Source organism: Streptomyces sp. NPDC043738 (assembly GCF_056436545.1).
Window position 1 is genome coordinate 1 of record NZ_JBWKCJ010000031.1, and the last position, 57671, is coordinate 57671.

39 protein-coding genes and 1 rRNA gene (1 of these 40 running past the window's edge) are annotated in these 57671 nt (G+C 72.3%); 18 read left to right on the top strand and 22 right to left on the bottom strand.

What is annotated here, in order from left to right:
* Window positions 1–93: ribosomal RNA gene (gene rrf / locus AC0680_RS30955) — 5S ribosomal RNA — on the top strand; the annotation flags it as partial.
* A gap of 505 nt (window positions 94–598) precedes the next feature.
* On the opposite strand, the gene AC0680_RS30960 is transcribed toward rrf, so the two are convergent.
* From AC0680_RS30960 to AC0680_RS30980, 5 genes are read right to left on the bottom strand one after another with little or no spacing between them, the layout of a single operon-like run.
* Complete coding sequence (locus tag AC0680_RS30960; protein WP_478635286.1) at window positions 599–1909, bottom strand: DUF58 domain-containing protein; 1311 nt, start codon at window positions 1907–1909, stop codon at window positions 599–601.
* 9 nt (window positions 1910–1918) lie between these two features.
* A complete protein-coding gene (locus tag AC0680_RS30965; protein ID WP_478635288.1) occupies window positions 1919–2884 on the bottom strand; it encodes an AAA family ATPase in 966 nt (321 codons plus the stop codon).
* Complete coding sequence (locus tag AC0680_RS30970) at window positions 2865–4094, bottom strand: DUF4350 domain-containing protein (RefSeq protein WP_478635290.1); 1230 nt, start codon at window positions 4092–4094, stop codon at window positions 2865–2867. Before AC0680_RS30970 ends, AC0680_RS30965 begins: the two co-directional genes overlap by 20 nt.
* Window positions 4091–4783 carry a DUF4129 domain-containing protein gene (locus AC0680_RS30975; RefSeq protein ID WP_478635292.1) on the bottom strand — a complete coding sequence of 231 codons (693 nt, stop codon included), beginning with the start codon at window positions 4781–4783 and terminating at the stop codon, window positions 4091–4093. The genes AC0680_RS30970 and AC0680_RS30975 overlap by 4 nt, the downstream gene beginning before the upstream one ends.
* Window positions 4784–4787: 4 nt before the next feature.
* Window positions 4788–6185 carry a DUF7847 domain-containing protein gene (locus AC0680_RS30980; protein WP_478635295.1) on the bottom strand — a complete coding sequence of 466 codons (1398 nt, stop codon included), beginning with the start codon at window positions 6183–6185 and terminating at the stop codon, window positions 4788–4790.
* A 152-nt stretch (window positions 6186–6337) separates the two neighbouring features.
* Here AC0680_RS30980 and mtnA point away from each other — a divergent pair, with 152 nt between their 5' ends.
* The 7 genes from mtnA to AC0680_RS31015 all read left to right on the top strand — a co-directional run bounded on the left by mtnA (window position 6338) and on the right by AC0680_RS31015 (window position 15192).
* The gene (gene mtnA, locus AC0680_RS30985; RefSeq protein ID WP_478635296.1) at window positions 6338–7501 is read left to right on the top strand and encodes an S-methyl-5-thioribose-1-phosphate isomerase; all 1164 of its coding nucleotides are present in this window, start codon (window positions 6338–6340) and stop codon (window positions 7499–7501) included.
* Complete coding sequence (gene mtrA / locus AC0680_RS30990; protein WP_030416996.1) at window positions 7498–8175, top strand: two-component system response regulator MtrA; 678 nt, start codon at window positions 7498–7500, stop codon at window positions 8173–8175. Before mtnA ends, mtrA begins: the two co-directional genes overlap by 4 nt.
* Window positions 8176–8239: 64 nt before the next feature.
* Complete coding sequence (gene mtrB, locus AC0680_RS30995) at window positions 8240–10294, top strand: MtrAB system histidine kinase MtrB (protein ID WP_478635301.1); 2055 nt, start codon at window positions 8240–8242, stop codon at window positions 10292–10294.
* Complete coding sequence (locus tag AC0680_RS31000; protein ID WP_478635303.1) at window positions 10284–12167, top strand: LpqB family beta-propeller domain-containing protein; 1884 nt, start codon at window positions 10284–10286, stop codon at window positions 12165–12167. The genes mtrB and AC0680_RS31000 overlap by 11 nt, the downstream gene beginning before the upstream one ends.
* 304 nt (window positions 12168–12471) lie before the next feature.
* On the top strand, window positions 12472–13218 hold the full coding sequence (locus AC0680_RS31005; protein WP_478635306.1) for a ComF family protein: 747 nt from the start codon (window positions 12472–12474) through the stop codon (window positions 13216–13218).
* A 301-nt stretch (window positions 13219–13519) separates the two neighbouring features.
* Window positions 13520–14206 (top strand): ribosome hibernation-promoting factor, HPF/YfiA family, encoded by a 687-nt coding sequence (gene hpf / locus AC0680_RS31010; protein ID WP_384441499.1) that lies wholly within the window; start codon window positions 13520–13522, stop codon window positions 14204–14206.
* Window positions 14207–14439: 233 nt separating this feature from the next.
* On the top strand, window positions 14440–15192 hold the full coding sequence (locus AC0680_RS31015; RefSeq protein ID WP_478635309.1) for a response regulator: 753 nt from the start codon (window positions 14440–14442) through the stop codon (window positions 15190–15192).
* A gap of 62 nt (window positions 15193–15254) precedes the next feature.
* Here the strand turns inward: AC0680_RS31015 and AC0680_RS31020 are convergent, their stop codons facing one another.
* Window positions 15255–16478 (bottom strand): winged helix-turn-helix domain-containing protein, encoded by a 1224-nt coding sequence (locus AC0680_RS31020; RefSeq protein WP_478635311.1) that lies wholly within the window; start codon window positions 16476–16478, stop codon window positions 15255–15257.
* Window positions 16479–16578: 100 nt separating this feature from the next.
* Window positions 16579–17190 carry a GNAT family N-acetyltransferase gene (locus AC0680_RS31025; RefSeq protein ID WP_478635313.1) on the bottom strand — a complete coding sequence of 204 codons (612 nt, stop codon included), beginning with the start codon at window positions 17188–17190 and terminating at the stop codon, window positions 16579–16581.
* Between the two features lie 250 nt (window positions 17191–17440).
* Between AC0680_RS31025 and secA the strand changes: the two genes are divergently transcribed.
* Window positions 17441–20248, top strand: coding sequence for a preprotein translocase subunit SecA (gene secA / locus AC0680_RS31030; protein WP_478635316.1), 2808 nt, complete (start codon window positions 17441–17443; stop codon window positions 20246–20248).
* A 95-nt stretch (window positions 20249–20343) separates the two neighbouring features.
* Here the strand turns inward: secA and AC0680_RS31035 are convergent, their stop codons facing one another.
* Window positions 20344–20958: an Rv3235 family protein gene (locus tag AC0680_RS31035; RefSeq protein WP_478635318.1), complete on the bottom strand. Its 615-nt coding sequence runs from the start codon at window positions 20956–20958 to the stop codon at window positions 20344–20346.
* Between the two features lie 297 nt (window positions 20959–21255).
* Here AC0680_RS31035 and AC0680_RS31040 point away from each other — a divergent pair, with 297 nt between their 5' ends.
* The 3 genes from AC0680_RS31040 to AC0680_RS31050 all read left to right on the top strand — a co-directional run bounded on the left by AC0680_RS31040 (window position 21256) and on the right by AC0680_RS31050 (window position 27962).
* Entirely contained in the window at window positions 21256–21762 is a 507-nt protein-coding gene (locus AC0680_RS31040) for a DUF6912 family protein (protein WP_478635321.1), read from the top strand.
* Window positions 21763–21862: 100 nt separating this feature from the next.
* Entirely contained in the window at window positions 21863–22525 is a 663-nt protein-coding gene (locus AC0680_RS31045; RefSeq protein ID WP_478635323.1) for an HAD family hydrolase, read from the top strand.
* 475 nt (window positions 22526–23000) lie between these two features.
* Complete coding sequence (locus AC0680_RS31050) at window positions 23001–27962, top strand: NAD-glutamate dehydrogenase (protein ID WP_478635326.1); 4962 nt, start codon at window positions 23001–23003, stop codon at window positions 27960–27962.
* Window positions 27963–28081: 119 nt separating this feature from the next.
* On the opposite strand, the gene AC0680_RS31055 is transcribed toward AC0680_RS31050, so the two are convergent.
* Window positions 28082–28885, bottom strand: coding sequence for an ABC transporter ATP-binding protein (locus AC0680_RS31055; protein ID WP_478635433.1), 804 nt, complete (start codon window positions 28883–28885; stop codon window positions 28082–28084).
* Between the two features lie 4 nt (window positions 28886–28889).
* Window positions 28890–29825: an ABC transporter permease gene (locus AC0680_RS31060; protein ID WP_478635329.1), complete on the bottom strand. Its 936-nt coding sequence runs from the start codon at window positions 29823–29825 to the stop codon at window positions 28890–28892.
* 136 nt (window positions 29826–29961) lie between these two features.
* Between AC0680_RS31060 and AC0680_RS31065 the strand changes: the two genes are divergently transcribed.
* Complete coding sequence (locus AC0680_RS31065) at window positions 29962–30582, top strand: TetR/AcrR family transcriptional regulator (protein WP_478635332.1); 621 nt, start codon at window positions 29962–29964, stop codon at window positions 30580–30582.
* A gap of 216 nt (window positions 30583–30798) precedes the next feature.
* Here AC0680_RS31065 and AC0680_RS31070 read toward each other — a convergent pair whose 3' ends face one another.
* On the bottom strand, window positions 30799–33144 hold the full coding sequence (locus AC0680_RS31070) for a bifunctional glycosyltransferase/CDP-glycerol:glycerophosphate glycerophosphotransferase (RefSeq protein WP_478635335.1): 2346 nt from the start codon (window positions 33142–33144) through the stop codon (window positions 30799–30801).
* A 204-nt stretch (window positions 33145–33348) separates the two neighbouring features.
* Here AC0680_RS31070 and AC0680_RS31075 point away from each other — a divergent pair, with 204 nt between their 5' ends.
* Window positions 33349–35550: a PIG-L family deacetylase gene (locus AC0680_RS31075; protein WP_478635337.1), complete on the top strand. Its 2202-nt coding sequence runs from the start codon at window positions 33349–33351 to the stop codon at window positions 35548–35550.
* Here the strand turns inward: AC0680_RS31075 and AC0680_RS31080 are convergent.
* From AC0680_RS31080 to AC0680_RS31090, 3 genes are read right to left on the bottom strand one after another with little or no spacing between them, the layout of a single operon-like run.
* Window positions 35547–35954 (bottom strand): GtrA family protein, encoded by a 408-nt coding sequence (locus tag AC0680_RS31080; RefSeq protein ID WP_478635340.1) that lies wholly within the window; start codon window positions 35952–35954, stop codon window positions 35547–35549. The two genes, AC0680_RS31075 and AC0680_RS31080, sit on opposite strands and share 4 nt — an antisense overlap.
* On the bottom strand, window positions 35954–36925 hold the full coding sequence (locus AC0680_RS31085) for a glycosyltransferase family 2 protein (protein WP_478635343.1): 972 nt from the start codon (window positions 36923–36925) through the stop codon (window positions 35954–35956). The genes AC0680_RS31080 and AC0680_RS31085 overlap by 1 nt, the downstream gene beginning before the upstream one ends.
* Window positions 36922–39540: a YfhO family protein gene (locus AC0680_RS31090; protein ID WP_478635346.1), complete on the bottom strand. Its 2619-nt coding sequence runs from the start codon at window positions 39538–39540 to the stop codon at window positions 36922–36924. Before AC0680_RS31090 ends, AC0680_RS31085 begins: the two co-directional genes overlap by 4 nt.
* A gap of 186 nt (window positions 39541–39726) precedes the next feature.
* On the opposite strand from AC0680_RS31090, the gene AC0680_RS31095 reads away from it, so the two are divergent.
* From AC0680_RS31095 to AC0680_RS31105, 3 genes are read left to right on the top strand one after another with little or no spacing between them, the layout of a single operon-like run.
* Window positions 39727–41337 carry a glycosyltransferase family 2 protein gene (locus AC0680_RS31095; RefSeq protein ID WP_478635348.1) on the top strand — a complete coding sequence of 537 codons (1611 nt, stop codon included), beginning with the start codon at window positions 39727–39729 and terminating at the stop codon, window positions 41335–41337.
* Between the two features lie 23 nt (window positions 41338–41360).
* Window positions 41361–41633, top strand: coding sequence for a DUF1876 domain-containing protein (locus AC0680_RS31100; protein WP_384437923.1), 273 nt, complete (start codon window positions 41361–41363; stop codon window positions 41631–41633).
* A gap of 56 nt (window positions 41634–41689) precedes the next feature.
* Window positions 41690–42355 carry a class I SAM-dependent DNA methyltransferase gene (locus tag AC0680_RS31105; protein WP_478635436.1) on the top strand — a complete coding sequence of 222 codons (666 nt, stop codon included), beginning with the start codon at window positions 41690–41692 and terminating at the stop codon, window positions 42353–42355.
* Between the two features lie 24 nt (window positions 42356–42379).
* On the opposite strand, the gene galE is transcribed toward AC0680_RS31105, so the two are convergent.
* From galE to AC0680_RS31120, 3 genes are all read right to left on the bottom strand, one after another.
* The gene (galE, locus tag AC0680_RS31110) at window positions 42380–43357 is read right to left on the bottom strand and encodes a UDP-glucose 4-epimerase GalE (RefSeq protein WP_478635351.1); all 978 of its coding nucleotides are present in this window, start codon (window positions 43355–43357) and stop codon (window positions 42380–42382) included.
* A gap of 45 nt (window positions 43358–43402) precedes the next feature.
* Window positions 43403–45052, bottom strand: a complete 1650-nt coding sequence (locus AC0680_RS31115; protein WP_478635437.1) for a glycosyltransferase family 2 protein — start codon at window positions 45050–45052, stop codon at window positions 43403–43405.
* A 296-nt stretch (window positions 45053–45348) separates the two neighbouring features.
* Window positions 45349–48987 carry a bifunctional glycosyltransferase/CDP-glycerol:glycerophosphate glycerophosphotransferase gene (locus AC0680_RS31120; RefSeq protein WP_478635354.1) on the bottom strand — a complete coding sequence of 1213 codons (3639 nt, stop codon included), beginning with the start codon at window positions 48985–48987 and terminating at the stop codon, window positions 45349–45351.
* 250 nt (window positions 48988–49237) lie between these two features.
* Here AC0680_RS31120 and AC0680_RS31125 point away from each other — a divergent pair, with 250 nt between their 5' ends.
* The gene (locus AC0680_RS31125) at window positions 49238–49927 is read left to right on the top strand and encodes a class I SAM-dependent methyltransferase (protein ID WP_478635357.1); all 690 of its coding nucleotides are present in this window, start codon (window positions 49238–49240) and stop codon (window positions 49925–49927) included.
* Window positions 49928–50010: 83 nt separating this feature from the next.
* Here AC0680_RS31125 and AC0680_RS31130 read toward each other — a convergent pair whose 3' ends face one another.
* The 5 genes from AC0680_RS31130 to AC0680_RS31150 all read right to left on the bottom strand — a co-directional run.
* Window positions 50011–50970, bottom strand: a complete 960-nt coding sequence (locus tag AC0680_RS31130; RefSeq protein ID WP_478635359.1) for a class I SAM-dependent methyltransferase — start codon at window positions 50968–50970, stop codon at window positions 50011–50013.
* Window positions 50971–51432: 462 nt separating this feature from the next.
* Complete coding sequence (locus AC0680_RS31135; protein WP_478635361.1) at window positions 51433–52350, bottom strand: carbohydrate ABC transporter permease; 918 nt, start codon at window positions 52348–52350, stop codon at window positions 51433–51435.
* Complete coding sequence (locus AC0680_RS31140; protein WP_478635363.1) at window positions 52347–53795, bottom strand: carbohydrate ABC transporter permease; 1449 nt, start codon at window positions 53793–53795, stop codon at window positions 52347–52349. The genes AC0680_RS31135 and AC0680_RS31140 overlap by 4 nt, the downstream gene beginning before the upstream one ends.
* A gap of 150 nt (window positions 53796–53945) precedes the next feature.
* Complete coding sequence (locus AC0680_RS31145) at window positions 53946–55322, bottom strand: ABC transporter substrate-binding protein (RefSeq protein WP_478635366.1); 1377 nt, start codon at window positions 55320–55322, stop codon at window positions 53946–53948.
* Between the two features lie 639 nt (window positions 55323–55961).
* Window positions 55962–57671, bottom strand: the 3' portion of a protein-coding gene (locus AC0680_RS31150) for an FtsK/SpoIIIE domain-containing protein (protein WP_478635439.1). It continues 1677 nt past the right edge of the window; only the last 1710 of its 3387 coding nucleotides appear in the window; its start codon lies off the right edge, out of view — the gene reads right to left on this strand; the stop codon is at window positions 55962–55964.

Here is a 57671-nt window from a genome sequence, read left to right on the forward strand (position 1 = left end):
ACGCCCGGTTACATTCCGAACCCGGAAGCTAAGCCTTTCAGCGCCGATGGTACTGCAGGGGGGACCCTGTGGGAGAGTAGGACGCCGCCGAACAAGTTTTGAAATAGCCTCGTTCCCCGAGTTTCGACTCGGGGACGAGGCTATTTTGCGTTCCGGGTCCATGAGCCGCACATAGAGGTCCCCGGCGCTCCGGGATTCGGGAAGGGGCGGGACGGACTGGTGGAGTAGGTGAGTTGGCATGGGTGGAATGGGCGGTGTGGCTCGTGTCCCGTTGCGCGATTGTCTGACGCGTGATGGGGATGGCGATGGGGATCACTGAGGCCCTGGGGCCTTGTGCTGTGTCTGTGTTCCACCGGTGCCAGCTGCAGCGCTGGGTGCTGGCTGGCCACCTCGCCCGCTTCCGCAATGCTTTCCCGACGCGTTCCTGCCGGGCATCCGATGTGCAGCAATGCCCGTGCCCTCGTCCGTTGCTGACCGTCTCCGGGTATCCCGTCGTCGACAGTCGGCGGGGATGTGATGCCGGCGAGTGCATTGCCAACGTGAGTCCCAGGCCCGTGAGGGGCTTCGACGGGAGGCGGCTTTTGGGCGGGCGGCCTTCTTACAGCCGGCCGGTGGACTTCAGGGTGAGGTAGGCGTCAGCCAGTTCGGGGGCCAGGCGGTCCGGCGTGGCGTCGATGACGGTGATGCCGTGGTGGCGGAGGCGGTCCGCGGTGCGACGGCGGGCGGCGCGGGTCTGTTCTGCGGCTGCGGCGGCGTAAACGGACTGGGGGGTGTGGCGGCCGGTTGCCATTTCCTCGATGCGGGGGTCGGCGACGGCCGCGACGATGAGTTCGTTGCGCTGGGTGAGGCTGGGAAGGACGGGGAGGAGGGCTTCCTCTACGGGGGCCGCGTCCAGGCCGGTGAAGAGCACGATGAGGGACCGGCGCGGAGTGCGGCGGTGGATCGTGGCGGCCAGGCCGCGGGCGTCCGCCTCGACCAGTTCGGATTCGAGTGGGGCGAGCGCCTCGGTCAGTGCCGGGAGGACATCGCGGGCCGCGTGGCCTTGGACGGAGGCCCGTACGCGGCGGTCGTAGGCCAGCAGGTCCACGCGGTCGCCGGCACGGGCGGCGAGGGCGCCGAGCAGCAGGGCGGCGTCCATGGATGCGTCGAGGCGCGGGATGTCGCCGACGCGGCCTGCCGAGGTGCGGCCGGTTTCCAGGACGAGCAGGATGCGGCGGTCGCGTTCGGGGCGCCAGGTGCGTACGGCGAGGTCTTGACGGCGGGCGCTGGCGCGCCAGTCGATGGACCGGGTGTCGTCGCCGGGGGTGTAGTCGCGGAGGCTGTCGAATTCGGTGCCTTCGCCGCGGGTGAGGATGCTGGTGCGGCCGTCGAGTTCGCGGAGCCTGGCGAGCTTGGCCGGCAGGTGCTTGCGGCTGGTGAAAGGCGGCAGCACGCGCAGTGTCCAGGGGACGTGGTGGTTTCCCTGACGGGCTGCCAGGCCGAGCGGGCCGTAGGAGCGGACGGTGACGCGGACCGCATGGTGGTCGCCGCGACGGGTGGGGTGCAGCGCGGTGGTGAGCCGGCGTCGCTCGGAGCCGGGGATGCGCACCGTGTGACGGGACGCGGGGATGTCCGAGCCGGGGTGGAAGGAGCTCGGGGGCCAGGCGTCGCGGATCGTGGCACGCAGGGTGCGGCGGCTCGGGTTGGTGAGGGTGAGGTGTGTGTGGGCTTCGCCTGTTAGTCGAACGGTTGTGTCACCTGTGCGGGTGAAATGAAGGGTTCGCACTGGCGCGGCGAGCGCGAGGTCGAACAAAATGGCTATCAGCAGGGCGAGTTGGACGATGACGATGCCGAGCCAGCTGGGCAGCACGAAGCCAACGAAGAGGGCTCCGACTGCGGAGATGAGGGCGGTGCGTCCGGTGAGGGCCACGGTGTCGTCTTAACGGGGGACGGGGAGATGCGCGAGTACGGCGTTGATCACGGAGTCTGCGGTGACTCCTTCCATCTCCGCTTCGGGGCGGAGCTGGACACGATGTCGGAGCGTGGGAAGAGCAAGGGCCTTGACGTCGTCGGGGGTCACATAGTCGCGTCCGGTCAGCCAGGCCCAGGCGCGTGACGTGGAGAGCAGGGCGGTGGCTCCTCGGGGGGAGACGCCGAGTGCAAGCGAGGGGGATTCGCGGGTGGCACGGCAGATATCGACGATATAGCCGGTGACTTCGGGGGACACCGAGGTCTTGGCGACCGCCGCTCGGGCGGCGTCGAGGTCAGCGGCGGAGGCGACGGGGCGCAGCCCTGCGGCGCCCAGGTCGCGGGGGCTGAAGCCGGCCGCATGGCGGGTGAGGATGTCGATCTCGTCGTTGCGGGCGGGGAGCGGGACCGTCAGTTTCAGCAGGAACCGGTCGAGTTGGGCCTCGGGCAACGGATAGGTGCCCTCGTACTCCACGGGGTTCTGCGTGGCGGCCACGAGGAACGGCTCAGGAAGTGGGCGGGCGGTGCCGTCGACGGTCACCTGTCGCTCTTCCATCGCCTCGAGCAAGGACGCCTGGGTCTTGGGAGGCGTGCGGTTGATCTCGTCGGCGAGCAGCAGGTTGGTGAAGACGGGGCCGGGCTGGAAGGAGAACTCCGCGCTCCGGGCGTCGTAGACCAGCGAACCGGTGACATCGCTGGGCATCAGGTCGGGGGTGAACTGGACGCGCTTGGTGTCGAGTTCGAGGGCGGTCGACAGGGCGCGTACGAGAAGGGTCTTGGCGACGCCGGGGGAGCCCTCGAGGAGCACATGACCGCGGCAGAGGAGTGCGACGACCAGGCCGGTGACGGCGGGGTCCTGGCCGACGACGGCCTTGGCTATCTCGGTGCGCAGTTCCTCGAGGGAGGCTCGGGCGCGGTCAGCGGTCAGGGTGCTCACGGGGGGCGTGCCTCTCTTGGGTGACTAGCGAGGATTCGAGTTCGTCGAGTTGGTCCGCGAGGCGGACCAGGGCCCGGTCGTCCACGGGAGCCGGACCGAACAGGAGGGTGTGGAGATCTGTTCCGGCGTCAGGGGGTGAGGCCAGGTGGGCTTGTACGGCGGGGACGAGGACGTCAGGGGTGTGGGTGTGAGCCGGGGACACGCCTGCAAGGGGGGCGAGTCGTGTGCGGGTCGCGGAGCGCAGTACGGCTGAGGCCCGGTCACGGGCGTTGGCCTGTTCGTAGAGACGTGCGTGGCCCTCGGTGGTCTCGGCGGCCGGGACGGTGACGGGGAGCTTCTCCGGCACCAGGGGGCCGAGTCGGCGTGCGCGCCAGACGGCTGCGAGTACGGCGGCGAAGGCGAGTTGGAGCAGGGCCCAGTGCCAGCCGGAGGGGACGAGGTCGAGGAAGCCGCGCTGGTCGTCCTGGGCGGACGACGGGTCGCTGACGGAGGGGAGGTACCAGACCAGATGCTTGCGGGAACCGAGGAGTTGAAGGGCCAGCGAGGCGTTGCCGTCCTCGGCGAGGTGCTGGTTGTAGAGGAGATCGGCGGAGCCGAGGAGCACGGTGTCGCGGCCGGCGCCGGCGGCCGGCAGGCGCAGCAGGGTGGGCCGGCCGCCGGCGGAGTAGCAACGGTCGACGCCGTCGGCGGGCGTGGCGTAACGCAGACCACCGAGGAGGGCGTTGCCGGCACGGCGGGCTTCGGGCAGGGAACAGGCCGGCGTGGTCGGGGAGTTGCCGACCGGGGTGTCGACCTGGACGTGGGGGGCGAACGCCTCCAGCGTCGAGGTGCCGGGGGCGATCAGGACGGTGCGTCCGGGGCTGGGGGCGGTCGCGGCGTACAGGCTCGTCAGCTGGCGCCTCGTCAGTACGTCGGGGTCGGAGACGAGCAGGGTGGTGCCGGGGCCCGACGCGGCGGCGGCCTCCTCGGAGGTCGTCACGACCTGGGTGGAGACGCCGCGGGCGGCGAGGAGTTGAGCCAGTGCCCGGCTGCCCGACCGGTCCGCCGAGCGGGGGTCGAGTCGGCCGTGCTGCTCCCCGGACTGCAGGGCCGCGAGGACGATTCCGCTGATGACGAGCAGGAGGATCGCGAGCAGGGGGCCACGCGAGCGGGTCCACACCCGGCGGGTGGTGGGGGAGAGCGCGAAGCTGTCCGTGGTGGCCGTGGTCATCCGCGGCTCCTGGTCGCAGTGGCGGCCAGAGTGGGCTTGGCACGCTGGAGGTCGGTGTCGAGGCCGGTCAGTAGGGCGTATGCCTGCTCCGTGCCGGGGCGGCCGCCGTATGTGACGTCGTCGAAGGTGCGGGCTGCGGTGCGCAGTTGGTCGGCGTACGGGGGGAGTGCCCGGCCGGCTTCGGTGGCGGCCTCGTCGGCGGTGCGACCGGGGCCGGGGGTGAGCAGGGCGCGCTCTTCGAGGGAGAGGACGATGGCGCGCATCCGGTCCTGGACTGCCTGGTTCCAGTGGCCCGCGGCGGCGTGCCGGTCGGCGGCCGCCCGGTGTTCCACGGCGGTGCGGGGGGTGTCGGCGAAGAGCGCGCCGCCCGTGGTGGGCGTGCGACGTACCGTGCCGAGCCGGAGCCGGAGGGCGACGACCAGCAGCAGTACGAATGCGGCGATGGCGAGGAGCCCGATCCAGCCGCCCGGTGTGGTGCCGGCGGCCGCGCCGAACAACTCGTCGACGCGGTCCCAGAGCCAGTTGAGGGCTTGCTGGATCGGGTTGGGGTCGTGCTGGTGGTACCGAGGGTCGGACAGCTCGCGCTCGGCCGCCTCGCGGGCGGGGAGGCGAGGAGTCCGTACGGGTATGTCGTCGTCGGTACGCGCCACGAATCGTGCGAGCGCGGCCATGTTCCCCCCTGTGGTCACCGCATCAGCTTCCGGGGGCGGCGTCGGTGGGGTGCTGCCCGGAATCGCCGGCGGGTGTCGTCGTGGCCGTCGGCGTCTCGTCGGCGGGGGCGTCGGTGCCGTAGCCGGGGAGGCCTGCGGCGCGGGCGAGTTCGAGGTCGAGGGCCTCGCGGCGGATCCGCTGGTCCATGTAGAGGAGCGCGGTGACGCCGGCGCTGATCGGGAAGGTGATGGTGGAACTGATGATCGCGCCGATGCCCAGCACGATCAGGAACGACCAGCCGGTGCCGTCGCTGGTGCCGTTCGCCCACGCCATGAGGCTCTCGCCGCCGATGAGGAAGGCGATGAGGGTGGCCGGGATCTGGATGATGAACTCGACGATGCCGATCAGGAGGTAGGCCAGCAGCTGGGCGCCCAGAACCCGCCACCAGGAGCCCCGTACGAGCTTGGCGGAGCGGCGCATAGACGCGATGACGCCCTGCTTCTCCAGCATCAGCGCGGGGGAGGCGAGGCTGTAGCGGACCCACAGCCAGATGCTCACGACGGTGGCTGCCAGACCACCGAACATGGCGAGGAGCAGGCCGATGTCGAGCGTGCCCGTGGCGGCGACGATGACGCCGGGAGCCACACCGACCGCGAATATCGCGGTGACGATCGCCGGGAGCAGGACGAGCAGGCCGAGCAGGCGGGGGAGTTGGGCACGGGCGTCGCGCCAGGCTTCCCCGGCGGTCACCGGGCGGCCCAGGACGGCACGGCTGACGACCATGGTGAGCAGCCCGGTGGCGATGATCGTGGCGAGCAGCCCGATCGCCGAGGTGATGGCACTGCCGGCGAGTGTGTCGCCGAGCTGGCGCATGGTGTCGCGGAGCGGCGGGACGTTGTCGCTCGAGACGGTGGTCGCGCGGCCGCCGTCCCGGAACCACACGCCGGTGACGATGGTGACGGCGGTCTGCGAGACGACCGCGACGATCAGGGAGATGCCGAGGACGGTGCGCCAGTGGGCGCGCATGGTGGAGACCGCGCCGTCGAGGATCTCGCCGATGCCGAGCGGGCGCAGCGGGATGACGCCCGGCTTGGCCGCCGGCGGCGTCGTCGCCCAGGCGCCGCCCCAAGGGGGTTGCTGGCCGGGGGCAGGCCGGCTGCCCCAGCCGGGCTTGCCCGAACTCGACGACGAGGCGCGGGTGCGGTCGCCGGCCGTGCCCTGACCGTCGCTGCCGTGGGGGCCGCCTTGGCTGGGGATGCCGGCGGGGGCCGACCACTGGCCGGCGGGCGGCTGTTCCTTGGACCAGTTCGGCGGGGTGGGCTGCTCCGCGGGCTCGGGCCGGTCTTCCGGCGCCGGCTGGGTGGGCTGCTCCTGTGTGCCGCGGGCCGGCTCGTCGGAGGGCGTGGATCCGGGCGAGGCCCAGCCCGGAGAGTTGTTCATCGTCGCTCCTTCTTACTGTCCGTCCGCCGGGACGGCCGGGGTCCGGGGTCCGCGGTGCCAGTCATCGTGTCATGGCACCCGGCGTTGTGTACCCGCGCCCTGAGAGTGAGGGGACCTTATGTTCGAGGGCGGGTCGGCGGCAGACTGAGTGGATGGGCGATCAGTACGAGGTATCCGAGGCGGGCGCCGGGGCGCTCGCGATCCCGTCGTTGCGCTGGGAGGAACCACCGGAGGGGCCCGTATTGGTCCTCCTTGACCAGACCCGCCTGCCGGCGGAGGAGGTCGAGCTGGTGTGTACGGACGTACCGGCGCTGGTCCAGGCGATCCGGACGCTGGCTGTGCGCGGGGCGCCGCTGCTGGGCATCGCGGGTGCGTATGGCGTCGCGCTGGCCGCGGTCCGGGGCTTCGACGTGGAAGAGGCCGCGCAGGCGCTGGAGCAGGCCCGGCCGACTGCCGTCAATCTGGGATACGGCGTGCGCCGGGCGGCTGGCGCCTATCGCGCGGCGCTGGCCGGCGGGGCCGATGCCCCGGCTGCGGCGCTGGCCGAGGCCCGGGCCGTACACGCGGAGGACATCGAGGCCAGCGTGGGGATGGCGGAGCACGGTCTGGCGCTTCTGGGCGAGCTGCTGCCGGGCGGCGGTCACCGAATCCTCACGCACTGCAATACGGGCGCGCTGGTGTCCGGGGGCGAGGGCACCGCCCTGGCGGTGGCGCTCGCGGCGCATCGGGCCGGTGAGCTGCGCCGGCTGTGGGTGGACGAGACGCGGCCGCTGCTGCAGGGGGCGCGGCTGACCGCCTATGAGGCGGCGCGGGCGGGCATGGCGTACACGGTGCTGTCGGACGGTGCGGCGGGGTCGCTGTTCGCCGGCGGCGAGGTGGACGCGGTGCTGATCGGGGCGGATCGGATCGCGGCGGACGGTTCGGTGGCCAACAAGGTCGGTAGTTATCCGCTGGCGGTGCTGGCGCGGTACCACCACGTTCCGTTCGTGGTGGTGGCGCCGACCAGCACGGTGGATCTGGAGACCGAGGAGGGGGCGGATATCGAGGTGGAGCAGCGGCCGGGGCAGGAAGTGACGGAGTTCTCGTTGCCCTGCGCGCAGGGGTCCGCGGCAGTGGCGGGCGGCGCCATATCGGTGGCTCCGTTGGGCGCGCAGGCCTACAACCCGGCCTTCGACGTCACTCCGCCGGAGCTGGTGACGGCGATCGTGACCGAGGCCGGAGTGGTGTCGCCGGTGACCCGGGAAGCGCTCGCCGAGGTGTGTTCCACGTCACGATGGAGAAAGTCACGATCAGGTAATGGGATGATGGCCAAATGAAGGGACGCGTCCTGGTCGTCGACGACGACACCGCACTGGCAGAGATGCTCGGCATCGTGCTGCGCGGCGAAGGCTTTGAACCGTCGTTCGTGTCGGACGGTGACAAGGCCCTGGCTGCCTTCCGCGAGACCAAGCCCGATCTTGTGCTGCTCGACCTGATGCTGCCCGGGCGGGACGGTATCGAGGTGTGCCGGCTGATCCGGGCGGAGTCCGGTGTGCCGATCGTCATGCTGACGGCCAAGAGCGACACGGTGGATGTGGTGGTCGGGCTCGAATCGGGCGCGGACGACTACATCGTCAAGCCGTTCAAGCCCAAGGAGCTGGTGGCCCGGATCAGGGCGCGGCTGCGGCGTTCGGAGGAGCCCGCCCCCGAGCAGCTGGCGATCGGTGACCTGGTCATCGACGTGGCCGGCCACTCGGTCAAGCGGGACGGCCAGTCGATCGCGCTGACCCCGCTGGAGTTCGATCTGCTGGTGGCGCTGGCGCGCAAGCCGTGGCAGGTGTTCACGCGTGAGGTGCTGCTCGAGCAGGTCTGGGGCTATCGGCACGCCGCCGACACCCGGCTGGTCAACGTCCATGTGCAGCGGCTGCGCTCCAAGGTCGAGCGGGATCCGGAGCGTCCGGAGATCGTGGTGACCGTACGCGGGGTCGGCTACAAGGCCGGGCCCAGCTGAGATGGTCCGGGACGGTTCGGCCCCGGAGGGAAAGCGGGGGCGCACCGTCGGTCCGACGGGCGATATGTCCTTTTCGGGTAAGTTGTCTGCTCGATTGCTGCGCGGTGGGCAGTTGCTGCCCGACGGCGCCGTGAGCGGGCCGGTCCACCCCCTGCTGCGGCTCTTCAGCCGCTGGGTACGCCGGCCGCTGCTGCCCGCCCTGCGGCTGTGGCGCCGCAACATCCAGCTGCGCGTGGTGGCCACCACGCTGCTGATGTCACTCGCCGTGGTCCTGCTGCTCGGCGTCGTGGTCGTCGGACAGGTCCGCAACGGCCTGCTCACGGCCAAGGCGCAGGCCGCGCAGAGCCAGGCGGTGGGCGGCTTCGGCGTCGCCCAGAAGATGGCCGACGGCGCCGACGACACCCGTGGCGACGACGCCGCACGCACCGGCAGCCGCGGCACTCAGGACTCCGCGACCTGGCTGACCGGCCTGGTCGAACAGCTCGCCAGCGGCGGCCAGGGCGTCTTCTCGGTCGTGGCGCTCAGCTCCGACTCCGACGAACCGTTCGGCGACTCCAGCCCCGGCACCCGCGGTCCGCGCGCCTCCGGAGACGTCGACCCCGAGCGCAGCGTGCCCGCCGAGCTGCGGCGGAAGCTGGACACCAAGTCCGGGACGTTCCGCCAGTACACACAGATCAAGCGCATCGGGTCGGACGACGGCGTCCCGGCGCTGATCATCGGCAAGCGGCTCAACGACATCAACAGCAACCAGTACCAGCTCTACTACCTCTTCCCGTTCAGTCAGGAAGCGGAGTCGCTCAAGCTCGTGACGGGGACGCTCGCGACGGCCGGGGTGTTCGTCGTGATCCTGCTCGGCGCGATCGCCTGGCTGGTCGTCCGGCAGGTCGTCACGCCCGTACGGATGGCCGCCGGGATCTCCGAGCGGCTGGCCGCCGGCCTCCTCCAGGAGCGGATGAAGGTCACCGGCGAGGACGACATCGCCCGGCTCGGCGAGTCCTTCAACAAGATGGCGCAGAACCTCCAGGTCAAGATCCAGCAGCTGGAGGAGCTGTCCCGGATGCAGCGCCGCTTCGTCTCCGACGTCTCGCACGAGCTGCGGACGCCGCTGACGACCGTACGGATGGCGGCGGACGTCATCCATGACGCGCGGGACGAGTTCGATCCCGCCACCGCGCGCTCCGCCGAGCTGCTGTGGGGCCAGCTCGACCGCTTCGAATCGCTGCTCGCGGAGCTGCTGGAGATCAGCCGGTTCGACGCGGGCGCGGCCGCGCTGGAGGCCGAGCCGATAGACCTGCGCGATGTGGTGCACCGCGTCATCGAGGGCGCCGAGCCACTCGCCGAGGCGAAGGGCACCCGCATCCTGGTGCGCGGCGCCGAGCAGCCCGTCATAGCCGAGGCCGACACCCGGCGGGTGGAGCGGGTGCTGCGCAACCTCGTCGTCAACGCCGTCGAGCACGGCGAGGGCCGGGACGTCGTGGTGCGGCTGGCCTCCGCGGGCAGCCGCAGCGGCGGCGCGGTGGCCGTCGCCGTGCGCGACTACGGCGTCGGCCTCAAGCCCGGCGAGGCCACCAGGGTCTTCAACCGCTTCTGGCGCGCGGACCCGGCGCGGGCCCGGACGACCGGAGGCACGGGACTCGGCCTGTCCATCGCGGTCGAGGACGCCCGGCTGCACGGCGGCTGGCTCCAGGCCTGGGGCGAGCCGGGCGGCGGCTCGCAGTTCCGGCTGACCCTGCCCCGTACGGCCGGCGAGCCGCTGCGCGGCTCCCCGATACCCCTGGAGCCGGAGGACTCACGACGCAACCGCGGGCTGGACGAGACGGGGCAGCCGCGCGCCGGGACGGGGCGCAAGGCGTCCACGATCCCGGTCCAGGCGCGGTCCTCGGAGTCCGGAGGTGCACAGCCGCTCGCCGCGGAACCGCGGGCGATGGCCCGTGCGACCGCCGATCCCACGGCGCTGCCCGGCAGCGGTGCCCGTGTGATGCCGCAGAGCGGGGGCGTACGAAACGGGGAGACAGCGCGCGACAAGGGTGCGCGCACCGACGTGCCGGCCGGTGACGGCGGGGCGGAGCGGGAAACCGGACGGGGCGTGGAATCGGAGGACGGGCTGCGTGGACACTGAGCGCGGAAGCGAGCGCGTAGTGGCGCCCACGCCCCGTACGCGCGCCCGCCGGGGAGCCGGGCGGGCGCGCAAGCTGACCCTGCTCGGCTGCGCGGCGGCGCTGCTGGCCGGGTGCGCATCGATGCCGGACAGCGGGGAGGTCACGGCGGTCGACCAGTCGCCGCGCTCCGAAGGCGACTCGCAGGTACGGGTCTACGGCGTACCCCCGCAGGACGGCGCGCAGCCGACCAACATCGTCCGCAGCTTCCTCGACGCGACGACCAGTGACGAGGCCGATTTCCGTACGGCCACGCAGTATCTGGCGAAGTCCGCGAAGCGGACCTGGCGGCCCTTCCAGGTCACCAAGGTGCTCCAGGAGCGGCCCAAGCCCGAGCCGAAGGTGCAGCCCAACCGCGAGGACGTCAACGGCTACACCGTCACGCTCTCCGGCAGCCAGGTGGCGTCGGTGGACGACCACCACGCCTACACCCCGCAGGAGAAGCCGTACCGCCAGACGATCCACCTCATCAAGGAGGAGGGTCAGTGGCGGATCGACCGGCTGCCCGACGGGCTGGTGCTGGGCCTGTCCGACTTCCAGCGCATCTACCGCTCCGTCAACAAGTACTACTTCGCCTCCTACAACTCGGAGTCCGAGGAGCCGAAGGCGAGCCGCAACGTGCTCGTCGCCGACCCGGTCTACCTGCGACAGCGAATAAAGCCGATCACGGCCAGTGTGGAGGCGCTGCTGTCCGGGCCCACCGACTGGCTGAACCAGGTGACCACCTCGGAGTTCCCCCGCGGCACCCGGCTCGCGGCGCACGACCTGGCGCTGGACGACTCCAACGCGCTGCGGGTCAAGCTCAGCAAGGCGGCGGTGAACACCGACACCACCCAGTGCAAGCGGATGGCCGCTCAGCTCTTCTTCACCGTCCAGGACATGACACGCGCCTCGAAGATCAGCGAGGTGGAGCTCCAGGACGACGGCGGCAACTCGCTGTGCGTGCTGTCCCAGGACCAGGCCGAGCGCGACTTCGCCCCGTCACAGAGCACCGGGCGCGCCCCCAAGGAGTACTTCATCGACGCCGACCACAAGGTCGTCGCCATGTCGGACTCGGCGACCGAACCGACGCCGGTGCGCGGTCCGTTCGGTACGGGCAGCACACCCCTGCGCTCGGTCGCCATCTCGCGCGGCGAGAACGCCGCGGCCGGGGTCTCCAACGACGGCCGGTCGCTGTACGTGGCCGCCATGGAGGACGGCGTCGAGCGCGGCGGAGCGCTGCTGACCAGTAGCGGCTCGGCCAAGCACGCCGACGAGGGGCTGACCGCGCCGAGCTGGGACGGTCTGGGGGACCTGTGGATCGCGGACCGCGACTCCCACGGCTCCCGGCTGCTGCGGATACGCGAGGGCAAGGGCGACCCGGAAGAGGTCGCGGTGCCCGGTCTCGGCGGGCGGCGGATCAAGGCGATCAAGGTGGCCGCGGACGGTATCCGGATCGCGGTCCTGGTGGAGGACAAGGGGCGTACGACGCTCCAGCTCGGCCGGGTCGAGCGGGGCGGCAGTTCGGCGCATCCGGTGCTGTCCGTGCAGGAACTGCGACCGATCGCACCGCAGTTGGAGGACGTGGTGGCCGCGTCCTGGGCGGGCGGCAGCCGGCTGGTGGTCGTCGGGCGGGAGTCCGGCGGGGTGCAGCAGATGCAGTTCATGGAGACCGACGGCTCGGCGTCCAACGCGCAGACGCTGCCCGGCGTCAACGGCGTCAAGGCGGTCGCCGCCTCGGAGGACGAGACCAGGCCGCTGATCGCCGACGCCACCGAGGGCATCGTCCGGCTGCCTCCGGACGCGAACTGGAAGACCGTGGCGAAGGACGGGACGGCGCCGGTCTATCCCGGATGACGGGGGCGGCCGGGTGACGTGGCGAGGCGGCCGGGTGAGCGGGCCGGCGGGTGCCGCCATGGCGGGCTGCTCGCGCGGGCCCGGGTGACAAGGTCACCCGTTCCGCGGCCGGACGGTCTGCGCGAGGGACGGCGCCGGTCTGCGGGAGGTTCCGGCCGCCGACGGGCTCGGCCCGCTCGCTGACCTGCGCCAAGGGCCCACGCCTCTGACCTGCACCAACAGCCCGCTGGACCCGGGCCCCGGGCGCTTCGCGAGGTTATCCACAGGGGTGGCGGCCGGACGTGGCCGGCAGGAAAGTGGAGCCATGCAGGGGGTGTGGCGCGAACTGGCCGGTCTGATCCTGCCGGTCGCCTGTGCGGGGTGTGGCCGGCCGCGTACGGAGCTGTGTGAGGGGTGCCGCCGGGCGCTCGCGCGGGACGGGCGTGGGGCGCGGCGGGTGCGGCCGCGGCCGGAGCCGGCGGGGCTGCCCCGGGTGTGGGCGGGTGCGCCGTACGCCGACGAGGTGCGGGCCGTGCTGCTGGCCCACAAGGAACGGGGCGCGTTGCGGCTGGCCGTGCCGTTGGGAGCGGTGCTGGCCGGGGCGGTGCGGGGGCTGCGGCCCGGCGGCGGGCCGCTGCTGCTGGTGCCGGTGCCGTCGGCCCGCAGGTCGGTGGCCGGGCGGGGGCATGATCCGGTGCGCCGGATCGCCCTGGCGGCGGCCGGTGCGCTCAGGAGGGCGGGGGTGGGGGAGGGGGCAGGGGCCCGGGTCCTCCCCGTACTGCGGCAGCGGCGAGCCGTGGCCGACCAGGCGGGCCTCAGCGCCCGGCAGCGGCTGGCGAACGTCACGGGTGCCCTGGAGGTGCGGCGCGGGGCCGGGAGGCTGCTGACGGGGCAGCCAGTGGTGCTGGTGGACGATCTGGTGACGACCGGGGCCACGCTGGCCGAGGCGGCGCGGGCGGTCGCGGCAGCCGGTGGCCCGGTGACCGGCGCGGCCGTGGTGGCGGCGCCGGGCAGTGCTTTTGAAAATCGATGTGCACGGCGCGGCCGACCGGGGAATGGAATTCCCACATGATCGGTAGTTGGCTGGGAAAAGTCACCCAAACGGAGCTGAGGGCTCCGAGGGGGTGCCGACATCCGCCCAGGAGAGCTATGTTCGGTTGTGAGGACTTGGCGGATGTTTTGCCTCGGATGTCGCGATGAATGCGTTCAGGGGCGTTTGCAGCGACCCTGAAAACGGGGGGCGTGGAGATCTTGTCGTCGGGGGAGGAGGAGGTGAAAGTCGCCAAGTCCGAGGCTTCGGCAACTACCGGAGCCTGGTGCAAGAAGGAATTGCTCCGCCGGATGAGCGGAGCGATCCGGGAACGGAGTTCTGCGTGGACATCGTCGTCAAAGGCCGCAAGACCGAGGTGCCCGAGCGGTTCCGCAAGCACGTGGCCGAGAAGCTGAAGCTGGACAAAGTCCAGAAGCTCGACGCCAAGGTGATCAGCCTGGACGTCGAGGTGTCCAAGGAGCCCAACCCGCGGCAGGCCGACCGTTCCGACCGAGTGGAGATCACGCTCCGCTCCCGTGGCCCGGTGGTCCGGGCCGAGGCGGCCGCAGCCGATCCGTACGCCGCGCTGGATCTGGCAACCGCCAAGCTGGAGGCACGGCTGCGCAAGCAGCACGACAAGCGCTTCTCACGTCGCGGCAACGGCCGCATTCCGGCGAGTGAGGTCGCCGTCAGCGTGCCCGACGCCGCGAGCCTGAACACCAACGGCGAACTCGCCACCGAAGCCGATCAGACGGTGCCGACCACGAGGATGGGGTCGATCGACGTCCAGGGCGAGGGCCCCCTGGTCGTCCGCGAGAAGACCCACTCGGCCGCACCGATGACGCTCGACCAGGCGCTCAACGAGATGGAGTTGGTCGGACACGACTTCTATCTCTTCGTCGACGCCGACACCAAGCTGCCAAGTGTCGTCTACCGGCGGCACGCATACGACTACGGCGTCATCCACTTGAACCCCGACTCGTTCGGGGAGGAGGAGCCCGGCGGCGCAGGCGGCGCGCTGGGCGGCTGAACCCCACCCGCTCGGTGCCCCCGGCGTACGCCGGGGGCACCATCGTGCCCGGAGAAAGCAGGAGTTGAAGCCGTATAGTGTTTGTGCCAGCCAGGGAGTTCGTGGACTCGAAACGGCGACACGCCGGGGAGACGGTCGTATGGCATTGATCGGGCTGGTCGCAGGGGGCTGTTGTCAACCAGCCTTATTTCCAAGCTCCGGCCTCTCGGCCGAGTAGTTGACGGGGAGGATCAATGGGGGACAGTTTCGGTCCCGTGCGCGGTGACGCGGACGACGACGAAAGCGGTGTCGGGGGCGAGGAGCGGGCCGTCAGCGTGCCGCGCAAGGAGCCGATCCGGGTCCTGGTGGTGGACGACCACGCGCTTTTCCGGCGAGGGCTGGAGATCGTGCTGGCCCAGGAAGAGGACATCCAGGTCGTCGGTGAGGCGGGGGACGGCGCGGAGGCGGTCGACAAGGCCGCGGATCTGCTGCCCGACATCGTGCTGATGGACGTACGGATGCCCAAGCGCGGTGGGATCGAGGCGTGCACCTCCATCAAGGAGGTGGCCCCCAGCGCAAAGATCATCATGCTGACGATCAGCGACGAAGAGGCCGATCTCTACGACGCGATCAAGGCCGGCGCCACCGGCTACCTCCTCAAGGAGATCTCCACCGACGAGGTGGCGACCGCGATCCGGGCCGTGGCGGACGGTCAGTCGCAGATCAGCCCGTCGATGGCGTCCAAGCTCCTGACGGAGTTCAAGTCGATGATCCAGCGGACGGACGAGCGCAGGCTGGTGCCCGCGCCCCGGCTCACCGACCGCGAGCTGGAGGTCCTCAAGCTGGTCGCCACGGGCATGAACAACCGCGATATCGCCAAGGAACTCTTCATCTCCGAGAACACGGTGAAGAACCACGTCCGCAACATCCTGGAGAAGCTCCAGCTGCACTCCCGGATGGAAGCGGTGGTCTACGCGATGCGCGAGAAGATCCTCGAGATCCGCTGAGCGGCCGGCCGGCCGGCCGGGCCGGCCGACCAACCGGGTGTGTCCCCGCGCGCCCAGCCGGGTCAGTCCTGCGCGGTCAGCTCCGTGCGCAGGGCGGCCGCCAGCCGGGCGTCGTCGCAGCGCTCCACGCGGACCGAATCGCAGCCGACCCACGTCGCGGCCTCTCGGAGCGCCTGGGCCATCGGGGCGACGGCCTTGTCGTTCTGCAACGAGACCTGGCGGGCGACGAGGGTGGTGCCCTCACGGGCCGGGTCGACCCGGCCCACCAGTCGGCCGCCGGCCAGCAGGGGCATCGCGAAGTAGCCGTGTATCCGCTTGGGGCGGGGGACGTACGCCTCCAGGCGGTGGGTGAAGTCGAAGATCCGCTCCGTCCGCGGCCGGTCCCAGATCAGGGAGTCGAACGGCGAGAGCAGGGTCGTGCGGTGCCGGCCGCGGGGCGGCGAGGCCAGCGCGGCGGGATCGGCCCAGGCGGGCTTTCCCCAGCCCTCGACCTCGACGGGGACCAGACCGGAGTCCGCGATGACGGCGTCGACCTGCTCGCCCTTGAGGCGGTGGTAGTCGGCGAGGTCGGCGCGGGTGGCCACCCCCATGGCGGCCCCGGCCTGCGCGACCAGGCGGCGCAGGCACTCGGCGTCGTCCAGATCGTCGTGGAGCAGGCTGTCCGGGACGGCGCGCTCGGCGAGGTCGTAGACGCGCTTCCAGGCGCGGCGCCGCGTACAGACCACGTCGCCGGTGTCCAGCAGCCACTCCACCGCGATCTTGGTCTCGGACCAGTCCCACCATTCGCCCCCGTTGCGGCCGCCGCCCAGCTCGGAGGTGGTCAGCGGGCCGTCGGCCCGCAGACGCTCCAGGACGGCGGCGCAGGAGCGCTCGGAATCCTGCATGACATGCCAGCGGTGGCCCTTGGCACGCCGGGCGCGGCGCCGGAAGGCGAAGTGCGGCCACTCCTCGACGGGCAGGATGCAGGCGGCATGCGACCAGTACTCGAAGCTGTGGGGCCGGACCGCCGGCGCGCCGGCGGGAGCCTCGGCCCAGTAGGCGGCCTCGACGGCCGGGCGGCCGACGGCGCCGAGGCGGGCGTAGGGCACCAGCTCATGGGAGCGGGCCAGCACCGAGATCGTGTCCAGCTGCACCGCGCCCAGGGCCCGCAGCACTCCGCGCACCCCCGCCCGGCGGTCCGGGGCGCCCAGCAGGCCCTGGGCCCGCAGCGCCAGCCGGCGGGCGTCGTCGCGGGACAGGCTCGTCACGGGCTGCGGCAGAGGCGATGGCTGCGTCACGGCGGTCATGCGGCACAGCGTAGGGGCGGGCACTGACAACGGGCGCCGGCGGCGGCCCCGGGCCCGGGGAAGGGCCGGGGGACGCGGCCGGCCGGCGCCGCGCGGCGTCTTAGCCGGAGTAGGGCAGGTACGGCGTGGCGTCCGGCAGGCCGGACGGTCCGGGCTCCGTGCCGCCCAGGTCGGAGGGGAGCAGCGAGCCGATCCAGAGGTCCCGGCGGGTGCCCTCGTGCAGCAGCTTGGCGCGCAGGGTGCCCTCCCTGTGGAAGCCGAGTCTGCGGGCGACCGCCCAGGAGCCGTCGTTGCCGGCCTCCGCGAGCCACTCCATGCGCTCCACGCCCAGATCACGAAACGCCCAGTGCAGCACCGCGCGGGCCGCCTCGACGGTGTACCCCCGGCCGCGCTGTTCCTTGGCGGTCCAAAAGCCCAGCTCGGCCTGCCGCTCCGGGGTGCGCAGATGGTCGAGGCGCACCAGGCCCATCGCACCGATCAGCGAGCCGTCCGCCTTGGTGACGACGGCGAAGTTGTAGCTCGTGTCGTCGCGCCAGCCGTCGGGGGCGATCGTCCCGACGAACTGCTCCGCGTGCTGGTGGCTGTACGGCGAGGGGACGCTCGTCCAGCGCGGGATGTCGGGCTCCTGGCACGCGGCGTGGACCGCGGGCGCGTCGGACGGCTCGAAGGGCCGCAGCACCAGGCGCTCGGTGGTGAGGGTGAGGGGCTTCATGAGGTGAGTCTGCTGGGTCGCGGGAAGGGCCGCTAAGGATTTTCGCGTGATTCCCGGCACCTGCCCGGCACCTTCTCGCGGCCTTGTGCGTTCACGTGGCGAGGGGATAGCGGGGTTCGCGGCGGCGGACCTCCCGGCCCGGCGGCGTCCTCCTTTACGATGGCCGTTGCGGCGGGGCCTGCCCCCTTGGAAATATGCCGCGCCCGCGCACTCGACCGTGCAGGCCCGACCGGCAAGGAGACCAGCCCAAGTGTCCGTCTTGACGAAGATCATGCGTGCAGGCGAAGGAAAGATCCTGCGCAAGCTGCACCGCATCGCGGGCCAGGTCAACTCCATCGAGGAGGACTTCGCGGCCCTCTCCGACGCCGAGCTGCGGGCGCTCACGGACGAGTACAAGGAGCGGTACGCGGACGGCGAGAGCCTCGACGACCTGCTGCCCGAGGCGTTCGCGACGGTCCGCGAGGCCGCCAAGCGAGTGCTCGGCCAGCGCCACTACGACGTCCAGCTGATGGGCGGCGCGGCCCTTCACATGGGTTATGTCGCGGAGATGAAGACCGGTGAGGGCAAGACCCTGGTCGGCACCCTCCCCACGTACCTCAACGCGCTGTCCGGCAAGGGCGTGCACCTGATCACGGTCAACGACTACCTGGCCGAGCGCGACTCCGAGATGATGGGCCGGGTCCACAAGTTCCTGGGCCTGACGGTCGGTTGCATCCTCGCCGACATGACGCCCGCCCAGCGCCGTGAGCAGTACAACTGCGACATCACCTACGGCACGAACAACGAGTTCGGCTTCGACTACCTGCGCGACAACATGGCCTGGTCGCAGGACGAACTCGTCCAGCGCGGCCACAACTTCGCGGTCGTCGACGAGGTCGACTCGATCCTCGTCGACGAGGCCCGTACGCCGCTGATCATCTCCGGCCCGGCGGACTCGGCCACCAAGTGGTACGGCGACTTCGCCAAGCTCGTGCAGCGCCTCAAGAGGGGCGAGGCCGCCAATCCGCAGCGCGGCATCGAGGAGACCGGCGACTACGACGTCGACGAGAAGAAGCGCACGGTCGGCATCCACGAGTCCGGTGTCAGCAAGGTCGAGGACTGGCTGGGCATCGACAACCTGTACGAGTCGGTCAACACCCCGCTCGTCGGTTACCTCAACAACGCGATCAAGGCCAAGGAGCTGTTCAAGAACGACAAGGACTACGTCGTCATCGACGGCGAAGTCATGATCGTCGACGAGCACACCGGCCGTATCCTCGCCGGCCGCCGCTACAACGAGGGCATGCACCAGGCCATCGAGGCGAAGGAGGGGGTGGAGATCAAGGACGAGAACCAAACGCTCGCGACGATCACCCTGCAGAACTTCTTCCGCCTCTACAGCAAGCTCTCCGGCATGACCGGTACGGCCATGACCGAGGCCGCCGAGTTCCACCAGATCTACAAGCTCGGCGTGGTCCCGATCCCGACCAACCGCCCGATGGTCCGCATGGACCAGGCGGACCTGATCTACCGCACCGAGCCGGCGAAGTTCGACGCGGTGGTCGAGGACATCGTCGAGAAGCACGCCAAGGGCCAGCCGATCCTGGTGGGCACGACCTCCGTGGAGAAGTCCGAGTACCTCTCCCAGCAGCTCAACAAGCGCGGGGTGCCGCACGAGGTCCTCAACGCCAAGCAGCACGACCGGGAGGCGTCGATCGTCGCCCAGGCCGGCCGCAAGGGCGCCGTGACGGTCGCCACCAACATGGCCGGCCGTGGTACCGACATCAAGCTCGGTGGCAACCCCGACGACCTGGCCGAGGCCGAGCTGCGCCAGATGGGCCTGGACCCCGTCGAGCACGTCGAGGAGTGGGCGGCCGCGCTGCCCGCCGCCCTGGAGCGCGCCGAGGCCGCGGTCAAGGCGGAGTTCGAGGAGGTCAAGGAGCTCGGCGGGCTGTACGTGCTCGGCACGGAGCGGCATGAGTCGCGCCGGATCGACAACCAGCTGCGCGGTCGCTCCGGCCGTCAGGGCGACCCCGGCGAGTCGCGGTTCTACCTCTCCCTGGGCGACGACCTGATGCGGCTGTTCAAGGCCCAGATGGTCGAGCGGGTCATGGCGATGGCCAATGTGCCCGACGACGTCCCGATCGAGAACAAGATGGTGACGCGGGCGATCGCCTCCGCCCAGTCGCAGGTCGAGCAGCAGAACTTCGAGACGCGCAAGAACGTCCTGAAGTACGACGAGGTGCTCAACCGCCAGCGCGAGGTCATCTACGGCGAGCGTCGCCGCGTCCTGAAGGGCGAGGACCTGCAGGAGCAGATCAAGCACTTCATGGACGACACCATCGACGCCTACATCCAGGCGGAGACCGTCGAGGGCTTCGCCGAGGAGTGGGACCTGGACCGGCTGTGGGGCGCGTTCAAGCAGCTCTACCCGGTCAAGGTGAGCGTCGAGGAGCTGGAGGAGGAGGCCGGCGACCGCGCGGGCATCACCGCCGAGTTCATCGCCGACGCCGTCAAGGACGACGTCCACGAGCAGTACGCCGCCCGTGAGGAGCAGCTCGGCTCGGACATCATGCGCGAGCTGGAGCGCCGGGTCGTGCTGTCCGTCCTGGACCGCAAGTGGCGTGAGCACCTCTACGAGATGGACTACCTCCAGGAGGGCATCGGCCTGCGGGCGATGGCCCAGAAGGACCCGCTGGTCGAGTACCAGCGCGAGGGCTTCGACATGTTCACCGCGATGATGGAGGGCATCAAGGAGGAGTCCGTCGGCTACCTGTTCAACCTGGAGGTCCAGGTCGAGCAGCAGGTCGAGGAGGTCCCGGTGCAGGAGGCCGAGCAGGAGCCGGTGCCCGCCGGCACGGGACGCCCCGAGATCCACGCCAAGGGGCTGGAGGCGCCGCAGCGGCCGGACCGGCTGCACTTCACCGCGCCGAAGGTGGACGGTGACGGCAGCGTCATCGAGGGCGACTTCATCAGCGACGAGGAGGCCGGCGGCCCGGCCCGCTCCGAGGCGGACGGACTGACCCGCGCGGAGCGGCGCAAGGCCCAGAAGAGCGGCGGTCGCCGCCGCAAGAAGTAGGCGAAAGACGTGGCTCCGGCAGATCGTGCCGGGGCCGCGCAGCAGCGGGGCGCCCCGGCCGGAGCACGGCCGGGGCGCCTTGCCGTGTGCGGTGGTCACGGTGCCGGGCTCGGCAGGGCCGCAGCCGGGCCGATGTCCAGCGCCGCGCACCGCCACCGCGCGTCGGCGCCCAGCTCCAGCCGGAAGGCGAGGGCCCGCAGCCGCTCACCCGCCGTGATCCGGGCGAACGCCTCGATGACCCCGCGACACGGCCGGCACAGTCCGCACTCCCGCACGGTCGGGACGGGGCCGCGCCGCCCCGGGCCGGGAAGGGGCCGCAGCGGCGCCAGCGGAGCCAGCTCCACCAGCCGGTCGTACGCGGCCGGCAGCGCGTGTCCCAGCAGCGCGTGGACGGGCTGCTGCCCGCTGAGCGTGCGCACCAGCTGATGCGCGAACCAGTGGTGCGGCCGGCTCTCGTGGGCCCGGCGCTGCGCCCCGATGGTCGGCAGCGGGGTGCCGGGCGCGGCGGGGCGGCTGCCGGCGGGGCCCGTGGGGCGTCGGCCCGCCGAGGAGCGCCGGGGCCGGGGAACGGTCGGGGCCGCGGGGCGGGTGCGGGGCGCGCGGGCACTGGCGGTCCTTGTGGTGTCGGCGGTCCTCGTGGTGTCGGCGGTCCTTGTGGTGTCGGTGGTCTTCGCGGTGCTGGTGGTCGTCGTGACGTGGTTTCCGGTCATGGTGGTGATCGCCCCCGTTGTGCCGGGCCCGGTGAATTACTGGGCGGTAGCTTTTTGGTGGGCAACTTCGTATCGGCGGGCTCGGGGCCGCGGCAAGGCGCGCGGCGCCCGGGGCGAGGGGCGATCGGAGTTCACCCGTCCGTGGCACGGGCCCGGACTGGAGCCGGTGCGGCGGGGTCCGGGAGGGGCCCGCAGCGGGCGGCGCGGGGGCCCTGCGGGCGGCACGATGGGGGACCCGCGCCCGTATGCTGGCGGGACAATCTTCAAAGTCGAGCGAATCGAGCGGAAGCGGCTGCCATGCGCGTCTATGTCCCCCTGACCCTCCCCGGTCTCGCAGAGGCGCACAAGAACGGCGAGCTGGGCCCCGGCGCCCTGGGGGCGTACGCCGTCACGCCCGCGCTGCGCGAGTGGTACGTCTCGGACGACATCGAGGAGCTGGAGTACGCGGCGCTGAACCGCGCGGCGCAGGCCTCGCTGCGGCTGCTCGCCGGGAACCCGCAGGTCGCGCGGCGCCGGGTGGTGGTGGCCGTGGACGTCGCGGAGGGCGCGGCGGTGGCGGACCCCGACCGTGGGCTCGACCAGTCGGCGCTGGGCGAGGTGCGGATCGCCGGACCGGTGCCGCTGTCGAAGGCCGCGGCGGTGCATGTGGACTCCGCCGACGCGGAGCCGGATGTCGCGGCGGCCGCGGACGCGCTCGGCGCGGCGGACCAGGGCGACGACGACGCGCAGTTCACCGTGGACGGTGCGGAGGACCACGACCTGATGTGGTTCGCCGTGCAGGAGATCCCCGAACTGATCCGCTGAGCCCGAGCCGGCCGGTCCGGCCGCGTTGTCAGTGGCGCCGGGTACGTTTTCTGCAAGGGGAAGGCGCGGTGAGCGCGTGGGGCACGATCTGGGGAACCGCATGGGGAAGCACGCGACACACATCGTCTGGGACTGGAACGGCACGCTGTTCCACGACATCGACGCCGTCATCGGGGCGACCAACTCCGCGTTCGAGGAGATCGGGCTGGCGCCGATCACCCTGGAGATCTACCGGGAGCTGTACTGCGTGCCCATCCCGCGGTTCTACGAGCGGCTGATGGGACGGCTGCCGACGGACGCGGAGTGGCTGGTGATGGACGAGGCGTTCCACCGGCACTACAGCGAACACCGGCTGGGCTGCGCTCTGGCCGAGGGCGTGGATCTGCTGCTGGAGAACTGGCAGGCTGCCGGGCGGAGCCAGTCGATCCTGAGCATGTTCGGGCACGACGAGCTGATACCCCTCGTCCGCGGCTTCGGGATCGAGTCGCGGTTCGTGCTGGTGGAGGGCCGGACCGGACCGTCCGGGGGCACGAAGAGCGCGCAGATGGTGCGGCATTTCGCGGCGCTGGAGCAGGTGGACCCGCAGCGCACGGTCGTGATCGGTGACGCCGTGGACGACGCGGTGGCCGCGCGGGACGCGGGGGCGTACGCGGTGCTCTACACAGGCGGGTCGCACAGCCGCGTGAGCCTTCAGGCCGCCGGGGTGCCGGTGGTGGACAGCCTCGCCGAGGCTGTGGAGCTGGCGGAGACCCTGGTCTGCTAAGGCGCGGCCACACGGGCCGCTGCGGGCCCGGTCGCCGGTAGGGGCCCACGCACGGCCCTTCCCCTCCCGGGCCCGGGGTACCCGCGTCCCGCGCGCACGCATACGCCGGCCCGGCGTAGCGTTGTCCAGAAGGTCTAAGTTCGGACCGCGGATTTGTACGTGGACGGCCCATGACGGCACCCGTGGAGGGAGCGATAGCCTTGCACCGTGATCAGCGCGATAACCCGCGGGGGCATCGAGGCCCCTGCCGTGCGCCCGGGGCACCACCGTGACCGGGCGGTCGCTGGTCTTTGCGGCCGACACTCCACGTCGACATCGTCAAAAATCGTCGATTGCGGCACGGCCCTCTCCCATCGCGGCATAGCGTCGACAGCGACAGGACACCTCGCGTCGTGGCGGCGTTGTGCGGCTTCCGCAGTTCTTCCCACGTATTTCCACAACGTCACGCAACGGCGCGCGACAGGAGCCAGAGGACATGCAGACCAAGCTGGACGAAGCCAAGACCGAGCTGCTCTCCAGGGCGGCCCGGGTCGTTGAAACAAGCCAGGCCGGGGGGAAGCACCCGGTACGCGGCCTCGACCCGGACACCCTCGCGGGATACCTCCAGCGCTACTACCTGCACACCGCCCCTGAAGACCTGATCGACCGCCATCCGGACGACGTCTTCGGCGCCGCGCTCTCGCACTACCGCCTCGCGGAGACGCGACCGCAGGGCACCGCCAACGTCCGGGTGCACACGCCGACCGTCGAGGAGAACGGCTGGACCAGCAGCCACTCCGTCGTCGAGGTCGTCACCGACGACATGCCCTTCCTGGTCGACTCGGTCACCAACGAGCTCTCGCGGCAGGGCCGCGGCATCCACCTGGTGATCCACCCGCAGGTGATCGTCCGCCGCGACGTCACCGGCAAGCTCATCGAGGTCCTCGACTCCAACGGCGATACCCGCGCCACCACCGGCAAGGCCCGGACCGCCGACCTGCCGCACGACGCGCTGACCGAGTCCTGGATCCATGTCGAGATGGACCGCGAGACCGACCGCGAGGACCTCAAGCAGATCACCGCCGACCTGCTGCGGGTGCTGTCCGACGTCCGCGAGGCCGTCGAGGACTGGGAGAAGATGCGCGGCGCCGCGCTGCGCATCGCCGAGCAGCTGCCCGCCGAGCCGGTCGCCGACGACCTGCGCGAGATGGAGATCGAAGAGGCCCAGGAGCTGCTGCGGTGGCTGTCCGACGACCACTTCACCTTCCTCGGCTACCGCGAGTACGAGCTCACCTCCGCGCCCGGTGAGGGCGGCGCCCAGGAGGACGTGCTGACCGCCGTGCCCGGTACGGGCCTGGGCATACTGCGCGCCGACCCGCCGCACCGCGAGACCGCCGACGGCCACCCCGTCTCGCCGTCCTTCAACCGGCTGCCCGCGGACGCCCGCGCCAAGGCCCGTGAGCACAAGCTGCTGATCCTGACCAAGGCCAACAGCCGCGCCACCGTGCACCGCCCCTCCTACCTCGACTACGTCGGCGTCAAGAAGTTCGACGCGCAGGGCAACGTCACCGGGGAGCGGCGCTTCCTGGGCCTGTTCTCCTCGGCCGCGTACACCGAATCGGTGCGCCGCGTCCCGGTCATCCGCCGCAAGGTCGCCGAGGTCCTCGAGGACGCGGGCTTCAGCCCGGACAGCCACGACGGCCGCGACCTGCTGCAGATCCTGGAGACCTACCCGCGCGACGAGCTCTTCCAGACGCCCGTCGACGAGCTGCGGTCCATCGCCACGAGCGTGCTCTACCTCCAAGAGCGCCGCCGGCTGCGGCTCTTCCTGCGCCAGGACGAGTACGGCCGCTACTACTCCGCGCTGGTCTACCTCCCGCGCGACCGCTACACCACCAACGTCCGGCTGCGCCTGATCGACATCCTCAAGGAGGAGCTCGGCGGCACCAGCGTCGACTTCACCGCCTGGAACACCGAGTCGGTCCTCTCCCGGCTGCACTTCGTCATCCGTGTGCAGCCCGGCTCCGCCCTGCCCGACCTCACCGACGCCGATGTGGACCGCATCGAGGGCAGGCTGGTGGAGGCCGCCCGCTCCTGGGCCGACGGCTTCGCCGAGGCGCTGATCGCGGAGGTCGGCGAGGAGCGCGGCGCCGAGCTGCTGCGCCACTACGGCCACGCCTTCCCCGAGGGCTACAAGGCCGACAACACCCCGCGCAGCGCGGTCGCCGACCTCCGGCACCTGGAGACGCTCACCGGCGAACCGGGCAAGGACTTCGCGGTCAGCCTCTCCGAGCCGGTCGGCGCAGGCCCCGGCGAGCGCCGCTTCAAGATCTACCGCAGGGGCGAGCCGGTCTCGCTGTCCCGGGTGCTGCCCGGCCTGAACCGCCTGGGCGTCGAGGTCATCGACGAGCGCCCGCACGAGCTGCGCTGCGCCGACGCCACCGTCGCCTGGGTCTACGACTTCGGGCTGCGGATGCCGGAGCACGTCAAGGGCGACGACGCCCGCGAGCGCTTCCAGGAAGCCTTCAACGCCGTGTGGACCGGCGCGGCCGAGAGCGACAACTTCAACAAGCTGGTGCTGCGGGCGGGCCTCAACTGGCGCCAGGCGATGGTCCTGCGGGCGTACGCCAAGTACCTGCGGCAGGCCGGGTCGACCTTCAGCCAGACGTACATGGAGGACACCCTCTCCAACAACGTCCACACCACCCGGCTGCTGGTCTCGCTCTTCGAGGCACGGATGTCCCCCGAGCGCCAGAGCGCGGGCACGGAGCTGACCGACGGGCTGCTCGAAGAGCTGGACGGGGCGCTGGACCAGGTCGCCTCCCTGGACGAGGACCGGATCCTGCGGTCCTTCCTGACCGTCATCAAGGCGACGCTGCGCACCAACCACTACCAGAAGAACAGCCAGGGCAAGCCGCACGGCTACCTGTCCATGAAGCTGGACCCGCAGGCCATGCCGGACCTGCCGGCGCCCCGCCCGGCCTACGAGATCTGGGTGTACTCCCCCAAGGTCGAGGGCGTCCACCTGCGGTTCGGCAAGGTCGCCCGCGGCGGTCTGCGCTGGTCGGACCGCCGGGAGGACTTCCGTACGGAGATCCTCGGCCTGGTCAAGGCGCAGATGGTCAAGAACACCGTCATCGTGCCGGTCGGCGCCAAGGGCGGCTTCGTCGGCAAGCAGCTGCCGGACCCGTCGCAGGACCGGGACGCCTGGCTCGCCGAGGGCATCGCCAGCTACAAGACCTTCATCTCCGGTCTGCTGGACATCACCGACAACCTCGTCGGCGGCGAGGTCGTCCCCCCGAAGGACGTCGTCCGCCACGACGAGGACGACACCTACCTGGTCGTCGCCGCCGACAAGGGCACCGCGACGTTCTCCGACATCGCCAACGAGGTCGCCCAGTCGTACGGCTTCTGGCTCGGTGACGCCTTCGCCTCCGGCGGCAGCGCCGGCTACGACCACAAGGGCATGGGCATCACCGCCCGCGGCGCCTGGGAGTCGGTCAAGCGGCACTTCCGCGAGCTGGGCCACGACACCCAGAACCAGGACTTCACCGTGGTCGGCGTCGGCGACATGTCCGGCGACGTCTTCGGCAACGGCATGCTGCTCAGCGAGCACATCCGGCTGGTCGCCGCCTTCGACCACCGGCACATCTTCCTCGACCCGAACCCGGACGCGGCGACCTCCTACGCCGAGCGCCGCCGGCTGTTCGAACTGCCCCGCTCGTCCTGGGCGGACTACGACACCGAGCTGCTCTCGCAGGGCGGCGGCATCCACCCGCGCTCGGCCAAGTCGATCCCGATCAACGCGCAGGTGCGGGCCGCCCTCGGCATCGAGGCCGGCGTGAAGAAGATGACCCCGGCCGATCTGATGCGGGCCATCCTCAAGGCACCGGTCGACCTGCTGTGGAACGGCGGCATCGGCACGTATGTGAAGTCCTCGGCGGAGTCCCACGCCGACGTGGGCGACAAGGCCAACGACGCCATCCGCGTCGACGGCGAGGAGCTGCGGGTCAAGGTCGTCGGCGAGGGCGGCAACCTGGGCCTGACCCAGCTGGGCCGGATCGAGTTCGCCACGGCCGGCGGGAAGATCAACACCGACGCGATCGACAACAGCGCCGGCGTGGACACCTCCGACCACGAGGTGAACATCAAGATCCTGCTCAACGCCGTGGTCGCCGAAGGGGACATGACGGTCAAGCAGCGCAACAAGCTGCTGGCCGAGATGACCGACGAGGTCGGCGCGCTGGTGCTGCGCAACAACTACGCGCAGAACACCGCCCTGGCCCTGGCCCAGGCCCAGTCCTCCAGCATGCTCCACGCCCAGCAGCGCTTCATGCGCCGCCTGGTGCGCGACGGCGACCTCGACCGGGCGCTGGAGTTCCTGCCGACCGACCGGCAGATCCGCGAGCGGCTGAACACCGGCCGCGGCCTGACCCAGCCCGAGACCGCGGTGCTCCTGGCGTACACCAAGATCACGGTGGCCGAGGCGCTGATCCAGACCGGGCTGCCGGACGATCCGTACCTGGAACGGCTGCTGCACGCCTACTTCCCCTCGGCGCTCTACGACCGCTTCGCCGAGCAGGTCGACGGGCATGCGCTGCGCCGCGAGATCGTCACCACAGTCATGGTCAACGACACCGTCAACAGCGGCGGTACGAGCTTCCTGCACCGCATGCGGGAGGAGACCGGCGCCTCCCTCGAAGAGGTCGTCCGGGCGCACACCGCGGCCCGCGCGATCTTCGGGCTCAACCAGGTCTGGGACGACGTCGAGGCGCTCGACAATGTCGTCGCCGCCGACGTCCAGACCCGCATCCGGCTGCATTCGCGCCGGCTGGTCGAGCGCGGCACCCGCTGGCTGCTCAACAACCGCCCGCAGCCGCTGGAGCTGTCGCCGACCATCGACTTCTTCACGGAGCGGGTCGCGCAGGTCTGGGCGGAGCTGCCGAAGCTGCTGCAGGGCAGCGACCTGGAGTGGTTCCAGACGATCCTGGACGAGCTGACCGCAGCGGGCGTGCCCGAGCCGCTGGCCGTCCAGGTGTCCGGCTTCTCCTCGGTCTTCCCGGCGCTGGACATCGTCGCCGTCGCGGACCGCATGGGCAAGGAGCCGCTGGAGGTCGCCGAGGTCTACTACGACCTGGGTGACCGGCTGCGGATCAACCAGCTCCTCGACCGCATCCTGGAGCTGCCGCGCAACGACCGCTGGCAGTCGATGGCCCGCGCCTCGATCCGCGAGGACCTCTTCGCGGCGCATGCGGCGCTGACCGCCGATGTGCTGTCGGCGGGCAACGGCTCCGCGACGCCCGAGCAGCGGTTCAAGGCCTGGGAGGAAGCGAACTCGGCGATCCTCAGCCGGGCGCGGGCGACGCTGGAGGAGATCCACGGGTCGGAGGGCTTCGACCTGGCGAACCTGTCCGTCGCCATGCGGACCATGCGGACGCTGCTGCGTACGCACAGCTGAGCGGAGGGGGCGGGCGCCTTCGCGCCTGCCCCTCTCCCCCAGACGCGCCGGACGGCCGGAAAACGCCGGACGGGCTGGAAGCACTCCAGCCCGTCCGGCGTTTCGTCGCGTGTACGGGGCTACTTGCCCGTCTCCTTCTCGTAGGCCTTGATGACCTCGTCCGTGGGGCCGTCCATCAGCAGCTCGCCGCGCTCCAGCCACAGGACACGGTCGCAGGTGTCGCGGATGGACTTGTTGTTGTGGCTGACCAGGAAGACCGTGCCGGCTTCCTTGCGCAGTTCGCGGATGCGGGCCTCGGACCGCTTTTGGAAGCTGCGGTCGCCGGTGGCCAGGGCCTCGTCGATCATCAGCACGTCGTGGTCCTTGGCGGCGGCGATGGAGAACCGCAGCCGGGCGGCCATGCCGGAGGAGTAGGTGCGCATCGGCAGGGAGATGAAGTCGCCCTTCTCGTTGATGCCGGAGAAGTCGACGATGCCGTCGTAGCGCTCGCGGATCTGCTCGCGGGACATGCCCATCGCCAGACCGCCGAGGATGACGTTCCGCTCACCGGTCAGGTCGTTCATCAGGGCCGCGTTGACGCCCAGCAGCGAGGGCTGGCCGTGGGTGTAGACCCGGCCGCGCTCGGCGGGCAGCAGACCGGCGACCGCCTTGAGCAGGGTGGACTTGCCGGAGCCGTTGGAGCCGATCAGGCCGATGGACTCGCCGCGGTAGGCGGTGAAGGACACGCCCTTGACCGCGTGCACCTCGCGCACACCGGTCGAGGGCTTGCGGCGCACGATCCGGTTCAGGGCCGCGGTGGCGCTGCCCTTGCCCGCGCCGGTGCCGTAGACCCGGTAGACGATGTGCAGATCGTCCGCGATCACCGTCGGGACACGGGCGGCGCGGGCCTCGGTCGGCTGGACGCCGTTCTTCTGCTCGGTCACGACCTCAGCCACGTCCGTACCGCTCCTCGGCCTTCCAGAAGTACACAAAGCCGACGACACCGGCCAGCAGGGCCCAGCCGCCCGCGAACGCCCACACGTGCGGGGGCAGCTCCCGCTCGGTGAAGCTGTCGATCAGCGCGAAGCGCATCAGGTCGATGTAGACGGCGGCCGGGTTGCCGGTGAGCAGGACCTCCACGGCCTTCGGGAGGTGCTTGCCCTTGAGGATCACACTGAGGCTGAACATCACGCCGGACGCGTACATCCAGGTGCGCATGACGAACGGCATCAGCTGCGCCAGGTCCGGGGTCTTCGAGCCCAGCCGCGCCATGATCATCGCCAGGCCGGTGTTGAAGAGGAACTGCAGCGCCAGCGCCGGGATCACCAGCAGCCACGACCAGGTCGGCAGCTGCCCGAAGCCCAGCAGGATGACCATCAGCACACCCATGGAGAACAGCAGCTGCTGCAGCTGCATCAGGCAGAACGAGATCGGCAGGCAGGCGCGCGGGAAGTGCAGCGCCCGCACCAGCCCCAGGTTGCCCGAGATCGCCCGCGTACCGGCCATCACCGAGTTCTGCGTGAAGGTGAAGACGAAGACGCCGGTCACCAGGAACGGGACGTAGTCGGGGACGTGGTTCCTCGTGCCGAGCAGTACGCCGAAGATCAGGAAGTAGACGCCGGCGTTGAGCAGTGGCGTCATCACCTGCCAGAGCTGGCCGAGCTTGGCGGTGGTGTACGTCGCGGTGAGCTTGGCGGTGGCGAACGAGGCGATGAAGTGCCGTCGGTGCCACAGCTGCCGGACGTACTCGGGCAGCGGGGGACGGGCGCCGCTCACCGTGAGGCCGTGGCGTTCGGCCAGTGCGCGCAGCTCGGGGTCGTGGGCTGCGCCGGCCCCCGGCACCCGGGCGGGCGCCGGGGGCGGGGGAGCGAGGGTCTGGGACATGGGGGCCGCTTTCGCTTGCGTACGGGGGCCGCAGAACGGGTCCAGCGACGGGACGGGTCCGTATCGTCGCGACGCCGACACTAAAGGGAGGTCACGTCGAAACGCAACCGTAGCGTCGTGACGCTAAGCTCATGGCATGGCAAAAGAAGGCAGCGGGAGCGGGCCCGCGGCGCGCCGGGCCCCGGCGGGCGCCGCCGTACTGCGCGAGGACAAGACCGAGGCGATCCGCGCCGCGGTCTTCGAGGAGCTGGCCGCGGTGGGCTTCGCCCGGATGTCGATCGAGGGCATCGCGCGGCGGGCGGGCGTCGGCAAGACCGCCGTCTACCGGCGGTGGCGCTCCAAGCTGCACCTCGTGCTGGACGTGGTCTCCGCGGTGGCCGCCGCGGGGCTGCCGGCGCCCGACACCGGTTCGCTGCGCGGGGACGTACGGATGCTGCTGGAGGTCGCGGCCCGGGCGCTGCGGCACCCGATGGCCTCGCAGATCATCCCGGACCTGCTGGCGGAGGCGGCCCGCAGCCCGGAGCTGGCGCAGACGCTGAAGGCGGCGCTGCACGACAGCCAGGAGGGCGTGGCGGCCGCGGTGGTGGCCCGGGCGGTGGAGCGCGGCGAGCTGCCGCAGGACGTCGATGCCCGCCTCGCGCTGGACCTGCTGACCGGGCCGCTGTACTGGCGGCTGCTGGTCGTCCGCGACGAGCTGCCCAAGGGGTACCTCGATGCGCTGTCGGGCTCGGTGGTGGCGGCGCTCGGGGCGGAGTAAGGCGCGCCTGGGTGCGCCCCTGGGGTGTTGCCCTAGGGCGGGGGCGAACGCATCCCGTAGGGGGTGCGAGGGCCCCCTGCGGGGCCACAACGAGGTGGGGCGGGGCGGGTATTCCCCGCACGCGCGGCCGCCCCCGGCCGGGATTCCGGTCGGGGGCGGCGACGTGTGCGGTGCGTGCCTCTGAGGCGTGCCGCGGTGTGGCGTGCGGGACCGGGGTCAGCCGGCCATCTCGACGTCCGGGCCGCCCGGGGCCGCCACGTCGTCGTCCGCCGCGGCGCGCGGGGACGGGAGCTTGACCAGTCCGGCGGCCGCGGCCGCGGTGCGCGGGGACGGGGCGACGGTGCGCTCGTCCTGCGGCAGCGGCTCCGGGAGCGTCTCCTGGCCGAGGAAGACCCGGCGCACCACCCGCTCGGCGGCGTTGCCGTCGTCCCACTGGCAGAACCGCGCGCGGAACGCCGCGCGCCGCTCGGTGGCCCGCTCGTCGTCCCAGCGGCCGCTGCGGAACGCCTCGATCAGCTCGTCCTCGGTGGAGGCGAGCACGCCGGGGGTGTCGCCCGGCTTGCCGGAGAGCAGGTCGAAGGTGACACCGCGGGAGCGGACGTAGGTGTCCCAGTCGTCGGCGTAGTTGATGATCGGCCGGTCGAGGTTGGCGTAGTCGAACATGATCGACGAGTAGTCGGTGACCAGCGCGTCCGCGGCCAGGCACAGCTCCTCGACGACCGGGTGGCCGGAGACGTCGATCAGCGCGCCGCGCTCCTGCAGCTCCTGCAGGCCCGGGTCCTGGTCGTAGAAGTAGTGGGTGCGCACCAGCAGGACGAAGTCCCCGCCCAGCTCGCGGGAGATCTTCTCCAGGTCGAGGCGGGGGACGTAGCCGACCTGGTAGTCGCGCATGGTCGGCGCGTAGAGGACGGCCGTCTTGCCGGGGGCGATGCCCAGGCGCTCGCGGATGTCCAGGACGTCTTGCGCGGTGGCGCGGTAGTAGACGTCGTTGCGGGGGTAACCGGCGTCCACCGACTCGAAGTTGCAGGGGTAGACGCGCTCCCACTGCTCGGTGGTGTGCTGGTTGGAGGAGACCGAGTAGTCCCAGCGGTCGGCGCGGGCCAGCAGCTTGCGGAAGCTCATGCCCTTGGCGGCGGCCGGGTAGCGCTTCTGGTCGACGCCCATCGACTTCAGCGGGGTGCCGTGGTGGGTCTGCAGGTGGATCTGGCCCTCGCGCTTGACCACGCCGTCGGCGAAGTTGACGTTGTTGACGAGGTACTTGGCGCGGGCCATGACCTCCCAGTAGCGCGGCGAGTTCAGCACCACGTGGTCGACGCCCGCGGGGACCTGGTCGGCCAGGTGCTGCTTGACGACCCAGACGCCGTGGACGTCGGGGGCCAGCTCCTTGGCCTTCTCGTAGATCGCCAGCGGGTTGCAGGACGGCAGCCGGTTCCAGTACGCCGAGTAGACCGCGAGCTTGTCGTCCAGGGGCTGCCGCAGCAGGGCCTGGTAGCGCAGGTCCATGGCCTTCTTCTTGGCCTGCTTGACCTTCTTGCCCGCGTGCTTGCGCACCGTGCGCTGCACCTTGCCGGCGACCTTGAGGCCGGCCAGCGCGGGGTAGGCGTCCTTGGCGAGCAGCGCGTACTTGCCGCCGGCGATGCCGGTGGGGCGCACGAAGCCGGCCGGGACCCGCATGCGGTAGTCGCGGGCGGCGCGGTGGAAGAACTCGGCCTGGGCGTTGTGCGGCAGCCGGCCGGGCTTGTCCAGCACGGTCAGGTAGTGGTCGATCATCTTGCGGAACATGTGAGGGCGCCAGCGCGACAGTTCGGGGTGCGCGTCGAGGTAGGCGAAGACCCGCGCGTACTGGTCGAAGACGTCGAAGTGCTTGCGGCTGGTGGTGCGCAGGATGTTGCCGCCCTGGCGGCGCTGGCGGTAGTGCAGGCAGACCCGGTCCAGGACGGCGATGCGCTCGGCGGTGATCAGCGTGCAGAACGTCCAGGGGGCGTCCTCGTAGTAGCCCACCGGGAACTCGAAGCCGTGCTCCTCGACGAAGTCGCGGCGGTAGGCCTTGTTCCAGACGATCTGCAGCAGTTCGAGGATCTCGGGGCGCTCGGCGAGCGAGAAGGCCGGCGCGCCGGACTCGTCGAGCAGCTCGGCTAGCGCGTTGCGCCGGGCGGAGCCGTCCCAGTAGGTCCGCGCGTAGTCGAAGATCAGGATCTCGGGGTCGTCGGTGGCGTCCAGCCGCTGGGCGAGCGCGCCGAGCGCGCCGGGCACGAGGGTGTCGTCACTGTCGAGGAAGAGGATGTAGTCGCCGCGGACCTTCTCCAGGCCGGCGTTGCGGGCCAGGCCCAGGCCGACGTTCTCCGGCAGGTGCAGGACCTGGACGCGGTCGTCGCGGGCGGCGTATTCGTCCAGGATGGCGCCGCTGCGGTCGGGCGAGCAGTCGTCGACGGCGATCAGCTCGAAGTCCGTGTGGTCCTGCGTCAGCACCGAGTCCATGCACTCGCGCAGGAAGCCCTGCACTTTGAACACGGGGACGATGATGCTGAAGCGGGGTACGGCGTCGAGGTCTGTCTCGGACATGCGGTGCTTACTCCTCGTGGCGAGCTGAGTACAGAACGCAAAAAAGCCCCAAAGGGGTCTCTTGCATTGTCAGCCTTCTGACTCGCGTTAACTCAAAAAGGTTGTTGTTCGTAACCTGAAAGTTCTGTGGTGCTCATCACAGAAGTGGTCAAGTAGTGAACTTTCGGGCGAGCGGGATCGCGGGCGCGACCGAATACTGAGGGAGTGTCACCCGCGCCCCCGCCCCGCATCTCCCGCCGCCGGCTGCTCCAGGCCGCCGGCGGCGGAGCGCTCGCCGCGGCCGCGGGCACGGCCGTGCGGTCCTGGCGCCTGACGGAGTGCCACCCGGCCGGGCCGGGCGGCCCCGGACGGCTGCTGGTGGACCCCGCGGACCAGTCCTTCGTCCAGGTCATCGCGCACGCCGACGACGGCCTGTTCTTCATGAACCCCGATCTGGAGCAGTCCCTGCGCTGCGGGGCGCGCTCGGTGACGGTCTGTCTGACCGGCGGCGAGGCCGACGGACGCAACGTCAGCCCAAGCGCCCTCCACCCCGGCAGCGTTCCCGAGGACCGGGCCGCCTTCGCCCGGGCCCGGACCAACGGGCTGCGCGCCGCACACGCCGCGATGGCCACCGGCAACCCCGCCGCGCCCTGGGACGTCGCCGCGGTGTCGCTGCTGCCCGGCTTCCAGGTGGAGGTCCACACGCTGCAGGGCGCCCCGCACCACCGGCTGGTCTTCCTCCAACTGGTGGAGGCCCGGGCGGTCTGGCAGGCCCGCACGAGGAGCCTGCGCGGCCTGTGGCTGGGCGCCGCCGGCACCCTGCCCACGCTGCGCCCCGCCGGCACCCCCGTGGAGCGGCAGTTCCACTACACCCGCGACCAGGTCGTCCAGACGCTGGTGGCGGTGCTCGACCGGGTCCGGCCCACCGTCGTACGGACCCTGGACCCGAACGCGGCGCACTCCCGCAAGCGCCCGCCGGCCACCGCGGACCGCGACCCCCGGCTGGCCGGCCTGCGCTACTACGACCACCAGGACCACACCGCCTCCGCCTACTTCGCGCAGGCCGCCCTGGCCGCCTACCGGGGCGGCCGGCCGCACCGCCCGGCCATCGTGGAGAACTACCTCGGCTACGAGGCCGGCGTGCTGCCGGGCGACGTCGACGCCGCCACCGCCCGCCGCAAGGCCCGGGTGCTGTCCGTGTACGGCTGGGCCGACCGCCGCCGCTGCGGCGACCCGGCCGGCTGCGGCGACCGCAAGGTGGGCGGCTCGGCGCTCAGGGGCACCGCCCGCAACTGGACCCGCTCCACCCGGCTGCGCGCGCCCGGCTCCAACGCCTGGCTCCACGCCGCCCACGACGGCCGGCTGGCCGCCTTCGCGGTCCTGGGCGGCGCGGCGTACCGCTGGGCCGAGACCCGGCCGGGCAGCGGCCGCTTCGGCGCGCCGCTGCCGGCCGGCGGGGAGCTGCTGCAGGGACAGATCCACGCGGTGCGCCGGTCCGACGGCGCGCTGGTGCTGTTCGCCTCCCGCACCGTGCTGCCGGGCCGTCACACCGCGCACCGCCGTGAGCTGGTGACCGCGGTGCAGCACGGCACCGCGGCCGACGGCGGGCCCGCCTTCGGGCGCTGGGAGCCGCTGGGCTCCCCGGACCCCGACCCGGTCCGGTCGCTGGAGATCGGCTTCCCGGCGGCGGTGGCCACCCCCGACGGCGCGGTGCACGTCTTCGTCCGGACCTGGGACGGCAACATCGCCCACCGCGCCGCCCCGCCCCGAGGGCCCTTCTCGCCCTGGCGGCGGCTGGAGGGCCCGGTCAGCACGCTGCAGGCGTCCCCGGGGATCGTCGACGACATCGACGCGTGTGTGGACTCCGACGGGCTGATCCATGTGGTCGCCCCGAGCGCCCGGACCGTGCAGCACTGGGTGTCGAAGCGGGCCGGGCTGACACCCCGGCCCGCCGCGGCCACCGGGCTGCCGCGGCCGGCCGGACCGGTCAGCGCCGTGCCGCTGGCCGGCGGCGTGGTCCGCCTGGCCTACCGCCACGCGGACACCGCACGGGTGCTGATCGCCGAACGGCAGCGGACGGCCGGCACCTGGCGGGTGTCGGCGCAGTGCGAGGCGGTCGGCGGCTACGGGAGGGTGGCGGCGGCGCGGGTCGGCGGCGGCGACCGGATGGTGCTCGCGGCCCGCGACGACGACGGCGAGGTGCGGATGGCGATGGCCCAGGACGCGCCCAGGCCCTGGCAGCGCGGCCGGGCGGCGCACTCGGCGGCCGCCGGGGTCGCCCAGGACGCCGCCGGGCGCGCGGTGGTCGTCGTCCTGGGCAACGACGGCCGGCTGCACTCGACCCGGCAGACCTCCGCCGGGCAGAGCGCGCCGTTCGGGCCCTGGCGGGCTCAGGACCAGCGGGTGCCCCGAAGAGGCACCCCCTAGGGGCCCGCCCGAGCCGCCGGGCGCAGCAGGATCCGCCGGGAGAGCAGGTAGGTGAAGGGCAGCGCGCAGCCGGCCGCCGCCAGCGGCGCCACCGTCGTGCTCACCCCCAGCCAGCTCACCAGCGCCACCAGCCCCGCGCTCTGCACCCCGTAGTTGGTGGCCTGGGTCAGCGGGAAGAGCAGGAACTTTCGCCACGTCGGGCGGGTGCGGTAGGTGAAGCGGGCGTTGAGGAAGAACGAGCAGACCATGCTCAGCGCGAAGCTCGCGGTGTAGGCGGCGAAGTACGGCAGCAGGCGGTGCAGCGCCAGGTAGCAGGCGTAGAACGTCGCCGTGTTGACCCCGCCGACGGCGGCGAAGCGCACCATCTGGCCCCAGCGGACGGGGGCCCGCTGCGCGGCGGGCATCAGCCGGTCTGCGAGCCGGCGGCGGCGCCCGCCGGCTCGGGGGCCGCGGCGGCGCTGTTGCTCTCCTTGACCAGGAAGTGCGGCCGCCGCTTGGCCTCGTAGTAGATCCGCCCGATGTACTCGCCGATCAGCCCCAGCATCACCATCTGCAGCCCGCCCAGCCCCACGATGATCGCCACCAGCGTCACATAGCCCGGGGCGGTGACCCCGCCGGCGACGGCCGCGCCGACGATCCACAGGGTGTAGAGCGCGGCGAGCGAGGCCAGGCCCAGCCCGGCGTAGATGGCCGCCCGCAGCGGGCGGCAGTTGAAGGACAGCATGCCGTCGATGCCGTAGTTGACCAGCGATCCCAGGCGCCACTTCGTCTCGCCGGCCTCCCGGGCGGCGTTGCGGTAGTCGAAGGTGACGGTGTCGAAGCCGATCCAGGAGAACAGGCCCTTGGAGAAGCGGTTGTACTCCGGCAGCGACAGCAGCGCGTCCACGGCCTTGCGGGACAGCAGCCGGAAGTCGCCCACGCCGTCGGCGAGTTCGACCTCGACCCAGTTGTTGACGGCGCGGTAGTACAGCCGGCTGAGCGCGGTCCGCAGCCGCCGGTCGCCGTCCCGGCTGCGCCTGGCGACGACCTGGTCGTGGCCGAGCTGGTAGAGGTCGAGCATCTTCTCGACCAGCGGCGGCGGATGCTGCAGATCCGCGTCCATGATGATCACCGCGTCGCCGGTGGCCGCCCGCAGGCCGGCCAGTATCGCGGGCTCCTTGCCGAAGTTGCGGCTGAAGGAGAGGTAGCGGGTGGTGCCGCGGTGCTGCTGCGCGAGACCGCGGAGCCGGGCCAGGGTGCCGTCGGCGCTGCCGTCGTCGACGTAGACCAGCTCGTAGGGGACGCCGAGGCGCTCCAGGACCGCGCGGATCGCGGCGTCGAAGCGGCCGAGCACGGCCTCCTCGTTGTAGCAGGGGACGACGACGGACAGCCTCATCGGCCAACCTCCTCGGTGGAGTGAAGCCGTGGGCGGCTCCGTAGACGCCCCCCGAGCGCGACCATGGCCAGCGCCAGCGCGGCCGCACCGCTCGCCGCCAGCCCCACTTTCAGGCCCGGCGGTTCGTACGCACACGTCAGCCGCCGGGCCCCGGAGCCCAGCGGGACGGCCAGCAGCCCGCCGAACGAGGACGGGGCCCCCAACGGCCCGCCGTCCACCGAGCAGCCCCACCCCGCGACGGCCGGCACCGCCAGCACCGCATGCCCCTTGCTGCCCCGGGGCAGCCGGGCCGTCAGGGCGTGCCCGCCGGCCGTCAGCTCGCGCGGCCCGCGCAGGGCACGCACCGCCGCGGCGAGCCGGGCGCGCGACAGGCACCCCAGGGCGTGCTCGGGCACCAGCTGACGGCCGGTGCCGGTGAAGCGCACCACGACCGTGCCGTCGGCGGGCGTCCGGCCCAGCGTCCGCACCGGATTGGCGGTGCTGTCCCGGGCGCCGATCCCCTTGGTGTGCCCGCCCAGCCCGCCGACCCGCCCGGAGAACCACGGCGCGGACCACACGACGGTGCTGCCCGGGGCGCACCGCGCCCGGAAGGCGGTGCCCGTTCCGTCGCCGCGGCCCGTCCCGCGCCCCGCCGCCTCCGGCAGCAGCCAGCCGCCGCGGACGGGCACCGGCGCCGGGCCCGCGGCGGGCGCGAGGTCCGGCACCTCGTAGACCCGGGCGCCCAGCATCCGCTCCTGGCGGGCGAAGACGGTCCGCTCGCCGGTGAGCGGGCCCGGCAGCCGGTCGCGGACGGTCAGCAGCGGGGCCGGGGGCTGCGCACGGTGCGAAACGAACGGCCGGCGGCGGTCCGTCCCGGGCGACAGATAGCTGTCCACACCCATGATCGCCTGCCCCACCGGGTCCTCGAAGCTGAGCGTGTGACGGCCCCTCATGTACCAGCCCGCGCCCAGGCCGCGCAGCGCGCGGGCGGTGGCCGCGGGCACATAGCTGCTGTAGTACGAGCCGCCCTCGCCGCCGATCAGCAGCGGATCGTTGTTGGCGAACTCGTGCGGGCCCGGGTCGGTGCGGGTGCGCGGCCAGTCGCCGCGCGCGGTCAGCACGTCCCGGGCCGCCAGCGACGCCCGGTCCAGTGTGGGCTTGGGCCGGAACCACGCGATCTTGTCCCGTACCGCCGTCACCGAGAAGGCCGTGTACGCCGAGGTGAGCAGGGTGGCGGCGGTCAGCGCGGCGGTGGCGGCCCGGCGCGCCCGGGGCCCGCGCAGCGCCGCGAGCGCGCCCAGCCCCACCAGGACCGCCGCGCCCCCGCCCGCCACCAGGATCCACGTCGCGGTGCCGACCGCCCCCTGGTCGCGGCTCAGCCACGCCAGCAGCCCGACCAGTGCCCCGCCCGCGGCCAGTTCGCCGGTCCGCGGGCGGTGCGCGAGCGCGAGCCAGGAGATCATCACCAGGATCCCGCTGAGCACGAAGGCGGCCCGGTAGGGGCTGCCGTTGGGCAGCGCGAAGCCGTGCCACAGCAGGATCGCCGGCTCCCAGACGAACGAGGCGCCCACGCCCGCCGCCAGGACGTACCAGCCGATCCGCACCCGCGGCGGCACCCCGCGCACGAACGGGAACGCCGCGACCAGCAGCAGCCCCGCCACCCCGATGGAGACATTGGGCGCCGGCGTCCCGCCGTGGCCGCCGGGCAGCAACTGCGCCAGCTGGTCCAGCGGCGCCGGCCGGTCGCGGTAGAGGACCTCGGGCGCCGGCTGGGCGGCCCGGCTGGCCGGCAGGGTGACGGTCAGCACCGGCGCCGCGAGCAGGATGCCGCACGCCGCCATGGACACGGCCCGGGCCAGCGCCGCCAGCCGGTCGGCCGCGGCCATCCCCGGCGCCGTCAGCAACCGCAGCCCCAGCACCAGCGCCATCGCCAGGGTCGCCATCGCCGCCGTGTAGAAGTTGCCCGCCCAGGCCAGCGCGACCAGCGCGGTGCCGGCCACCCAGCGGGTGCGGCGCAGACACCACTCCGCCGCGATCCCGGTCATCGGCAGCGCGACCAGTCCCCACATCCACATCGGGTCGGCGAAGCCGTCGTTCAGCACCCAGGCGCACAGTCCGTACCCCACCGACACCAGCGCCCGCAGCGCTCCGGGGCCCGGGTGCAGCCGCCCCAGGAAGACGGTCATCAAGGCGGCGGCCAGGCCGATGCTGAACAGGGTGACCAGGAAGACCGGCAGGTCGGTCAGCTCGCGGGGGAAGAGCCCGACCAGCCAGGAGAACGGGTTCATCAGGTACGTGAAGAAGTCCGGGAGGAACGGAACGCCGTAGCCGCTGCTCCAGTTGAAGAACACGTCCCCGGTGGTGTGGCCGTGCAGCAGGTCCCACAGCCGGGCGTGGAACGGCACGAACTGGTTGCCCAGGTCGTTGACGGCCCTGGAGCGCGGCCCGAACGGATAGCTGCCGTAGAGGGCCAGCGCCAGGCAGTACGCCCCCATGGACAGCGCCGCCGCGAGCCCCGGGGCGGCCAGCCGGCGCAGGGGCCCGCGCACCGCCGCGGGGTGCTGCGTCGGGGGAAGGGGCCGGGTGACCTCCTGGGGCCGGAGGGCCTCTTGTGGGGTGGCGGGCGTCGGAGCCACCGGCACTCCTCCACACTCGGCGAACGTTCACTCAACGTTATATGTCTTAATAGTCCCTTTTGCTCTGCTGGGACGCGGGGCTTTCGGGGGATTGCCCCGCAGGAGAGGCGGCACGGGACCACGCGGTGCGGTCGGCCGGGGCAGGACCAGCCCGGCCGCGACGACACCGACGAACGAAAGGGCACCATGCCGGCATCCGACGACACCACCGCCGCGGCCACCGCCCCGCCGCCCACCGTCTCCGTCGTCATACCCGTGCACAACACCCGCCCCTACCTCGACCGCAGCCTCGGCTCGGTCTTCGCCCAGACCCTCGACCCCCGCCGCATCCAGGTGATCGCGGTCGACGACGGCTCCACCGACGGCAGCGCGCAGTACCTGACCGAACGCGCCCGCCACCACCCCAACCTGACGGTCCTCCACCAGCCGGCCTCGGGCGGCGCCGGCCGGCCCCGCAACGTCGGCCTCGCCCACGCCGCCGGCGACTACCTCTTCTTCCTCGACTCCGACGACCACCTCGGCACCGAGGCACTGGCCCGGCTCACCCGCATGGCCCAGACCCACGGCTCGGACATCGTCTACGGCCGGATCGTCGGCGCCGACGGCCGGGCCGCCCCCGTCGACCTGCGCACCACCGCCGCCGCCGTCACCCCCTTCGACTCCCCGGTCTACTGGACCCTGGCCGCCTACAAACTCTTCCGCCGCTCCTTCGTCGAACGCCACCGGCTGCGCTTCACCGAAGGCCGCCTCCTGGCCGAGGACCTCCCCTTCGGGATCACCGCCCTGCTGCGCGCCGAGACCGTCTCCGTCGTCGCCGACTACGACTGCTACTACCTCCACGGCCGGCCCGACGACAGCAACGCCAGCCGCCAGGACACCGACTGGTGCGACTACCTCGACTACATCGGCGGCGTCCTCGCCGGCGTCGCGGCCGAAGTCCCGCCCGGAGCGCACCGCGACACCCTGATGGTCCGTCACTTCCACGGCGAGATCCTCATGCCCTTCGCCGCCCCCTACCTCGCCCGCGACACCGCCGGCCGCCGCGCCATGGCCGCCGCCGCCCGCCCCCTGGTCGAGTGCTACCTCACCGACCGGGTCCTGGCCGCCCTGCCACCCGGCCTCCGACTGCGCGCCCACTGCCTGCGCCGCTCACTGCACGACGAACTGACCGCCGTCGTCCGCGCCGACACCGGCACCCGGCCCCCACCGCCGCACATCGACACCGACGGCCGCGTCTTCGCCCCCTACCCCTACTTCCGCGACCCCGCCCGCGCCCTGCCCGAAGCCTGCTACGACCTCACCGACCGCATGGTGCTGCGCCAGCGGCTGACCGGCTGGCGATGGAGCGATGGCGCGGTCCATCTGCGCGGCACCGCCGCCCTGCCCCACCTCGGCGGCGGCGCCGTCGAGGTCCTGCTGCACGGCGGCGCCGGCGACTTCCGTGTCCCGGCCCGCTGCGAAGGCGAGCACTGGCGAGCCGCCCTCGACCCGGCGACCGCGGCCGACGGCCGTCCGCTGCCCGACGGCACCTGGGGACTGAAGATCGCCGTCACCGCACACGGCGGCACCACCACCGGACCCGCCCTGCGGCGCGAGGCCTGGCTCGTACCGGAGACACCGGAAGGCTCACCCGCCCCGCCCGGCGGCCCGGACGCCGCCGGCCTCACCCCGCGGACCGTCGCCCGCGGCCCGGCCGGCCCCGCCGTCGCCACCCTCTTCCGCTCCCGGCCGCACGGCCACCTCCACCTCCACCTGGGCACACCGTGCGCCGGTCCGCCGGTGGGCGCACTCTGGTAACAGCGGTTTCGGAGGTGATCGCGATGTTGCAGACCGCTGTCGGATGGCATGTAGAGCTGGAATTCGAGGAGGACACCCACCGCACCCGCGCCGCCGCGCTCGTACGGCTCCCCGACGGGAGCGAGGTCCGCTCGCACGGGTACGCCAGCCGCCACCCCGCCGACGCCAACCAGCCGAGGGTCGGCGAAGAGGTCGCGGGAGCCAGAGCGCTCAACGAACTGGCGATGAAGCTGCTGACGAAGGCACACGACGAGATCGACGAGGCGTCGGGCCGGACCTCGCACCCGCTGACCTGACCACACAAGCCGCGGCACCCCTCCCCGCACCCCGCGGAGTAGGGTGCCCGGCCATGATCGACGAACCGGAGTTCCTGACCGAGACCCGCACCTTCTACGACACCATCGCCACCGACTACGCCGAGCACTTCCGCGGCGCCATGGCCACCAGACACTGGGACCAGGCCGTGCTCGCCGCGTTCGCCGACACCGTACGGGCCGAGCAGGCCGGACCCGTCGCCGACCTCGGCTGCGGTCCCGGATGGGTCACCGCGCAGCTCGACGCCCTCGGGCTGCCCGCCTTCGGCATCGACCTGTCCACGGAGATGGTGGCCCTCGCCCGGCAGGAGCACCCCGGCGTCCGCTTCGACGTGGGCTCGATGCTCGACCTGGACCTGCCGGACGGCTCCCTCGCCGGCATCGTCGCCTGGTACTCGATCATCCACACACCCCTGGAGCGGCTGCCGGAACTCTTCGCCGAGTTCCACCGGATGCTCGCCCCGCGCGGCCACCTGCTTGTCGCCTTCCAGGTCGGCGACGAGCCGCTGCACCTGGCGCAGCCCTTCGGCCGCCCCGTATCGCTCGACTTCCGCCGGCGGCAGCCCGACGAGATAGCCGGACTGCTGGCGCGGGCCGGGCTGGACGTACGAGCCCGGCTGCTGCGCGAGCCGGAGGAGGCGATGGGGGAGTCGGCCCCGCAGGCCTACCTCACCGCCCGCAAACCCGCCGCCGACGCCGGCTGACCGCGCCCGGCGGCGGGCCTGGCGTCAGGCCCCGGGGTGGTGGTGACGCCACCCCGCCCACGCCGAAGTGATCATGTCGCGGACGTCGTGGTGCGCCTTCCAGCCCAGCTCCGCGGCGATCCGGTCCGCCGCCGCCACCACCCGGGCCGGATCGCCGGCGCGGCGCGGGGTCACCTCGGGGGTGACGCCCTCATAGCCGGTGATCTCGGCGATCAGGCCGATCATCTCGCGTACGGAGACGCCCTCGCCCCGGCCGATGTTCAGCGTCAGATCACGCACCTGGCCCGGCTCGGCGAGCTTGCGGGCGGCCGCCACATGGGCATCGGCGAGGTCGGCGACATGGATGTAGTCGCGGATGCAGGTGCCGTCGGGAGTGTCGTAGTCGTCGCCGAAGACACGCGGGGCCGCGCCCTCGGTGAGCTTCTCGAACACCATCGGGACGATGTTGAACACGCCGGTGTCGGCGAGCTCGGGGGTGGCCGCGCCGGCGACGTTGAAGTAGCGCAGACAGGCCGTGCTGATGCCGTGCGCCCGGCCCGCCGCGCGGGCCATCCACTCACCGACCAGCTTGGTCTCGCCGTAGGGGTTGATCGGCACGCAGGGCGTGTCCTCGGTGACCAGGTCGACGTCCGGCATGCCGTAGACGGCCGCGGAGGAGGAGAACACGAAACGGCCGACGCCGCCCGACGCCATCGCCTCCAGCAGCGTCTGCAGGCCGTGCACGTTCTCCCGGTAATACAGCAGCGGCATCTCCACGGACTCGCCGACCTGCTTCTTGGCGGCCAGATGCACCACATCGGTGACCCCGTGCCCGGCGATCGTCTCGTCGAGCAGGGCACGGTTCAGGGTCGAGCCGACGACCAGCGGGACGCCCTCGGGCACCCGGGCGGCCACGCCCGTCGTCAGGTCGTCCAGCACCACGACCCGCTCCCCCGCCTGCCGCAGGGCCCGTACGACATGGGAGCCGATATAGCCGGCACCACCCGTGATCAAGTAAGACATAGCGCCAATCCTAGGCTCGGGGTCGGACAACAGCAGGGGCGGCGGTCAGCGGCGCAGGCGGCGGGCGGCGATCCGCCAGACGCTGCGCAGCCCCGACGCGACCCGCAGCGACAGCGCGCCGCCGGTCGTCGCATACGGCTGCACCAGCAGCACGGCATGACGCCGGCTGGGCAGGACACGGCGCCGCAGCCCCGGACCGGTGGCCCGCAGGGCGGCCCGGAAACCGGCGCCGTCGGCGCAGCTGACCTGCGCCATCAGATCCCACGGCTCCGGGTCGGCGTGGCCGGCGCCACGCTCGACCAGCGCCTCTATGTCCAAGACGACCTCGGCCGACCAGCAGGCCTCCGCGCCGCCGCCGGCAGTCGTGGGGGTCAGGGCCGCGGTGTGGACCGGGCCGCGGCGGTCGTCGCGCCGGCGCCGCAGCTCGACGTCGATGCTCTCCGGCCCGGCCGCCGCCAGCCGCCCGTACAGATCATGGACGCGCAGCCGCAGCACACCGCGGCCGGCGACCACCGGTTCCGCGTCCACCGTCACCGGCAGCCGGTGCAGCGGCTTGGTGCCGATCGCCTCCAGCTCGATCCCCGGAAGGTCCGCCGACCACACCGCCCGCCCCTCGGCCTCCGCGTACGGCGGCAGCAGCCGGCCGGGCCGGGCCGCCAGCTGCGTGAGCCGGTCCAGGTCACGCGGGACGGGGGAGGCCAGCACCACCCGGGCCAGCCAGCGCGCCGGAGCCCGGGCCGCACGCAGCTCCGCCTCGTCGAAGCCCGCCAGGTACTCGCGGGTCAGCCGCCACCACTCGGCGCGGTAGTCGGCGCCGCGGGTGTGCAGCTCGCGGACGTACATCCGCAGATCGTGATCGAGGAACTTGGTGGCGGCGGCCTGCGCCAGCGCCTTGTGCCCGGCGTCCAGGAAGATCCGCACACTGGTGCGGTGCGCCTCGATCCGCGCCTGCCAGTTGGCGACGTCCTTGCGGTCCAGGGAGATCGACTGCTTGGCGGCCGAGCGGCGCACATGCCAGATGTAGACACTGTCGGGGATGGTCGCGACACGCGGCGCGGCGGCCAGCACCCGGGCGGTGAAGACGAAGTCCTCATACGTGAAGCGGCCCTCGGGGAAGACGATGCCGTGCTCGTCGAGGAACGCCCGGTCGTAGAGCTTGTTGACGCAGAGGGTGTCGCGGACCAGCTGGGGACTGGACGCGGCGGACTCGTGCACCGCCGCCTCGCGGTAGAGCGCCGGCAGCCAGGGGATGTCGCGCCGCGCCGGCAGCTCACGGCGCACACAGGCCCCGGCCGCCACCGGGGCGTCGTGCTCCAGCGCGGCGGCCAGCAGCGCCCGCGCCGCGCCCGGCGGCAGCACGTCGTCGCTGTCCAGGAACATCACGAACCGCCCGGTGGCGGCGCGCAGACCGTCGTTGCGGGGGGTGCCGCAGCCGCCGCTGTTCTCGCTGCGGTGGACGACCCGCAGCCGCGGCTCGGTGCGGGCGAGGGCGTCCAGGGCGGCGCCGGTGCCGTCGGTGGAGGCGTCGTTCACCGCGATCACCTCGGTGACCGTATCCCCGGGTGTCTCCTGCGCGAGCGCGGAGCGCACCGCATCACAGACATGGACGGCATCGTTGAAGGCGATGACGACGATGCTGACCTGCGCGGATGGCGTGATGGTGGGCCCCGGCAGCGGCTCTAGGGCTTCTTTCACAGTCACTAAATCTACATTTCGTGTCGACAGCATCACTTGGCGCGAGCGGGGTCCGATCCCATATCCGATGGGTCAGAGGGGGAATCCCGCCGTGCGGTTGCACCCGTCGCCTCGGTTTTCCGCCTCATTGCCATCCCGTGACCGGACGGAGTCGGGAGCCGGGTGTGCGCACGCCCGCAAGGGAACCCGCACATGCTGTAACGACGCGAACGCCGTGCGATGCCGATCCACCCGCCCTCACCTTGCCGCGCACCGGCCCGCCCACCGCTCTCTCGCGCCACCACCCCCTGGGAGCCTCACCGCTCCATCAGGTCCGCGACCCGGCCGGCCGCCCCGCCGTCGTCCCGGTGGCAGAACGTCTCCCGGAAGTCCGCGTAGGCGTCCGAGCCGGCCGCCGCGATCGCCTCCAAGTCGCCCAGCGCGTCGATCAGTTCACCGGTCGACGTCAGCAGCGGGCCCGGCACCCGGGCCTCGAAGTCCAGCGTGAAACCGCGCAACGCATCACGGTAGTGCGGCAGATCGGGGGTGAGGAAGAGCATCGGGCGGCCCGTGTTGGCGAAGTCCGCGGCCAGCGAGGAGTAGTCGGTGACCAGGACGTCCGCGGCCAGCAGCAGCTCGGTGGCGTCGGGGTAGCAGGAGACGTCCACGGCGAACGGCGCGTGATGGGCCGGCAGCCGGTCGGCGACCAGCGGATGACCGCGCACCAGCAGCACATGGCTCTGCGCCAGCTCCCGCCGCGCCAGCTCCAGATCCAGCGGCAGATGCAGCCGGTGGTGACCCGCGTCGTACGCCAGATCGTCCCGCTGCGTCGGCGCGTACAGCACCACCTTGCGGTCCGGCGCGATCCCCAGCCGCTCCCGCACCGCGGCCGCCCGCAGATCGCGGTCGGCGGCGAACAGCGCGTCCGTACGCGGCAGACCGGTCTCCAGCAGCCGCCCCGAATAGCCCAGCGCCGAACGCAGCACCGGCGTGCTGTGCGCGTTCGGCGACAGCAGCACACTCCACTGCCGGCTCACCCGCGGCCGCGGCGCCAGATGCGCCAGCCCCGCACACAGCGTGCCCGCCAGATCGGCGCCGATCCGCTTCAGCGGAGTACCGTGCCAGGTCTGGATGATGCGCTGCCCGCCGCGCCGGGTGAACCAGCGCGGCAGATGGGTGTTGGTGACCACCCAGCGGCTGTGCGCCAGCGCCCCGTGCCACTCGGCGCTGCCCACCACCACCGCCCGCGCCGTCCTCGGCACCGCGGCCTGCGCATCGCGCACCGCCCACAGATGCTCCACCTCCACACCCCGGCGCACCAGCTCCTCGTGCACCGCGCGCGGCGAATCCCCGTACGCGCGGCCCCCGAAGCTGCTGTAGAGCACGGTGTCCCGCAACGGGCGGGAGCGGTGCAGCGCATAGTGCTGCTCGCGCAGCACCCGGCGCCGGTAGGGGCCGCGGTCGGTGACCGGCAGCGCCGGCCCCGCGAGCACCAGCGCCTCGTCGTGCAGATGCCGGTCCAAGGTCAGCGGCTTGCCGCCCACCGCGCAGCCGGCCGGCAGGCCCTCCCAGACGGCCGGCGCGATCCGCACCGGCGCGTCCAACGCCGACCCGGGCGCCCCCCGCTCTCGCAGATGCAGGCTCCAGGCGCCCTCCCGCAGCGGCACCGGCCCGGCGAACGAAGGCAGCGCCCCCAGCGGCAGCGTGCCGTGGAACCGGCCCTCGTCGTGAGTGGTGGCGAAGGCCAGCTCGGCGGCGTGCGCGGCGTGCTTGAGGACCAGTTCGGTGGCGTGCGGCGCGGCGTCCGGCAACCCGCCCGCCACCAGCAGAGTGCCGTCGGGGCGCCACAGCACCCGGTCCAGATACGGCTGCGGAGTCCGGTCGTGCAGTACGAGGTTCCCCGCCGCGGTGGCCGCCACCACCAGCTCACGGCCGTGCGGGAGCGGATACGCCACCGGCTCCAGAGCCGCCTCGCAGGCGATCGCATCGGTGCCGCCGTCGGGCAGCACCAGCTCCGGCGACCAGCTCTCGGTGTGCACCGGGGCGATCGCCGAGGGCGCGCCGTCGCGGGTGGGCCGCGCCGCGGCGAGCGCCTCCAGGCGGATGCGGACGGTCAGCCGCCCGGCGCCGGCGTCCGCCCCTTCCCCGGGGGCCGCGGCCACCCGCGCCGTCTCCACCGGAAACGACACCACCGTCCCCGTCCCCTGATGCGTCAGCCGCAGCGCCGCCGGCTCCGGCCCCGGAGCCGTCACCGTCACCTCCAGCGCCCCGGCCGCCGCCCGGTGCCCGGCCAGCCGCCGGGTCCGGCGCGCCACCGACAGCCGCAACCGCCCCTGCGCGTACCACGGCGTGATCCGCACCCGCCCCGCCGCACCCTCGTCGGCCACGTCGAAGGCCCCCGGCGCGGCACCCGACCCCGTCGCGGCCGCACCCAGCGCCGCCGCCCGCACCACGCCCGCCGAGGTGAGCAGCACCCCGACCCGCCACTCGCCCTCCTCCCAGCGCCCGCCCCGGCGCAGCCGCGCCGGATCGAGCCGCACCTCGAAGCCCGACCAGTCGTAGCAGTGCTGCTCCTGACCGGACTCGGCGGTCGCCTCCGGCATCGCCAGCGGCCGCAGCGGCAGCAGGATCCGCCGCCGGCCGCACGACAGCACCATCGTCCGCAGATAGCTGTGCCGGTGCGCGGCGGCCAGATTGCGGATATAGGCGTAGCCGCGCAGACACAGCACACCCTCGCGCCACACCGCCTCGGCGACCTTCGCCCGCACCGGGAAGTCGGCGCGCTCCAGCCGCGTCACACCCGGCGGCAGCTCCAGCGCCGCGGCCCCCGTCGCGCCGGTACGCGAGCCGCCCGGCGCCGCGCCGCTCAGCGGCAGCACCGCCCGCTTGCGCAGCGGCGGACCGGCCACCGTGAACCCCGCCGGGTTGCGCGCCTCGTGCGCCAGCAGCGCCAGCAGATCGGCCATCCGCCCCGCGCGGATCAGATACCAGCGCATCCGCAGCTCCACCGGCAGCGCCGGGAACAACCGGGGATCGGCGCCCGCCAGGAAGCCCCGGGCACAGTCCAAGAACGCCGTCCGGGTCTCCGGCGCCGCGGCCGGCAGCGCCTCGATGAGATCGAGCAGCCCGTCGGTCAGCTGCGCGCGGTCGTAGTCGCGCTGATAGGCGTTCAGATGGGTACGGGCCGGGTCGGCCAGGAAGCGGCGGACCGCGGCCACCGCGGCGAACCGCTCCCGCACACCCCCCGCGTCGAGCACCCGGTGCCGGCCCGGCCCCTCCGGCAGCCGCCAGTAGCACACGTGCTCGTGCAGTACGTCGACCGTCCTGGCGAGGAAGTGCGCCGGCAGCGTCACCACCGCGTCATGACACAACTCCCCTTCCGGGAAGGCGAGTTCGTGCCGCTCCCAGAAAGCGCGCCGGAAGACCTTGTTGCGCGCGAAACAGTCCGACAGCAGCGACAGGTCCTCGGAGATGTGGGTGCGCAGCACCGTCCCGTAGGTCTCCGGGTGGTGCGCGGACTGGCTGCGCCCGGCCGCGCCGAGCCGGTAGACGTTCCCCGTCGCCAGGTCCGAACCGGACTTGTCCAGCAGACCCACCAGATCCTCGTAGGCGCGCGGCAGCAGCACGTCGTCGGCGTCGAGGAACGCCAGGTAGTCGGTGTGCGGATAGCCGTGCCGGGCACCGGTGTTGCGCACCGCGCCGCACCCGCCCGCCGCCTCGCCCCCCGGGTGGTGGACGATACGGAACCGCGGATCCCGCTCGGCGAACCGGCGGGCGACCGCGGCGGGCGTGCCCTCCGCGGCACCGGCCGCCCCCTGCGCGGGAGCGCCGTCCACCATCACCACATCCAGTTCGGTCAGCGTCTGAGCCGCCACCGAATCCAGGCACTCCTCCACATTCCGCTCGGACCCCTCCAGGCGATGCACGGGGACGACGACGGTGAGCCGAGGCTTCATACGCGGACCAAGCCTTTCCGGACTGGCGATGCACAAGACCGGACCGTTCAACTCACCACCGGCGGCACGGTCACCGGATCTGCGCTGAAAGGGTGAGACGCGTCGTCGACAGTACGTGTTCGGGTGATTACGCTCGGTGCCCGGCCCTCGGCGTGCCGCAGCGCCGGGCGCGCGTCAGATGCCGTAGACCCGATGCACAGCGTTATGGCGCCCCGCGCGCCGCGTCCCCAGGGAAGGTGACCGCGTCCCGATGCCCGGCCGTACCGACAGCTCCACCGCCACCGACAGCCCCGATGCCCAGCCGCCCGGCAGCGACCCCCGCACCGCCCCGGCCGCCTGCCCCACCGGCACCGCCCCGGCCGCCTCCACCGCCCGGCTGCCGGCCGACCGCGCCCGCAGCGGCCTCGCCCGGCTGCTGCCCGACCGGACCCCCTACCGCCGCCAACTGCGGCGCATCGGCGCCGGACGGGTACTGGAGATCGGCTGCGGGCAAGGCGACACCCTCGCCGGATGCGCCCCCGGCAGCGTCGGCGTCGACCACGACCCGCAATCCGTGGAACGCTGCCGCACCCGCGGACTGACCGCCTACACCGCCGACGCCTTCCTCGCGGGCCCGCACGCCAGACCCGGCGCCTTCGACGCACTGCTGACCGCGCACGTCCTGGAGCACCTCGACGACGAACAGGTCGAAGAGCTGCTGCGCGCCTACGTCGGCTACGTACGGCCGGGCGGCGGCGTACTGCTGATCACCCCACAGGAAGCCGGACACCGGGCCGCCGGCCCCGCCCCGGTCCGCTTCACCGACTTCCACCTGCTGCGCGCCTTCGCCGAATCCGCCGGCCTGGCCGTCCGACGCACCTACTCCCATCCGCTGCCGCGGCCGGCCGGGATGCTGCTGCGGTCCAATGTGTTCGTCCTCGTGGCGCAGGTCCCCGCCTAGGGCGCCGAGGCGCCGAGGCGCCGAGGCGACGCGCGATCCCGCGCCGGAGCCGGGGGCGGCAACGCGCCGCCCGCCGGCCCGCCTCAGCGGGTACGCGCCCGCTTACGGGCCCTGACGATCGCGCGGGTGACGATCGGCGGCAGCACGTCCAGCGCCACCCTGCGCACCGTGCTGCGGGTCGGCACCGGCGGACGGGACGCCGGACGGGCCCCGGACGCCGCCGGACGCCCGGCCGACGCCCGCGGCACGGCACGGGCGGCAGGCACCGCCTGGTGGCGCGAGACCGGCTGGACGGGCTCCTCGGCACCCTTGGCGCTCAGCCGGACCAGCGGGGCGTCGTTGACGTACTGCACCTCGTGCCAGACGTCGCCGCGCGCCGCGATCCACTCCAGCAGCGCCTTCTGCGCCGGCTCGGGATCGCCCCACGTCCCGTAGAACTTGGTGCCGGTGATGCAGATCGGCCGCAGCCCCTCGTTCGCCACGGCCTGCCAGGTGGCGGCGGCCACCCCCGGACAGTGCTCGGCGCGGTAGTCGTCCAGCACCACCACACCGCTGCCGGTGAGCAACTCGCGCACCGCGAGGATGTCGCCGTGCACATGCTCGTACAGATGCGAGGCGTCGATGTGCGCGAAGCGCACCGAGCCGGGCTCGACATGGTCGCTCACGATCGAGCTGAGACCCTGCACGATGGTGGGCAACTCGTCGTGGAACGCCAGGTAGTTCGCCTCGAACGCGCGGCGCGTCAGGGTCGCGTAGGACTTCCTCATCTCCTTGGAGTTGGAGGCGTCCTCGGCGGGGGAGTCGAAGAGGTCGCAGACCGTGAAGCGCTCGTCGGGGCGCAGCCGCGCACCGAGGAAGATCGCGCTCTTGCCCATGTACGCGCCCAGTTCGAGCAGGTCACCCGACTCGGAACGGTCCTGCTGATACGCCAGGAACCAGTCGAAGAGCAGCTGATCGGCGGTGAAGAACCAGCCTTTGACCTCGGACAGCCGCGTGGGGCGCGGGAGTTGTTCGGCACTCTGGTCTGCGGTGGGGGCAGTCATGTGCGGTCCGTCTCCAGACGGTCGGGAACGTAGGGCGAAATGCACTCGGGGACAGCGGATCGAGAGGGGATCGACACGAGGTCGACGGGAGGTCGACAGAGGATGGACAGGAGAGAGCGGTGCGAGGGATACGGGAGCTGTCGGGGAATCTGTACGCAATCCGTGCGGCATCTGCAGTTGTGAACGCGCCCGGCGGCACGGCCGCGGCGCGGCGGCGCGACCCGCGCGGAGCCCAGGCGCCGTCGCTCGCACGTCATCGCACGAGCACCGCTAGGCAGTCTCCACGACAAGGCCCCGACGCACCATGCCTTTCGCGGCAGTGCCCGACATCGTAGGGGGACCGACATGAACGCGGGATAACAACAAAAGACCCCCCGGCACCGGACCTGCGCCGGTTCTGCACCGGTCCGACGGCGCTCCCGTGGCGATCTCGCACCGGTCCCGTGGCCGTCCCCGGCGGACCTACTTCACCGCGCCCGCCATCACACCCGAGACGAACTGCCGCTGGAAGGCGAAGAAGACGATCAGCGGCACCACCATCGACAAGAACGCACCCGGCGCCAGCACGTCGATGTTGTTGCCGAACTGCCGCACCTCCTGCTGCAGGGCAACCGTGATCGGCGGGCTGCCGCTGTCCGCGAAGATCAGCGCCACCAGCATGTCGTTCCACACCCACAGGAACTGGAAGATCCCCAGCGACGCGATCGCCGGACCGCCCAGCGGCATCACCACCCGGGTGAACAGCCGCAGCTCACCCGCCCCGTCCAGCCGCGCCGCCTCCAGCAGCTCACGAGGGATCTCCGCGAAGAAGTTCCGCAGCAGAAACACCGCGAACGGCAACCCGAACGCCGTGTGGAAGAGAACCACCCCGGCCGTCGTCTCGAACAGCCCCACCGCACCGAACAGCTTCGCCACCGGGATCAGCGCCACCTGCACCGGAACCACCAGCAGCCCCACCACGACCAGGAACCAGCCGTCCCGCCCGGGGAAGTCCAGCCACGCGAACGCATAGCCGGCCAGCGACCCGATGACCACCACCAGCACCGTCGCCGGCACCGTGATCGAGGCCGTCGTCAGCAGCGAGCCCATCACCTTGTCGTTGGACAGCAGCTGACTGTAGTTGTCCCAGGTGATCTGGGCCGGCTCGGCGAAGACCTGCCACCAGCCGGACTCGGCGATCCGCTGCGGACCGCGCAGCGACGACAGCAGCAGCCCCACCGACGGCATCAGCCAGAACAGGGCGACCAGAACCAGGAAGACCCGCACGGCGCCGCCACCCGCCCGCGCCACCAGACGCGCGGCGAACGGCCGCCCGGCCCGCACGGCACCACCCGAGGCGCCGGCCCGCCCGTCCGGTACGGCACCGTCCACGGTCGTCATCGGCGACGCTCCTTCCGTATGCGCCGGAGATTGACGTACATCACCGGCATCACCAGCAGCAGCAGGAACACGGCGATCGCGCTGCCCAGCCCCTCGTCCACATCCGTGCCGAACGACGACTGGAACAGCTGCAGCGCCAGCACATTGGCGGACCGGATGCTGGAGCCCGGCGCGATGATGTAGACCAGATCGAAGATCTTCAGCACATTGATCATCAGCGTGACCAGCACCACCACCAGCACCGGCGCCAGCAGCGGCACCGTGATCCGCCGGAACACCTGCCACTCGCCGGCACCGTCCACCCGCGCCGCCTCCAGCAGCTCACGCGGCACCCCCGCCAGCCCCGCGGCGATCAGCACCATCGCGAAACCGGCCCACATCCACACATAGGAGCCGATGATGGCCGGGGTGACCAGCGCCGGCCCCAGCCAGTCGACACCGCCGTACGCCTCGGCGAAGTCGGCCGCGGGCAGCCGCAGCCGCGCACCGCCGGCCCGCTCCGCGGGCAGCACATACGTGCCGTCCGCCGCCGTCGTCGCCACGGCCACCACCCGGCCGCCCTTGACCGCCTCCACCGTCAGACCCGCCAGCGCCCGCTCCCCGCCGTCGATCACACCGGGCCGCCCGCCGCCACCGCGGGTGAAGTCCAGCCAGACGGTGCCGGTGACCTTCCCGGGCCGCGGTACGGCGGCGGCCGCCGGCTTCGCGCCCCGCAGGTCGTCCTGCCGCACCGCGACCAGCGGCAGATTCACCGCCGAGCCCGCCCGTACGCCCGACCGCGTGGTGAACGCGCCGCCACCGGACGGCCGCAGATCGGCGCGTGGCCGCGGCTTGGCACCGGGGAACGGCGCCGGATCGGCGAAGGTGTCATGCACACCCACCCACACCGCATTGGCGACCCCCCGCTCCGGATTCTGGTCGTACACCAGCCGGAAGATGATCCCGGCCGCCAGCATCGAGATCGCCATCGGCATGAACACGATCAACTTGAACGCGGTGCCCCACCGGATCCGCTCGGTCAGCACCGCGAAGACCAGCCCCAGCGCCGTCGACACCGTCGGCGCCACCACCACCCAGACGACGTTGTTCCGCAGCGCCGTACGGATGCCCTCGTCCGTGACCATCTCCCCGTAATTGCCCAGCCCCACGAACCCGTCGCCGGACGCGTCGAACAGACTGCGATACACCGAGAAGACGATGGGATAGGCCACCAGCGCACCCAGCAGCAGCAACGCCGGCAACAGAAACACCGCGGCGATCCAGCGGCGGGTGGCCGGCAGACCCGCGCGCCCCCGGCCGCCGCCGCCGGCCTTTGCGGCCGCGCCGGTCCTACTGGCCGCGCCGGCCCGAACGTCGCCCCGTGCACCGCCCCGTACACCGTCCCGCACACCGCCCCGTACCTCGCTCCGTACGCGGCTCTTCGGGTCGCGCTGTCGGTCGCTCATCGTGACGGTCCCCCGGTCCCGGTCGAAGCGGTCGGCGGCGGGCTCTCAGCGCCCGTACAGTGCCCGGACGACGCCCTCTGATCGCCCGGACGACGCCTTCTCATCGCCCGGACACAACGCTCTCAACGACGTGGTCTCGCCTGCACGTTCTCAACGCCCGAACGACTTGGCGGCGTCCTTCTCCAACTGCGCCTGCGTACCGGCGATGTCCCTCGGGTCCTTCAGAAAGTCCTGCAGGTCCTTCCACTCGCCCTGCCCCGGCTTGCCACCGAAGGAAGCGGGCGCCTGATCGGACATGTCGAAACGGAAGTCGTCGCCCGCCGCGATCAGCGCCTTGGCGATCTCCCGCATCACGTCATCGGCGTACGCCGCCTGGTCGAGCTCCTTGTTGGGCGAGATGAACCCGCCCGCCTGCGCCCAGATCTTCGCCGCGTCCGTCGACGCCAGGAACGTCAGCAGCGCCTGCGCGGCCTTGCTGTCCTTCAGCGCCACCGCCACATCGCCGCCGGTCACCACCGGGGACCTGGCGCCCACCGCGGGAAACGCGAAAACCTTGGCGTCGGTACCGACCTTCGCCCTGGTCTGGGTGATGTTGGCGGCGGCGAAGTCGGCCGACGAGACCATCGCGGCCTTGGGGGCGTCACCGCCGCTGAAGGTCTGGGTCACCGACGTCGGGAAGTCCGTCTGCAACGCACCGGAACCGCCGCCCGCCAGCAGGTCCTTGCGGCCGAAGAGCTGCGCCAGCGTGGTCAACGCCTGCTTGACCGTCGGATCGGTCCACTTGATCTTGTGCTGGGCCAGCTGGTCGTACTTCCGCGGACCGGCCTGCGAGAGGTAGACGTTCTCGAACCAGTCGGTCAGCGTCCAGCCGTCCGCACCGCCCACCGACACCGGCTCGACACCCGACTCGGCGATGATCTCCGCCGCCTTGACGAAGTCCGGCCAGGTCTTCGGCTCCTTGGCGCCGGCACTGTCGAACGCCTGGGCGTTGTACCAGACCAGCGACTTGTTGCTGGCCTTGAAGTAGACCCCGTACGGCGTGCCCTTGTGGGCGCCGAGGTCCTGCCAGCCCTTGGAGAAGTTCTTGGCGAGCTGCGCCTTCGCGCTCGCGCCGAGCGGCTTGAGCCAGCCCTTCTGGGCGAACTCGTTGAGCACGCCGACCTGCTGGAGCATCGCCACATCGGGCGGGCCACCACCGGCGATCTTGGAGCCGATGAAACCGGCCATGTCATCACCACTGGGCACGAAGGCGACCTCGGCGCCGGTGCGCTTTTCGAACTCGTCCAGCACCTTGACGAAGTTCTCCCGCTCCGGCCCCGTCCAGACCGCGGTGACCTGCAACTTCTGCCCGTTCAGCTGGGGGAGCCGCACGGTCGGGGCGGTGGAGCCCCCCTTGCCGCCGCCGCTCCCGCCGCCACCGCCCTTCGCCCCGCCACCGCCGCCACAGGCGGCCAGCGCCAACGCCAGCCCCGCCGCCGCCACCGCGGCGGTCGCGCGTCCAGCCGTACGGTCGAGTCGTCTGCGCATCCCCGTAGCCCCCTGTCGCTGCGCCTGCCATGCCAGTGCGGTGCGGTTGCGGTGGTGCCGTGGTGCGGTACTTCTGGTGCGGTGCGGTGCGTGGCGCCTTGGCGCGGAGCGCCCTTCGCCGAGTGGCGCCTTGGTGCGGTGCGCTCTTCGTCGCGTGGTGCCTTGGTGCGGTGTGCCCTTCGTCGCCGCGGCGCCGCCGTGGCGCAGCGTCTCCACTCCGTGGTTCCGTCGAGCCGCGGCGTCTCCACTCCGTGGTGCCGCCGAGCCGCGGCGCCGCCTTTACGGTGCCGTGCCGTCGAGCTTCTGTGCGGTTGTGGTGTGCGACAGGTCTACGCCCTGGCCACGGGCTCCGCAATACCGCCTTCGCCGCCAACTCACCTTTCGTGATGGGGCTGTTACGGGATCAGCGGCTACGGCAAGTCGAACGGCACAGGAAGAGGCGGATACGGGCCACACCTCGGATACGGGCGACACCTCGGGCTGCCCCGCTCACGCCAAGGCTGGGCTGCCCCGCTCACGCCAAGGCTGGGCCGCCCCGCTCACGCCAAGGCTGGGCCGCCCCGCTCACGCCAAGGCTGGGCCGCCCCGCTCACGCCAAGGCTGGGCCGCCCCGCTCACGCCAAGGACGCCAAGGGTGGATCACACCAAGGGTGGAGCCGACGGCGCGCCCGAGGACTGTGCGGCCCTCTGCAGCGCGCTGGCCAGCAGGGCCAGGTCCGTCGGGCCGTTGCCCAACTCGCGCAGCGGGCGCCGGGCAGGGGGGTCGCCCATCCGCTGCCATTCGAGCGGTACGACGGTCGGCCGCAGCGTGGAGGTGCGGGGTATCCGGCCGGTGACCCGGCCCGCCTGGAACGGTGTCGAGGAGCCGTCCGCCGCTCGGTGCAGCCGGCCCCGGCCGGTCGGTACCGGCTCCGAGGGGGCGGCGGCCGCGCCCAGTTCGACGCGCAGGCCGGCCCGTTCGCTGGTCGCGGTCTCGGCTGTGCGGTCCGGGTGGCCGGTCGCGGCTATCAGGTGGACGCCGAGCGCCGCCCCGTCGCGGGCCACCGCTTCCAGCGCCCGCACGACGGAACCGGCGGCGGGCCGGCCGGGGCTGCCCAGGGCCGGGGCGACCAGCGCGTCGAAGTCGTCGACGAGGACGAAGAGCCGGGGCATCGGCGCGGCGGGCTCCGGGGATGCTGTGGCGGTGTCCTCGGCGGTGGCTCCGCTGCGGGCGCGGAGCCGTAGCGTGCCGGTCGTCGACGAGTCCGCCGGTGTGCCGCTCTCCTCCTCCTTGTTTCGGCAACGATTACGGAGAGTAATTGGTTCCTGCTCTCCGTGACCGCCTTCGGTCGAGCGGCGCGGGGCGATGATCCGCGGTGCCGGCAGATGTTTGGCGCGCCACTCGGCGAAGGGCGTGCCGGCCAGTATTTCCGTGCGCCGCTTCAGCTCCGAGGACAGCGCCTGGGCGAACTCCCGCATCCGGACCGGGTCCGAGGCGGCGAGGTACGTCGTGACGTGCGGCAGGTCGGTGCATACCCGCAGTCCCTCGCCGCGTTCGCTGCCGCCGCCGTCCACCAGCACCAGCGACAGCAGATCCGGGCGGTCGGCGGCGGCCAGCGACGCCGCCAGCGAACGCAGCAGCTCGGTCTTGCCGGTGGCCGGCGCGCCCTCCAGGAGCAGATGCGAGCCGTCGGCGGCCAGGTCGGCGTGGAGCGGGCCGTGCGGTCCCGCGCCGAGCACCGCCGCGGCGCCGGCCCGGTCGGTGTCCAGGGTGGCGGCCCAACGGGCCATCAGCGACGCCGGGGTGGCGCGGGCCAGCCCCAGCTCGTCCAGCAGCCGCGCCGAATCGGGCAGCGGGACGGCCGCGCGGGGCACCGCGGAGCCGTCGGCGGCGGCCGCGGCGTCGGTCTCGCGCAGCGGCGCCAGCGCCCGCGCGAAGCGGTCCGCCCAGGCGCCGGAGACCGCGTCGACGGTCGCGACCGTGCCGTTCGGCCCGGAGCCCGGCTGGACCACGCGCAGCGCCGTGGCGACATCGCCGCTGAGCACCGCGACGGCTCCGCACTCGCCGAAGGCGGGTGACGCCGTCCGGGCCGCCTCGTACGTCGAGGCCAGCGGGAAGGCGGGGGAGGCGGCCGGGGTCTCCGCCAGGCACAGGAGGTGGATACCGGCCGCCGGGCCGCCCGACGCGAGGCGGGCGGTGGTCTCGCGCAGCGCCGACGAGCCGGGGTCGCCGTCCACGATCACCAGGGTGTACGGGCCCTGGTGGCGGGCGGCGGCGGAGGCGGTCTCGGCGCGTTCGGCGCTGGCCCAGCCGGGGCCCAGCGGGCTGTCGTCGAGCCGCCGTACCAGCTCGGAGGTGCGGGCCGCGGC

What these genes read in the sequence shown, in the direction of transcription:
- AC0680_RS31005 (WP_478635306.1), top strand. Translation starts at nt 12,472, where the DNA reads ATGCAGGGGGTGTGGCGCGAACTGGCCGGTCTGATCCTGCCGGTCGCC.
- AC0680_RS31035 (WP_478635318.1), bottom strand. Translation starts at nt 20,958, where the DNA reads ATGACCGGAAACCACGTCACGACGACCACCAGCACCGCGAAGACCACC.
- AC0680_RS31020 (WP_478635311.1), bottom strand. Translation starts at nt 16,478, where the DNA reads ATGACCGCCGTGACGCAGCCATCGCCTCTGCCGCAGCCCGTGACGAGC.
- AC0680_RS31100 (WP_384437923.1), top strand. Translation starts at nt 41,361, where the DNA reads ATGTTGCAGACCGCTGTCGGATGGCATGTAGAGCTGGAATTCGAGGAG.
- AC0680_RS31135 (WP_478635361.1), bottom strand. Translation starts at nt 52,350, where the DNA reads ATGACGACCGTGGACGGTGCCGTACCGGACGGGCGGGCCGGCGCCTCG.
- AC0680_RS31085 (WP_478635343.1), bottom strand. Translation starts at nt 36,925, where the DNA reads ATGAGGCTGTCCGTCGTCGTCCCCTGCTACAACGAGGAGGCCGTGCTC.
- AC0680_RS31145 (WP_478635366.1), bottom strand. Translation starts at nt 55,322, where the DNA reads ATGCGCAGACGACTCGACCGTACGGCTGGACGCGCGACCGCCGCGGTG.
- mtnA (WP_478635296.1), top strand. Translation starts at nt 6,338, where the DNA reads ATGGGCGATCAGTACGAGGTATCCGAGGCGGGCGCCGGGGCGCTCGCG.
- AC0680_RS31140 (WP_478635363.1), bottom strand. Translation starts at nt 53,795, where the DNA reads ATGAGCGACCGACAGCGCGACCCGAAGAGCCGCGTACGGAGCGAGGTA.
- AC0680_RS31045 (WP_478635323.1), top strand. Translation starts at nt 21,863, where the DNA reads ATGGGGAAGCACGCGACACACATCGTCTGGGACTGGAACGGCACGCTG.
- AC0680_RS31015 (WP_478635309.1), top strand. Translation starts at nt 14,440, where the DNA reads ATGGGGGACAGTTTCGGTCCCGTGCGCGGTGACGCGGACGACGACGAA.
- AC0680_RS31040 (WP_478635321.1), top strand. Translation starts at nt 21,256, where the DNA reads ATGCGCGTCTATGTCCCCCTGACCCTCCCCGGTCTCGCAGAGGCGCAC.
- AC0680_RS31025 (WP_478635313.1), bottom strand. Translation starts at nt 17,190, where the DNA reads ATGAAGCCCCTCACCCTCACCACCGAGCGCCTGGTGCTGCGGCCCTTC.
- AC0680_RS31050 (WP_478635326.1), top strand. Translation starts at nt 23,001, where the DNA reads ATGCAGACCAAGCTGGACGAAGCCAAGACCGAGCTGCTCTCCAGGGCG.
- AC0680_RS30970 (WP_478635290.1), bottom strand. Translation starts at nt 4,094, where the DNA reads ATGACCACGGCCACCACGGACAGCTTCGCGCTCTCCCCCACCACCCGC.
- AC0680_RS31120 (WP_478635354.1), bottom strand. Translation starts at nt 48,987, where the DNA reads ATGAAGCCTCGGCTCACCGTCGTCGTCCCCGTGCATCGCCTGGAGGGG.
- AC0680_RS31125 (WP_478635357.1), top strand. Translation starts at nt 49,238, where the DNA reads ATGCCCGGCCGTACCGACAGCTCCACCGCCACCGACAGCCCCGATGCC.
- AC0680_RS31060 (WP_478635329.1), bottom strand. Translation starts at nt 29,825, where the DNA reads ATGTCCCAGACCCTCGCTCCCCCGCCCCCGGCGCCCGCCCGGGTGCCG.
- galE (WP_478635351.1), bottom strand. Translation starts at nt 43,357, where the DNA reads ATGTCTTACTTGATCACGGGTGGTGCCGGCTATATCGGCTCCCATGTC.
- AC0680_RS31065 (WP_478635332.1), top strand. Translation starts at nt 29,962, where the DNA reads ATGGCAAAAGAAGGCAGCGGGAGCGGGCCCGCGGCGCGCCGGGCCCCG.
- mtrB (WP_478635301.1), top strand. Translation starts at nt 8,240, where the DNA reads ATGTCCTTTTCGGGTAAGTTGTCTGCTCGATTGCTGCGCGGTGGGCAG.
- AC0680_RS30980 (WP_478635295.1), bottom strand. Translation starts at nt 6,185, where the DNA reads ATGAACAACTCTCCGGGCTGGGCCTCGCCCGGATCCACGCCCTCCGAC.
- mtrA (WP_030416996.1), top strand. Translation starts at nt 7,498, where the DNA reads ATGAAGGGACGCGTCCTGGTCGTCGACGACGACACCGCACTGGCAGAG.
- AC0680_RS31070 (WP_478635335.1), bottom strand. Translation starts at nt 33,144, where the DNA reads ATGTCCGAGACAGACCTCGACGCCGTACCCCGCTTCAGCATCATCGTC.
- AC0680_RS31095 (WP_478635348.1), top strand. Translation starts at nt 39,727, where the DNA reads ATGCCGGCATCCGACGACACCACCGCCGCGGCCACCGCCCCGCCGCCC.
- AC0680_RS31080 (WP_478635340.1), bottom strand. Translation starts at nt 35,954, where the DNA reads ATGCCCGCCGCGCAGCGGGCCCCCGTCCGCTGGGGCCAGATGGTGCGC.
- AC0680_RS31130 (WP_478635359.1), bottom strand. Translation starts at nt 50,970, where the DNA reads ATGACTGCCCCCACCGCAGACCAGAGTGCCGAACAACTCCCGCGCCCC.